The 55153-nt window shown below is 64.2% G+C and carries 63 protein-coding genes (2 of these 63 cut by a window edge); 35 read left to right on the plus strand and 28 right to left on the minus strand.

Going from position 1 to position 55153, the window contains the following annotated elements:
- From DKB74_RS02830 to DKB74_RS02840, 3 genes are all read left to right on the plus strand, one after another.
- Window positions 1-221, plus strand: partial view of a 2-oxoacid:ferredoxin oxidoreductase subunit beta gene (locus tag DKB74_RS02830; protein ID WP_109806564.1) — the 3' end only. Its footprint begins 826 nt before the window's first position; only the last 221 of its 1047 coding nucleotides appear in the window; its start codon lies beyond the left edge, outside the window; it ends in the stop codon at window positions 219-221.
- An 81-nt stretch (window positions 222-302) separates the two neighbouring features.
- Window positions 303-692, plus strand: coding sequence for a GxxExxY protein (locus DKB74_RS02835; protein ID WP_109806565.1), 390 nt, complete (start codon window positions 303-305; stop codon window positions 690-692).
- A 62-nt stretch (window positions 693-754) separates the two neighbouring features.
- Entirely contained in the window at window positions 755-2134 is a 1380-nt protein-coding gene (locus tag DKB74_RS02840; protein ID WP_109806566.1) for a cryptochrome/photolyase family protein, read from the plus strand.
- 149 nt (window positions 2135-2283) lie between these two features.
- Here the strand turns inward: DKB74_RS02840 and DKB74_RS02845 are convergent, their stop codons facing one another.
- Window positions 2284-2994 carry an SDR family NAD(P)-dependent oxidoreductase gene (locus DKB74_RS02845; RefSeq protein WP_109806567.1) on the minus strand — a complete coding sequence of 237 codons (711 nt, stop codon included), beginning with the start codon at window positions 2992-2994 and terminating at the stop codon, window positions 2284-2286.
- A gap of 22 nt (window positions 2995-3016) precedes the next feature.
- Entirely contained in the window at window positions 3017-4489 is a 1473-nt protein-coding gene (gene purF, locus DKB74_RS02850; protein WP_109806568.1) for an amidophosphoribosyltransferase, read from the minus strand.
- A gap of 122 nt (window positions 4490-4611) precedes the next feature.
- On the opposite strand from purF, the gene DKB74_RS02855 reads away from it, so the two are divergent.
- From DKB74_RS02855 to DKB74_RS02885, 7 genes are all read left to right on the plus strand, one after another.
- Window positions 4612-4863, plus strand: coding sequence for a DUF7218 family protein (locus tag DKB74_RS02855; protein WP_109806569.1), 252 nt, complete (start codon window positions 4612-4614; stop codon window positions 4861-4863).
- 229 nt (window positions 4864-5092) lie between these two features.
- Complete coding sequence (gene hisI / locus DKB74_RS02860) at window positions 5093-5455, plus strand: phosphoribosyl-AMP cyclohydrolase (protein ID WP_109806570.1); 363 nt, start codon at window positions 5093-5095, stop codon at window positions 5453-5455.
- The gene (locus DKB74_RS02865; RefSeq protein WP_109806571.1) at window positions 5452-5970 is read left to right on the plus strand and encodes a hypothetical protein; all 519 of its coding nucleotides are present in this window, start codon (window positions 5452-5454) and stop codon (window positions 5968-5970) included. Before hisI ends, DKB74_RS02865 begins: the two co-directional genes overlap by 4 nt.
- A 32-nt stretch (window positions 5971-6002) precedes the next feature.
- Window positions 6003-6440, plus strand: coding sequence for a MerR family transcriptional regulator (locus DKB74_RS02870; RefSeq protein ID WP_109806572.1), 438 nt, complete (start codon window positions 6003-6005; stop codon window positions 6438-6440).
- A 9-nt stretch (window positions 6441-6449) separates the two neighbouring features.
- Complete coding sequence (locus DKB74_RS02875) at window positions 6450-8252, plus strand: acyl-CoA dehydrogenase C-terminal domain-containing protein (RefSeq protein ID WP_109806573.1); 1803 nt, start codon at window positions 6450-6452, stop codon at window positions 8250-8252.
- A gap of 65 nt (window positions 8253-8317) precedes the next feature.
- Window positions 8318-8791, plus strand: coding sequence for a PH domain-containing protein (locus tag DKB74_RS02880; RefSeq protein WP_161956778.1), 474 nt, complete (start codon window positions 8318-8320; stop codon window positions 8789-8791).
- Window positions 8785-10227, plus strand: coding sequence for a PH domain-containing protein (locus DKB74_RS02885; protein WP_109806575.1), 1443 nt, complete (start codon window positions 8785-8787; stop codon window positions 10225-10227). Before DKB74_RS02880 ends, DKB74_RS02885 begins: the two co-directional genes overlap by 7 nt.
- Here DKB74_RS02885 and DKB74_RS02890 read toward each other — a convergent pair whose 3' ends face one another.
- The 5 genes from DKB74_RS02890 to DKB74_RS02910 form a co-directional block, all read right to left on the minus strand.
- Complete coding sequence (locus DKB74_RS02890) at window positions 10228-11547, minus strand: cell wall hydrolase (protein ID WP_239987346.1); 1320 nt, start codon at window positions 11545-11547, stop codon at window positions 10228-10230.
- A gap of 165 nt (window positions 11548-11712) precedes the next feature.
- A complete protein-coding gene (locus DKB74_RS02895; RefSeq protein WP_109806576.1) occupies window positions 11713-12042 on the minus strand; it encodes a hypothetical protein in 330 nt (109 codons plus the stop codon).
- Window positions 12043-12121: 79 nt separating this feature from the next.
- Window positions 12122-13042, minus strand: a complete 921-nt coding sequence (gene cysK / locus DKB74_RS02900; RefSeq protein ID WP_109806577.1) for a cysteine synthase A — start codon at window positions 13040-13042, stop codon at window positions 12122-12124.
- A gap of 66 nt (window positions 13043-13108) precedes the next feature.
- Window positions 13109-13501, minus strand: a complete 393-nt coding sequence (locus tag DKB74_RS02905) for a hypothetical protein (RefSeq protein ID WP_109806578.1) — start codon at window positions 13499-13501, stop codon at window positions 13109-13111.
- Window positions 13502-13583: 82 nt separating this feature from the next.
- Complete coding sequence (locus DKB74_RS02910; protein WP_109806579.1) at window positions 13584-14909, minus strand: MFS transporter; 1326 nt, start codon at window positions 14907-14909, stop codon at window positions 13584-13586.
- 135 nt (window positions 14910-15044) lie between these two features.
- On the opposite strand from DKB74_RS02910, the gene DKB74_RS02915 reads away from it, so the two are divergent.
- Entirely contained in the window at window positions 15045-16766 is a 1722-nt protein-coding gene (locus DKB74_RS02915) for a DUF885 domain-containing protein (protein ID WP_109806580.1), read from the plus strand.
- Complete coding sequence (locus DKB74_RS02920; RefSeq protein ID WP_109806581.1) at window positions 16766-17209, plus strand: GNAT family N-acetyltransferase; 444 nt, start codon at window positions 16766-16768, stop codon at window positions 17207-17209. The genes DKB74_RS02915 and DKB74_RS02920 overlap by 1 nt, the downstream gene beginning before the upstream one ends.
- Window positions 17210-17262: 53 nt before the next feature.
- Here the strand turns inward: DKB74_RS02920 and DKB74_RS02925 are convergent, their stop codons facing one another.
- Window positions 17263-18063: a hypothetical protein gene (locus DKB74_RS02925; RefSeq protein ID WP_109806582.1), complete on the minus strand. Its 801-nt coding sequence runs from the start codon at window positions 18061-18063 to the stop codon at window positions 17263-17265.
- Between the two features lie 169 nt (window positions 18064-18232).
- Here DKB74_RS02925 and DKB74_RS18755 point away from each other — a divergent pair, with 169 nt between their 5' ends.
- The 3 genes from DKB74_RS18755 (at window position 18233) to DKB74_RS02935 (ending at window position 20458) form a co-directional block, all read left to right on the plus strand.
- Window positions 18233-19300: a hypothetical protein gene (locus tag DKB74_RS18755; RefSeq protein WP_161956779.1), complete on the plus strand. Its 1068-nt coding sequence runs from the start codon at window positions 18233-18235 to the stop codon at window positions 19298-19300.
- Between the two features lie 16 nt (window positions 19301-19316).
- Window positions 19317-19919: a fasciclin domain-containing protein gene (locus tag DKB74_RS02930; RefSeq protein WP_161956780.1), complete on the plus strand. Its 603-nt coding sequence runs from the start codon at window positions 19317-19319 to the stop codon at window positions 19917-19919.
- 161 nt (window positions 19920-20080) lie between these two features.
- Window positions 20081-20458, plus strand: coding sequence for a hypothetical protein (locus DKB74_RS02935; protein ID WP_109806584.1), 378 nt, complete (start codon window positions 20081-20083; stop codon window positions 20456-20458).
- A 4-nt stretch (window positions 20459-20462) separates the two neighbouring features.
- Here the strand turns inward: DKB74_RS02935 and DKB74_RS02940 are convergent, their stop codons facing one another.
- Both DKB74_RS02940 and DKB74_RS02945 read right to left on the minus strand, forming a co-directional pair.
- Window positions 20463-21245 carry a MipA/OmpV family protein gene (locus DKB74_RS02940; protein WP_161956781.1) on the minus strand — a complete coding sequence of 261 codons (783 nt, stop codon included), beginning with the start codon at window positions 21243-21245 and terminating at the stop codon, window positions 20463-20465.
- A gap of 137 nt (window positions 21246-21382) precedes the next feature.
- The gene (locus DKB74_RS02945; protein WP_109806586.1) at window positions 21383-23692 is read right to left on the minus strand and encodes an ATP-dependent helicase; all 2310 of its coding nucleotides are present in this window, start codon (window positions 23690-23692) and stop codon (window positions 21383-21385) included.
- A gap of 172 nt (window positions 23693-23864) precedes the next feature.
- Between DKB74_RS02945 and DKB74_RS02950 the strand changes: the two genes are divergently transcribed.
- The 4 genes from DKB74_RS02950 to DKB74_RS02965 all read left to right on the plus strand — a co-directional run bounded on the left by DKB74_RS02950 (window position 23865) and on the right by DKB74_RS02965 (window position 27300).
- On the plus strand, window positions 23865-25442 hold the full coding sequence (locus DKB74_RS02950; protein ID WP_109806587.1) for a putative bifunctional diguanylate cyclase/phosphodiesterase: 1578 nt from the start codon (window positions 23865-23867) through the stop codon (window positions 25440-25442).
- On the plus strand, window positions 25439-26149 hold the full coding sequence (locus tag DKB74_RS02955) for a hypothetical protein (RefSeq protein ID WP_145960888.1): 711 nt from the start codon (window positions 25439-25441) through the stop codon (window positions 26147-26149). Before DKB74_RS02950 ends, DKB74_RS02955 begins: the two co-directional genes overlap by 4 nt.
- Before the next feature lie 65 nt (window positions 26150-26214).
- Window positions 26215-26394: a hypothetical protein gene (locus tag DKB74_RS02960; protein ID WP_109806589.1), complete on the plus strand. Its 180-nt coding sequence runs from the start codon at window positions 26215-26217 to the stop codon at window positions 26392-26394.
- A gap of 111 nt (window positions 26395-26505) precedes the next feature.
- Entirely contained in the window at window positions 26506-27300 is a 795-nt protein-coding gene (locus DKB74_RS02965) for a glutaminyl-peptide cyclotransferase (RefSeq protein ID WP_109806590.1), read from the plus strand.
- A gap of 6 nt (window positions 27301-27306) precedes the next feature.
- Here DKB74_RS02965 and truA read toward each other — a convergent pair whose 3' ends face one another.
- Genes truA through DKB74_RS02980 form a run of 3 tightly spaced genes read right to left on the minus strand, consistent with a single transcriptional unit; the run spans window position 27307 to window position 29849 of the window.
- Window positions 27307-28047 carry a tRNA pseudouridine(38-40) synthase TruA gene (truA, locus tag DKB74_RS02970; protein WP_109806591.1) on the minus strand — a complete coding sequence of 247 codons (741 nt, stop codon included), beginning with the start codon at window positions 28045-28047 and terminating at the stop codon, window positions 27307-27309.
- Window positions 28044-28946 carry a methionyl-tRNA formyltransferase gene (gene fmt / locus DKB74_RS02975; protein WP_109806592.1) on the minus strand — a complete coding sequence of 301 codons (903 nt, stop codon included), beginning with the start codon at window positions 28944-28946 and terminating at the stop codon, window positions 28044-28046. Before fmt ends, truA begins: the two co-directional genes overlap by 4 nt.
- Window positions 28947-28991: 45 nt before the next feature.
- On the minus strand, window positions 28992-29849 hold the full coding sequence (locus DKB74_RS02980) for a DUF2071 domain-containing protein (protein ID WP_161956782.1): 858 nt from the start codon (window positions 29847-29849) through the stop codon (window positions 28992-28994).
- Window positions 29850-29938: 89 nt separating this feature from the next.
- Between DKB74_RS02980 and recR the strand changes: the two genes are divergently transcribed.
- The gene (recR, locus tag DKB74_RS02985; protein WP_109807086.1) at window positions 29939-30535 is read left to right on the plus strand and encodes a recombination mediator RecR; all 597 of its coding nucleotides are present in this window, start codon (window positions 29939-29941) and stop codon (window positions 30533-30535) included.
- Window positions 30532-30726 (plus strand): hypothetical protein, encoded by a 195-nt coding sequence (locus DKB74_RS02990; protein ID WP_109806594.1) that lies wholly within the window; start codon window positions 30532-30534, stop codon window positions 30724-30726. Before recR ends, DKB74_RS02990 begins: the two co-directional genes overlap by 4 nt.
- A gap of 4 nt (window positions 30727-30730) precedes the next feature.
- Here DKB74_RS02990 and DKB74_RS02995 read toward each other — a convergent pair whose 3' ends face one another.
- Complete coding sequence (locus DKB74_RS02995; protein WP_109806595.1) at window positions 30731-31105, minus strand: hypothetical protein; 375 nt, start codon at window positions 31103-31105, stop codon at window positions 30731-30733.
- Between the two features lie 84 nt (window positions 31106-31189).
- Between DKB74_RS02995 and def the strand changes: the two genes are divergently transcribed.
- On the plus strand, window positions 31190-31717 hold the full coding sequence (def, locus tag DKB74_RS03000) for a peptide deformylase (protein WP_109806596.1): 528 nt from the start codon (window positions 31190-31192) through the stop codon (window positions 31715-31717).
- Between the two features lie 3 nt (window positions 31718-31720).
- On the opposite strand, the gene DKB74_RS03005 is transcribed toward def, so the two are convergent.
- The gene (locus DKB74_RS03005) at window positions 31721-32344 is read right to left on the minus strand and encodes an SAM-dependent methyltransferase (RefSeq protein ID WP_109806597.1); all 624 of its coding nucleotides are present in this window, start codon (window positions 32342-32344) and stop codon (window positions 31721-31723) included.
- A gap of 128 nt (window positions 32345-32472) precedes the next feature.
- Between DKB74_RS03005 and DKB74_RS03010 the strand changes: the two genes are divergently transcribed.
- The 4 genes from DKB74_RS03010 (at window position 32473) to DKB74_RS03025 (ending at window position 35727) form a co-directional block, all read left to right on the plus strand.
- Window positions 32473-32685: a ParD-like family protein gene (locus DKB74_RS03010; protein ID WP_109806598.1), complete on the plus strand. Its 213-nt coding sequence runs from the start codon at window positions 32473-32475 to the stop codon at window positions 32683-32685.
- Between the two features lies 1 nt (window position 32686).
- Window positions 32687-33445: a type I methionyl aminopeptidase gene (map, locus tag DKB74_RS03015; RefSeq protein ID WP_109806599.1), complete on the plus strand. Its 759-nt coding sequence runs from the start codon at window positions 32687-32689 to the stop codon at window positions 33443-33445.
- 138 nt (window positions 33446-33583) lie between these two features.
- The gene (locus DKB74_RS03020; protein ID WP_109806600.1) at window positions 33584-34993 is read left to right on the plus strand and encodes a DNA recombination protein RmuC; all 1410 of its coding nucleotides are present in this window, start codon (window positions 33584-33586) and stop codon (window positions 34991-34993) included.
- A gap of 26 nt (window positions 34994-35019) precedes the next feature.
- Window positions 35020-35727: a tetratricopeptide repeat protein gene (locus DKB74_RS03025; protein ID WP_109806601.1), complete on the plus strand. Its 708-nt coding sequence runs from the start codon at window positions 35020-35022 to the stop codon at window positions 35725-35727.
- 3 nt (window positions 35728-35730) lie between these two features.
- Here DKB74_RS03025 and DKB74_RS03030 read toward each other — a convergent pair whose 3' ends face one another.
- The 8 genes from DKB74_RS03030 to DKB74_RS03065 form a co-directional block, all read right to left on the minus strand.
- Window positions 35731-36495, minus strand: a complete 765-nt coding sequence (locus tag DKB74_RS03030) for an META domain-containing protein (RefSeq protein WP_161956783.1) — start codon at window positions 36493-36495, stop codon at window positions 35731-35733.
- Window positions 36496-36558: 63 nt separating this feature from the next.
- Window positions 36559-37359, minus strand: a complete 801-nt coding sequence (locus DKB74_RS03035; RefSeq protein WP_109806603.1) for a TrmH family RNA methyltransferase — start codon at window positions 37357-37359, stop codon at window positions 36559-36561.
- A gap of 58 nt (window positions 37360-37417) precedes the next feature.
- On the minus strand, window positions 37418-37690 hold the full coding sequence (locus DKB74_RS03040) for an HPr family phosphocarrier protein (RefSeq protein ID WP_109806604.1): 273 nt from the start codon (window positions 37688-37690) through the stop codon (window positions 37418-37420).
- On the minus strand, window positions 37687-38094 hold the full coding sequence (locus DKB74_RS03045; protein ID WP_109806605.1) for a PTS sugar transporter subunit IIA: 408 nt from the start codon (window positions 38092-38094) through the stop codon (window positions 37687-37689). Before DKB74_RS03045 ends, DKB74_RS03040 begins: the two co-directional genes overlap by 4 nt.
- Window positions 38095-38101: 7 nt before the next feature.
- A complete protein-coding gene (gene rapZ / locus DKB74_RS03050; RefSeq protein ID WP_420822393.1) occupies window positions 38102-39034 on the minus strand; it encodes an RNase adapter RapZ in 933 nt (310 codons plus the stop codon).
- Window positions 39031-39462 (minus strand): HPr kinase/phosphorylase, encoded by a 432-nt coding sequence (locus DKB74_RS03055; RefSeq protein ID WP_109806606.1) that lies wholly within the window; start codon window positions 39460-39462, stop codon window positions 39031-39033. Before DKB74_RS03055 ends, rapZ begins: the two co-directional genes overlap by 4 nt.
- Window positions 39459-41054, minus strand: coding sequence for a sensor histidine kinase (locus tag DKB74_RS03060; RefSeq protein ID WP_109806607.1), 1596 nt, complete (start codon window positions 41052-41054; stop codon window positions 39459-39461). Before DKB74_RS03060 ends, DKB74_RS03055 begins: the two co-directional genes overlap by 4 nt.
- Window positions 41023-41730 carry a response regulator transcription factor gene (locus DKB74_RS03065; RefSeq protein ID WP_109806608.1) on the minus strand — a complete coding sequence of 236 codons (708 nt, stop codon included), beginning with the start codon at window positions 41728-41730 and terminating at the stop codon, window positions 41023-41025. Before DKB74_RS03065 ends, DKB74_RS03060 begins: the two co-directional genes overlap by 32 nt.
- A 184-nt stretch (window positions 41731-41914) precedes the next feature.
- On the opposite strand from DKB74_RS03065, the gene DKB74_RS03070 reads away from it, so the two are divergent.
- The 3 genes from DKB74_RS03070 to DKB74_RS03080 all read left to right on the plus strand — a co-directional run bounded on the left by DKB74_RS03070 (window position 41915) and on the right by DKB74_RS03080 (window position 44462).
- The gene (locus tag DKB74_RS03070; RefSeq protein WP_109806609.1) at window positions 41915-43525 is read left to right on the plus strand and encodes a phosphoenolpyruvate carboxykinase; all 1611 of its coding nucleotides are present in this window, start codon (window positions 41915-41917) and stop codon (window positions 43523-43525) included.
- A gap of 132 nt (window positions 43526-43657) precedes the next feature.
- Window positions 43658-43966, plus strand: coding sequence for a hypothetical protein (locus tag DKB74_RS03075; protein WP_109806610.1), 309 nt, complete (start codon window positions 43658-43660; stop codon window positions 43964-43966).
- Between the two features lie 43 nt (window positions 43967-44009).
- A complete protein-coding gene (locus DKB74_RS03080) occupies window positions 44010-44462 on the plus strand; it encodes a hypothetical protein (RefSeq protein WP_109806611.1) in 453 nt (150 codons plus the stop codon).
- Window positions 44463-44764: 302 nt separating this feature from the next.
- Here DKB74_RS03080 and DKB74_RS03085 read toward each other — a convergent pair whose 3' ends face one another.
- The 4 genes from DKB74_RS03085 to DKB74_RS03100 are packed head-to-tail and all read right to left on the minus strand — an operon-like array spanning window position 44765 to window position 48512.
- Window positions 44765-45196: a hypothetical protein gene (locus DKB74_RS03085; RefSeq protein ID WP_109806612.1), complete on the minus strand. Its 432-nt coding sequence runs from the start codon at window positions 45194-45196 to the stop codon at window positions 44765-44767.
- Between the two features lie 8 nt (window positions 45197-45204).
- Complete coding sequence (locus DKB74_RS03090) at window positions 45205-47019, minus strand: DUF885 domain-containing protein (RefSeq protein WP_109806613.1); 1815 nt, start codon at window positions 47017-47019, stop codon at window positions 45205-45207.
- A gap of 42 nt (window positions 47020-47061) precedes the next feature.
- A complete protein-coding gene (locus DKB74_RS03095) occupies window positions 47062-47529 on the minus strand; it encodes an NfeD family protein (RefSeq protein ID WP_109806614.1) in 468 nt (155 codons plus the stop codon).
- Between the two features lie 2 nt (window positions 47530-47531).
- The gene (locus DKB74_RS03100; RefSeq protein ID WP_109806615.1) at window positions 47532-48512 is read right to left on the minus strand and encodes an SPFH domain-containing protein; all 981 of its coding nucleotides are present in this window, start codon (window positions 48510-48512) and stop codon (window positions 47532-47534) included.
- Window positions 48513-48563: 51 nt separating this feature from the next.
- On the opposite strand from DKB74_RS03100, the gene DKB74_RS03105 reads away from it, so the two are divergent.
- The 5 genes from DKB74_RS03105 to DKB74_RS03125 all read left to right on the plus strand — a co-directional run bounded on the left by DKB74_RS03105 (window position 48564) and on the right by DKB74_RS03125 (window position 53541).
- Window positions 48564-49388 (plus strand): HpcH/HpaI aldolase/citrate lyase family protein, encoded by an 825-nt coding sequence (locus tag DKB74_RS03105; RefSeq protein ID WP_109806616.1) that lies wholly within the window; start codon window positions 48564-48566, stop codon window positions 49386-49388.
- 5 nt (window positions 49389-49393) lie between these two features.
- The gene (locus DKB74_RS03110; RefSeq protein WP_109806617.1) at window positions 49394-49777 is read left to right on the plus strand and encodes a ribosomal maturation YjgA family protein; all 384 of its coding nucleotides are present in this window, start codon (window positions 49394-49396) and stop codon (window positions 49775-49777) included.
- Between the two features lie 49 nt (window positions 49778-49826).
- Window positions 49827-51284, plus strand: a complete 1458-nt coding sequence (guaB, locus tag DKB74_RS03115; protein WP_109806618.1) for an IMP dehydrogenase — start codon at window positions 49827-49829, stop codon at window positions 51282-51284.
- Between the two features lie 171 nt (window positions 51285-51455).
- On the plus strand, window positions 51456-52517 hold the full coding sequence (locus tag DKB74_RS03120; RefSeq protein ID WP_109806619.1) for a DUF47 family protein: 1062 nt from the start codon (window positions 51456-51458) through the stop codon (window positions 52515-52517).
- 10 nt (window positions 52518-52527) lie between these two features.
- Window positions 52528-53541, plus strand: a complete 1014-nt coding sequence (locus tag DKB74_RS03125) for an inorganic phosphate transporter (protein WP_109807088.1) — start codon at window positions 52528-52530, stop codon at window positions 53539-53541.
- Window positions 53542-53547: 6 nt separating this feature from the next.
- On the opposite strand, the gene DKB74_RS03130 is transcribed toward DKB74_RS03125, so the two are convergent.
- Window positions 53548-54471 carry a PEP-CTERM sorting domain-containing protein gene (locus DKB74_RS03130; RefSeq protein WP_239987348.1) on the minus strand — a complete coding sequence of 308 codons (924 nt, stop codon included), beginning with the start codon at window positions 54469-54471 and terminating at the stop codon, window positions 53548-53550.
- 223 nt (window positions 54472-54694) lie between these two features.
- Between DKB74_RS03130 and DKB74_RS03135 the strand changes: the two genes are divergently transcribed.
- Window positions 54695-55153, plus strand: the 5' portion of a protein-coding gene (locus DKB74_RS03135) for a glycoside hydrolase family 1 protein (RefSeq protein ID WP_239987349.1). The gene runs 891 nt beyond the window's last position; the window shows 459 of its 1350 coding nt (coding positions 1-459); the start codon lies at window positions 54695-54697; the stop codon falls past the right edge of the window.

Genomic DNA, 55153 nt, shown 5'->3' on the forward strand with positions numbered 1-55153 from the left:
ACGATCAGACCAACCGCATGATCGCGCATCTGCTGGTCGAAATGCCGTTCGGCGATTTCCCGATGGCGCTCGGCGTCCTCTACGACGATCCCGCTCCGACGTTCGAAAGCGCCGTGGTCGATCAGAATCGTGCGGCAAGCGAAGGCAAGGTCGCGGACCTGCAGAAACTGGTCGCCAAGGGCCAGACCTGGATGGTGGAGAAACAGCCGCGGGAGGCGTGAGTTGGTCTCCCGCCGCCACGAGTAAGGATTTCTCACGCAAAGGCGCAAAGGCGCCAAGAGGAAGGTAGAAAGAAAGGGCGAGTGAGCGAACGGCTAGAGGCACTGGCGCGTGAAGCGGTGGATTGCGGATTCAAGCTGCATGAAGCGCTCGGGCCGGGGCTTCTGGAGTCGGTCTACGAAGCCTGTCTGGCCGATAGCCTCGCGAAGCGAGGCATTTTCGTCGAGCGGCAGAAGCCGATTCCCATTCGCTATAATGGTGTCGTGCTGCAGGAAGGCTTTCGAGCGGATTTGCTGCTCGAAGAGCAGCTTTTGATCGAGTTGAAATCGACGGAAGCGAGCTCGCCGATCCACGGCAAGCAGGTGCTTACCTATCTCAGGCTCATGAACCTTCCCCTTGGACTGCTGATGAATTTCGGATTTGAAACTTTCCGGCAGGGCATTCGTAGGATCGCGAACAACTACCAAGATTGAAGAACCTTCTTCTTCTTCTCTTCGTGCCTTTGCGCCTTTGCGTGAGAAAAAATCCCTGACCGATGCCTGCACTCAATATTCTCTGGTTCCGCCGCGATTTGCGGCTTTCCGATCAGGCGGCGTTGATTGCGGCGGCGTCCGAAGGGCCGGTGATCCCGGTCTATATCCTCGACGATGAAACGCCGCGGCATCGCAAAATGGGCGCCGCTTCGCGCTGGTGGCTGCACCACAGCCTGAAAAGCCTCGACGCGAGCCTGCGCGAAAAGGGATCGCGACTGATCCTGCGGCGCGGCAAATCGGAAGAGGCGCTGGCGCAGCTTGCCGAACAGACCGGGGCAGGGCGCGTCCACTGTATCCGGCACTACGAGCCCTGGTGGCGCAATGCCGAGCGCGCGGTGGCGGCAAAGCTCGACCTGGTCTGTCACCACGGCAATTATCTCGCGCCGCCCGGATCGGTGACGACCGGCAGCGGCAGCCCGTACAAGATCTACACCCCCTTCTGGCGCGCGCTCTCCGAACGCATGCCGCCGCCCGAACCCGCCAATCGTCCGAGCGACATTCCCGTGCCCGAAGGCTGGCCGGAATCGGACGATCTCGATGACTGGAAGCTGCTTCCGACGAAACCGAACTGGGCGCAGGGCTTCGAAGCCGAATGGGAGCCGGGCGAGGCGGGGGCGCGCAAGCGCGTCGACGCTTTCATCGACGAAGCGACGCGGTACGAAAGCCAGCGCAACCTGCCCGCCCGCGAAGGGACCTCGCGCCTGTCGCCGCATCTGCATTTCGGCGAAGTCTCGCCCGCCTATGTCTGGCACCGCACGTCCGGTGTCGGCGGATCGGTCGGCACCTTTCTGGGGGAGATCGGCTGGCGCGATTATGCGCAGAACGTGATCCTGCAATATCCCGAATATGCGTCCAAAAATGCGCGCGACCGGTTCGACGCGATGGCATGGCGCGATTTCCGTTCCTCCACCGTCCGGGATGAGTTCGACGCCTGGACAATGGGTCGCACCGGCTATCCGATCGTCGATGCCGGGATGCGGCAATTATGGGCGACCGGGTGGATGCACAATCGCGTCCGGATGATCGCCGCGAGCTTCCTGATCAAGCATCTGCTGATCGACTGGCGCGAAGGCGAAAAATGGTTCTGGGATACTTTGGTCGACGCCGATTATGCGAGCAATGCGACCAACTGGCAGTGGGTTGCCGGCACCGGCGTCGATTCGAACATGTTCGTCCGCATCATGGCGCCGCTGACGCAATCGGAGAAGTTCGATGCGGGGGCGTATATCCGTCAATGGGTGCCCGAACTGGCGGAACTCGACGATCCCTATATTCACGATCCCGAGGAAGCAGGTTGTCGTCCCGATGGCTATCCGAAAAAGCTGATCGGCCATCGCGAAGCCCGCGAACGCGCCCTGGCAGCGGTGAAAGCGATCAAGTGATTGGCCCGTCGCTCCTGCGCAGGCAGGAGCCTATCGCTGTAGCTTGCGGACGAGAGGCGGACACATAAGCGGCCGTATATGTGTCGGTTTTTGGCGCGAAACGCGCCAGACATAGGCCCCTGCCTGCGCAGGGGCTACGGTTGGCCGGGTCAGCCCACCCGTTCGAAATGCCCCGTTTCGAAACCGGCAACCGCCAGCCGCGCGATCGCGTCGGCCACCACTTCCGGACCTTTCAGCGTCGCCGGATCTTCGCCCGGAAACGCGCGCGCGCGCATTTTCGTCCGGGTTGCGCCGGGATCGACGATCGCGACGCGGATCGGCGTCAGGTTGCGCACTTCCTCGCCATAGCTGAGCAGCAGATTGTCGAACGCCGCCTTGGACGCGCCATACATGCCCCAATAGGCACGCGGATTGCGCCCGACGCTCGACGTCACGCCGATCACCTTGCCCGCCTGCGCCTTGCGCAGCAGCGGGTCGAACGCCTGCAGCATCGCCGCCTGCGCGCTGACATTGAGCGTCAGCACCGCCGCCAGTTCCTTGAAATCCATCGCCGTCACCGGGCTGAGCGTGCCCAGCGACGCGGCGTTGAGCACCAGCGTGTCGATCGCCGTCCAGCGTTCGGCGATCGCAGCGGCCAGCCGCGCGACGCTTTCATTCTCGGCCAGGTCCATCGGCGCGATCGTGGCGCTGCCGCCGCTTGCGTGAATCGCCTCTTCGACTTCTTCCAGACCGCCGGGCGTCCGTGCGGTCAGGATCACATGCGCGCCCGCGGTGCCCAGCGCCTGCGCCGTTGCGGCGCCGATGCCGCGGCTGGCGCCGGTGACGAGCGCCACCTGGTTCGAAAGAGGCTTGTCGGTCATCATTGCTCCGGAAGGATCGGCCTTATTCGGCCGCTTCGGTTTCCTCGATCAGCGCGAACTGATCCACATTTTCGCGGTCGCGCTGGTCGGTCAGCGGGGTCGGATATTCGCCCGAGAAACAGGCGTCGCAATGGCTCGGCTGTTCGCCGCGCCCGGCTTCGCCCAGCGCCTTGTACAGCCCGTCCATCGAAATGAAGGCGAGGCTGTCCGCCTTGATATGATCCGTCATCTGCTCGAGCGACTTGTTCGCGGCGAGCAGCTTGGCCTTTTCCGGCGTATCGACGCCATAGAAGCACGGATTCTTGGTCGGCGGGCTGGCGATGCGCATATGCACTTCGGTCGCGCCGGCATCGCGCATCATCTGCACGATCTTGTGGCTGGTGGTACCGCGCACGATCGAATCATCGATCAGGACGATGCGCTTGCCCGCCACCACGTCGCGATTGGCATTGTGCTTCAACCGCACGCCCTCATGCCGGATCTCATCGGTCGGCTGAATGAAGGTCCGGCCCATATAGTGCGAACGGATGATGCCCAGTTCGAACGGAATGCCCGATTCCTGCGCATATCCGATCGCCGCCGGCGTGCCCGAATCGGGCACCGGGATGACGATGTCGGCGTCGATCGGCGTTTCCTTCGCCAGCTGCGCGCCGATCGCCTTGCGCACGGCATAGACCGAACGACCGGCCGAAACCGCTTTCGAATCCGGGCGTGAGAAATAGACATATTCGAAGATGCACGGGCGCGGCGCGCGCGGCGGGAAGGGGCGGTGCGATTCGATCTCGGTGCCCTTCACCACGATCAGCTCGCCCGGCTCGATCTCGCGCACGAATTCGGCGCCGACGACGTCGAGGCCGACCGTTTCCGACGCCACGATCACCGTGTCGCCGCGCTTGCCCAGCACCAGCGGGCGGATGCCCAGCGGATCGCGGCACGCGATCATGCCCTCGCGCGTCAGACAGATCAGCGAATAGGCGCCCTCGACACGCTTCAGCGCATCGATGAACTTATACAGCAGCTGGTCGTAATTCGACCGCGCGGTCAGGTGGATGATCGTTTCGGTGTCGCTGGTCGACTGAAAGATCGAACCGGTCCGCACCAGTTCCTGCCGCAGCCGCATCGCGTTTGAGATGTTGCCGTTATGCGCGATGGCGAATCCGCCTTCGCTCAGCTCGGCGAACAGCGGCTGTACATTGCGCAACGCGGTCTCGCCGGTCGTTGCGTAACGCACATGCCCGCATGCAGCCTTGCCCGGCAGCGCGCGGATCGCGTCTTCATTCTGCTGGCTGAACGTTTCGCCGACGAGACCCATCGCGCGGTGCGTGTGGAACAATGTGCCGTCGAAACTGGTGATACCGGCGGCTTCCTGCCCCCGGTGCTGCAACGCGTGAAGCCCCAGCGCGACGAGCGCGGCTGCGCCCTCAACGCCGGATGCGCCAAAGATGCCGCACTCTTCGCGCAGCTTGTCATCATCAAACGGATTGGTGGTCAGCATCGGTCCCTCAACCGGTCTACGCGGGCCATATAGGAGCTCCCATCCGCTTTGTCGCCCTTTTGTCACAGAAAGGTGAACCGACGGAGTTTTCATCGGTTTTCTCAGGGGAAAGGAGACCGAATATGGCACAGGACCACGGCAAGCAGGTCAAGGATGACGACATCTATGAAGCGCTGCGCGACCAGGGAGCCTCGAAGGAAAAGGCCGCGCGAATCGCCAATGCCCAGGCGAAAGGCGATGTCGATCACCATGGCGGTACCCGGCTGGAGGACCGCACCAGGGACGAACTGTACGACGAAGCGAAGGAAATCGGCATCGAGGGCCGGTCGGAGATGGACAAGGACGCGTTGATCGAGGCGATTCGGAATCATTGAGAGGTGGCCGCGCTTTCAATCTCCGTCGCCCCTGCGCAGGCAGGGGCCCATGTCTGTTCCGTTTTTCCCGCTGTCTGACACATCAGCCGCGACCCATGTGTCAGCCGGCCAAACGCAACCGGCAGCGATAGGCCCCTGCCTGCGCAGGGGCGACGGTTCGCCGACCGGCCTGCGGAAATCGCATGATTCGCATTCAACCTGACGCGGGAATTGCGCTAAGCCCGCTCGCATGGACAATGATCGCGAAACGGGCACGACGCTCGATCCCAAATATGATTCTTCCGGGCTGGTGACGGCGGTGGTGACCGACGCGGCGACCGGCGGGCTGTTGATGGTCGCGCATATGAATGCCGACGCGCTTGCGCAGACGCGAAAGACCGGGCGGGCGACATTCTGGTCGCGCAGCCGCGGGCGGCTTTGGGTCAAGGGCGAGAGTTCGGGCAATTTCCTGAACGTGCGCGAGATCCGCGTGGACTGCGATCAGGACGCGCTATGGGTGATCGCCGATCCGGCGGGCCCCGCCTGTCACACCGGCGCGGCAAGCTGCTTTTACCGCCGCATTGCGGACGATGGCACGCTGGCGCGGTTGTGAGGGCATTTGTCGCAGCGATCGCGCTGATGCTCGCCGCCTGTTCCGGCGGTGACGAGCCGGCAGTCGACAATGGCCAGAACCTGCTCCCGCCGCTCGATCTCGAATCGGCGGCGCTCGCGCGCGGCATGATCCGCGATCCCGAAAATACCGAGATTGCCGGGCTGTATGCGCGCGATACCGACCGGCTGTGCATCGTCCGCGACGGCGGCGGGTACAAGGTCGGCGCCTTTGTCGATTATGGCGACGGCATCACCTGTTCCGGATCGGGCACGGTCAGCCGCGTCGGCGAAGTCATGCATCTGGAACTTGGCGGCAAGGGCGATTGCGGTTTCGACGCACAATATGACGGCGAGCGGATACGCTTTCCGGGGCAAGTGCCCGAAGGATGCGAATCGCTATGTTCGGGCCGTGCATCCTTTGCCGGGTTCGAGCCGAGCCTGCTGAGCGAATCCGAAGTCGAAGCGGCTTCCGTGCGCGATCCGAAGGGGCGGCTGCTCTGCGCCACGAGTGATTGACGTTGACGTAAAGGTAAAGTAATAGGGGCGGCATGAACAAGGCCGTTTCCCGCTTTGAAGCGCTGTCACCGGTCGCGCCGCGCACCGATCGCGACCAGTTTTCGATCTCGGACCTGTGCGCCGAATTCGACGTCACGCCGCGCGCGCTGCGCTTTTACGAAGATGAAGGGCTGATCGCGCCGGAGCGGCGTGGCACCCAGCGCATCTATGCCCATCGCGATCGCGCTCGGCTCGCCTGGATCCTGCGCGCCAAGCGCGTTGGCTTCAGCCTCGCCGAAATTCGCGAAATGATCGATCTTTATGATCTGGGCGACGGTCGTCGCGTGCAACGCCGTGTGACGCTCGATCGTTGTCGCGAACGGATCGAACTGCTCGATCGTCAGAAGCAGGATATCGAAGCTGCGATGGCCGAATTGCAGGAATTTGTCGCGGTTCTCGAAGCCGTGACCGACGAAGAAACTCACGACTGAGGAAGAATAATGCCCCGCTATACCGCTCCCGTCCGCGATACCCGTTTCATCCTGGAAAAGGTGATCGGCCTTGATGGCTATGCCAATCTGCCGGCCTTTGCCGCGGCATCGCCCGAAATCGTCAACGCCGTGCTGGAAGAAGGCGGCAAGTTCGTCGCCGAACAGCTTTTCCCGCTCAACCAGAGCGGCGACCAGCAGGGCTGCAAGCGCAACGACGATGCCAGCGTGACGACGCCCGACGGGTTCAAGGAAGCCTATAAAGCCTTTGTCGAAGGCGGCTGGATGACGCTGGGCGCGCCGGAGGAATTTGGCGGCCAGAACATGCCGCACATCGTGTCGACTGCGTTTGAGGAATATCTGATCAGCGCCAACATGGCGTTCGCCATGTATCCGGGCCTGACCAAGGGCGCGGTCGCCGCGCTGCTCGCGCATGGTTCGCAGGAGCAGAAGGAGAAATATCTCCCCAAGATGATCTCCGGCGAATGGACCGGCACGATGAACCTGACCGAGCCGCAATGCGGCACCGATCTGGGCCTGATCAAGACCAAGGCCGAGCCGCAGGCGGACGGCAGCTATGCCATCACCGGCACCAAGATCTTCATTTCGGCCGGCGAACATGATCTGGCCGACAACATCATTCACCTCGTGCTGGCCAAGACGCCGGGCGCGCCCGACAGTTCGAAGGGCATTTCGCTGTTCGTCGTGCCCAAATTCCTCGTCAATGACGACGGGTCGATCGGTGAGCGCAACGGCGTGTCGTGCGGCTCGATCGAGCACAAGATGGGCATTCACGCCAATTCGACCTGCGTCCTCAACTATGACGGCGCCAAGGGCTGGCTGGTCGGCGAGGAAATGAAGGGCCTGGCCGCGATGTTCGTGATGATGAACGCGGCGCGCCTGGGCGTTGGCCTGCAGGGGCTGGGCATTGCCGAAGTCGCCTATCAGAACGGCGTGCAATACGCCAATGACCGCCGTCAGGGGCGCGCGCTGACCGGTCCCAAGGATCCCGAGGAAAAGGCCGATACGCTGTTCGTCCATCCGGACGTGCGCCGCATGCTGATGGAAGCCAAGGCGCAGATCGAAGGGCTGCGGGCTTTGTGCATGTGGGGCGCGCTGCAGGTCGATCTGTCGCATGATGCGGGCGATGAAGAGGCGCGCGAGCTTGCCGACGATCTGGTCGGGCTGCTGACGCCGGTGATCAAGGGCTATGGCACCGATATCGGCTATAAGGTCGCGACCGATTGCCAACAGGTCTATGGCGGCCATGGCTACATCGCCGAATGGGGCATGGAGCAATATGTCCGCGATGCCCGCATCGCCATGATCTATGAAGGTACCAATGGCGTGCAGGCGATGGACCTGGTCGGCCGCAAGCTCGCCCGCAAGGGTGGCCGCGCCGTACAGGCCTTCTTCAAGCTGGTGAGCGGCGAGATCGCCGAGGCCAAGCAGGACGAAAAGCTGGCCGATTTCGCCGCCAAGCTCGAAAAGGCGATGGGCGACATGCAGGCCGCAACGATGTGGATGGCGCAGAACGGGTTCAAGAACCCGAACGACGTCGGCGCCGCCGCCTATCCCTATATGGAACTGACCGGCGTCGTCGCGATCGGGCTGATGTGGCTGCGCATGGCAACCGCCGCGCAGGCCGGGCTGGCCGGCGGCGACAGCGACACGAAGTTCCTTGAGACCAAGCTGGTCACTGCCCGCTATTATGCCGATCGCATCCTGCCGCGCACCGCGTCGCTGCGTTCGCAGATCGAAGCGGGCAGCGACACCATCATGGCGCTCGAACCCGAAGCGTTCGAAGCGGCCTGAGGCAAAACCCGTGACGGGCGCTGTTTCGCTTGAGAAACGGCGCCCGTTGCGCGCATAACCGGCGCGTGGCGCTCGAAACCATATCGTTGGAACTTGTCAGCCGGGGCTATCTGCACGTTTTGCGGCTGCAGGCGGTGGTGCATACCTTATTCTACACGGCGATTGCCGCGGTCGGCGACTTCGCGGCCTGGTATATATGGGATTGGCCGCATGGCGTGATTGCCGGGCCGGTTCTGCTGATCGGTCTCTGGTCGATCCTGATCGCCGCCGATCGCAAATGGCATCGTATCGGCTTTGCCTATACCGGTCGCGAATTGCATGTCGGCCAGGGCTGGCTGGAACGTATCCACAGCATCGTGCCGATCGCACGCATCCAGCATATCGACATCAGCCGCTCGCTGTTCGAGCGCTGGTTCGGCGTGGCGACGCTGGTGGTCCATACGGCGGGCAGTGCCATGACGCTGCCCGGATTGCCGCATGATGAAGCCGAAGCGATACGCGACGATATTCGACCGCGTCTGACCGCCGAACCATGGTAGCGGAAGATGCCGGGCGCGCGCCGCGCCGGCTGCACCCGATAACGCCCTTTTTCGCGATCCTGACGGGTGCGCGGTCGAGCATCCCGACTGCACTGGCGATCCTATTCGGCCTGTGGCGCGCGGATGCGAGCGGGCCGGCGATCCTCGCGATTCTGGGGGCAGGGGCGGCGGCGATGCTGTTTCTGTGCTGGCTCGGCTGGTGGCGCACCACCTATCGCCTGACCGGCGACGAACTGGTGATCGACAGCGGGGTGCTCAGCCGCCACCGGCGCGTCATCCCGCTCGAACGGGTTCAGGATATCGGGATCGAGCAGAACCCCATTCAGCGGCTCGCCGGGCTGGCGCGGGTGCGGATGGAAACCGGCGGCGGCGGGCGGGACGAAGCGCTGCTCGACATGGTCTCGCTCGATGAGGCGCGCCGGTTGCGCGTCGTCGTGCGCGGCGAGGCCAGGGCGGTGGCAGTCGACACAGCAGGTGAGGCGGCGGAGTCGGACGAACGGCTGCTCTATCGCCTTGGCGTCGGCGCGTTGCTCCTGTCCGGCATTTTAAGCTTCTCGCTATTCTGGGTCGCTGCGGGATTCGGTCTGTTGCAGTTTGTCGATGACGTCACCGGCTATGACCTTGGCGATGTGTTCGACTGGTTTCAGCTGCACCGCGCCGATTTCACTACCGGGCGGCTGTTGCTGCTGCCGCTGGTCCTGATCCTGCTCGGGCTGGTTTCGGGCATGATCAGCACCTTGCTGCGCGATTTCGATTTCCGTTTGACGCTCGATCGCGGGCGGCTGCGCCGCGTCGCGGGCTTTCTGTCGCGCGGCGAGAGCATCCTTGCGATTCCCCGCATCCAGCTGGCGGTCGTTCGGCGTGCCTGGTTGCGCGGCTGGCTGGGCTATGCGGGCCTTTCGGTACAGACGCTGGGCGGCAGCGACGATCCCGGCGGCCGCCACAGGATCGCGCCGTTCGTGCGGGACGCCAAACTTGCCGAGCTGATGGCAGTCAGCGGCTTGCCGGAATTCGACCCGATCGGATTACGCCCCGTTGCGCTCGCGCATGTGCCGCGCGTGTTCCTCAAGCGCGGGCTGTTGCCCTCGCTGGCGTTGCTGGCGCTGGTCCTCTGGCTGTCGGCTGCCTGGCCCGTGCTTTTGTTGATCCCGGCGATCCTCGGCGTCGCGCTGCTCCAGCGGCGCTATCACGGCTATGCGCTCTATGGGCATAGCCTTCAGGTGCGGCGCGGCGTCCTGACGCGGCGGCAATGGGTGTTGCCTTATGACCGGATTCAGATGGTGGCGCTGCACCAGTCGCTGACGCAGCGGCTGTTCGGGGTCGCGACGATATTGATCTCGACCGCCGGCGAAACCGGCCGCGAGCGGCCCGATATTCTCGACCTCAATGTTGCCGAGGCGCGCGGCGTGGCGAGCAGCCTGATCGCACGCATCTGATCATTGCGCGCGGGTGGTGTTGCCCGGCGCAGCCATCGGCGTGCTGCTCTCGGTCGGCTGCGGGGCGGGTGCGCGGCGCACGCCGGCAAGTCCGGACGGCCCTTCATCGACATATACCGGCGAAGGCAGTGGCGTCGGGGTCGGCAGCGAGGTTTGCGGTCGCAACGTCGCCAGCGGTTGCGGGCGCATGCATTGCAACGGGCTTGGGCGGTTGAATCGGTCGCAATTCCACAGCGCCTTGCTGAATCCCTGCTGACCGATCCGCAGATAGCTGAACGCCATCGTCGCGACCTGACCCGATGACAGCGGCAGGCTGGCGGGTGTGGCGCTCGCCGACATCCATCCCATGAACTTGCATCGGTCGCGATTGCCGCAGGCGCGGATCGCAAGCGCGGGAAATTCTTCCGGATCCATGCCCGGATCGAGCGTGACGAGAAAACTGTCGGGATCGCCGGCCATCGGTTTGGGCAGCGCGTTTTCGGGGATCGCATCGGCTTGCGCGCGTGCGGCCTCGATCACATCGCCATGTTCGCCCGAAAGCCGCGCGAGCAGCGGTTCGACAGGCTCGGCTCCGGCATAGGCGCGCGTGAACGCCGGCGGCGTACCCCACCATCCGGTCCAGCGGAAGAAAAGGTGCGAATGCACCTCGGTGATCTTTTCGAGGCTCGAGCTCCAATAGGGGACGACCCAGTCGGTATGGTAATGAGTCGCGTGTCCGACCGGACGATAGACTTCGCCGTTCAGCGCCTGTTTTGCGACGTCGCGCGCACGCGTCCACGCCGCTTCGCCGGGCTGACGCGCCATCGATCCGTCGCAGGTAAAGGTGAACTGGCACCCCGTACGCCGCTCGGAACCCTGAAACACGACGCCGCAGACCGATTTGGGGAAGGCCGGGTGGCGTACGCGGTTGATCACCACCTGCGCGACGGCGCGCTGTCCTTCGGCATCGTCGCCCGCTTCATAATATACGGCGGCGGCAAGACAATCGATTGCCCGTTCGCGATCCTCCGGCGTTCCGGTAATGCGGAACGCGCGCGCAGCCGGGTTGGGCAGCGAGGAAAAGGGCACGGCGGCGTTGATCGCGCGCGCGTCGTCGGGATCGACTTCGGCGAAATCGACCGGCTCGACCGGCGGCAATTCTTCCTTGGGAACGATACGCTGCGGTTTGACGGCCTCTGCCGCTTCGGGCGGCACGATCACGATACGCGGCACGGTCGCGACGACGATCGAGGGCAGGGCGATGGCGATACAGCCCACTATGCCCAGCAGGATGCGCAGCGGCACCGGAACGCCATGAACCGATTGCCGGATGCTGTGCACGTCAGCGCCCTCCCGTCGCGTTGGGTCGCGACAGAATATGCAAATGCAAGGAAAGTAGCCGGACGCGCGCCATCATAGCGCCAGCAAGTAATGCGCCAGGCCGCAAGTACAAGTCGCCACGCGCCAGATGGACGCGAAGCTGCGCCGCTCAGATCGGAATCGCGATCAGGCTTCCGGCCAGAAGCCGGTTGCCTCGCACAGATCCCAATTATCCGCAGCCTTCAGCCGACAGGCAGCGCCGTTGCCGTTCGAACAGGTCCGAACCTGACGCTGATAGCGTTTGTAACAGCTTTCGGGTGGCCCCTGAACGGGAGCGGACACCGGCGCCGCAGCCGAAACAGGCGTTGTTTCCGCGCGAAGCGGTTGCGCTGCCTCTGCCGCATCCGGCTTTGCCAGTTGCGGACGATAGCCCGCATCGCCGTCGCCGCCGAAAGCCAGCGGCCACCCCAAAAACACCGCCAGCATGATGCTGACGCAAATCATCGCATTGCGCACGAGTTCCCCCCGGAAGTCTCAAGCGTTTATCCCCGACTCGCGCAGCGTAACCTGAATCCCACGTTAACGTCGAGTCGGTTCAAGCCTCCGGAAGGAAGTCAGGAACCGACAAATAGCGTTCACCTGTATCATAATTGAACCCCAGCACCCGCGAACCGGCGGGAAGCTCTTTCAGCTTCTGTGCGATCGCCGCCAGAGTCGCGCCCGAAGAAATGCCGACCAGCATCCCTTCCTCGCTCGCGGCGCGGCGGGCCATTTCCTTGGCGTCCTCGGCATCGACCTGGATCGCGCCGTCGATCGCGGCGGTGTGGAGATTGGCGGGAACGAACCCGGCGCCGATCCCCTGAATCGGATGCGGGGCGGGCTGTCCGCCCGAAATCACCGGCGATGCCTTGGGCTCGACCGCGAATACCTGCAGCTTCGGCCAGCTTTTCTTGAGCGTTTCGGCGACGCCGGTAATGTGGCCGCCGGTGCCGACCCCGGTGATCACCGCATCGGGCGGGCTGTCGGCGAAATCCGTCAGGATTTCCTGCGCGGTCGTGCGGACATGCGCGTCGATATTGGCGGGATTTTCGAACTGTTGCGGCATCCATGCGCCGGGCGTTTCGCCGACAATCTCGATCGCGCGTTCGATCGCGCCCTTCATGCCCTTTTCGCGCGGCGTCAGGTCGAAGCTGGCGCCATAGGCCAGCATCAGCCGGCGCCGCTCGATCGACATGCTTTCGGGCATGACCAGGATCAGTTTATATCCCTTGACCGCCGCGACCATCGCCAGTCCCACCCCGGTATTGCCGCTGGTCGGTTCGACGATCGTCCCGCCGGGCTTTAGGTCGCCCGACGCTTCGGCCGCCTCGATCATCGCCAGGGCGATACGGTCCTTGATCGACCCGCCGGGATTGGAGCGTTCGGATTTGATCCACACTTCGGCGTCGGGAAACAGACGCTGCATCCGGATGTGCGGGGTGTTGCCGATCGTTTCGAGGATCGTCTGGGCCTTCATCGCTTCCTCCGTGATTTCAGGAACGCGACTTGGGGCGAGCGGTGCGAATGCGCAAGGTGCGATCGTTCAGCGCGGGGTGCCCAGCCACCGATAGGCCATCGATCCCGATCCGCCCGCGACGATGAAGGCGAGATAGACGAGCGGCCCGAGAAAGATCAGAAACGCGCCGCACAGCCCGTGCCACAGCGCGCCTTCGGCAAAGGCGGAAAAAAGCGAGGGTCGCGCGGCGGCGTCACGCTCGACGTCGCGCGCCGCCAGCAAAAGAAACACCAGCAGCAGATAGGACAGGGCAAGAAACAGCCCCGGTCCGCGCGCTGTGCCGGTGACCGCCATGGTCAGCCACAGGAACATCGCCATCGCCACGGCAGCCGCGAGCAGGCGCGTGCCGCGTTTCCCGGCGGCGCCGCGTGGCCGGTTGTCCGGATGGGTCGGTGTGTCGCTGGCGCGCGGCTCGCGCATCTCAATTCCCCCGCCGCTGATCGGGGCAAGTTTGCGAACAGAACCCAAAGGTTCGGTAAATGCCGGCCAGTCGTCTGAAATATCAGCCCGATTTCGGGTCCGCCGACGGAATATCGTGCGAATCAGGCACGTCGAAGGTGCGCGCGCGGGGCAGCTCGGGAAAGAGTCGCGCCCAGAGCATCGTCACCAGAATCGCGCCGATGCCGCCGCCGACCACCGCCGCGACCGGGCCGATCAGCGCGGCGAGAAACCCCGATTCGGCTTCGCCCAGCTCGTTCGACCCGGATACGAACAGCGTCGCCACGGCACCGACGCGGCCGCGCATGTCGTCGGGCGTATAAAGCTGGATCAGCGACTGGCGGACATAGACCGACACCATGTCGGCCGCGCCGAGCGCGAACAATGCCACCAGCGACACCAGCACGGCGGGCGACAGGTCGCTGCCCGTTGCCGAGGGACCGATCATCCATGTCAGTCCCGGCCCCGCCAGCCCGAACACGACCGTCGCCAGGCCGAATGCGGCGACCGACCACAGCATCTTGCGTCCGACTTCGGTACGCAGCGGGCGCCAGGAAAATGCCGTCGCGGTTATCACCGCGCCCAGCGCAGGCGCCGCGCGGAGATGGCCAAGGCCGTCGGCGCCGATATGCAGGATGTCACGGGCATAAACCGGCAGCATCGCCGTCGCGCCGCCCAGCAGCACCGCGAACAGATCGAGCGAGATCGCGCCCAGCACCAGTCGGTTGCGGCGCACATAATGCAGCCCGTCTATCATCTGCAGCCACGGGTTGCGGTCCTTGCGCGTGGCGGTGCGCGCGACGGGCGAAATCAGGAACAGCAGCAGCAGCGAAATCAGGAACAGCCCGCCCGAAACGGCATAGGCGAGCCAGTCGGCGGCGGCATAGAGATAGCCGCCCATCGCCGGGCCGATCACCACCCCGACCTGCCACGACATCGAACTGAGCGCGATCGCCGTCGGCAACAGCGCGAGCGGCACCAGATTGGGCGCCAATGCCTGCAGTGCGGGTCCGGCAAATGCCCGCGCGACGCCCAGCAGCGCGGCGATCGCGAACAGCGCGGGCAACGAAATCGTGCCCGTCCAGGTCAGCCAGGCGAGCGTCAGCGCGCACCCGGCCTCCAGCGCCACCGACGCGCGGGCGATCCAGCGCCGGTCGATGCGATCGGCCACCCATCCGGCGAGCAACGAAAGGGCAAGCAGCGGCAGGAACTGCGCCAGCCCGATCAGGCCCAGCTGAAACGAGGCTTCCTTGATGCTCATCGTCTCGCGGGCAAGGTCATAGACCTGCCACCCGATAACGATGACCATCGCCATCTGCGCAAGGGTGGCGCAAAGCCGCGCGATCCAATAGACGCGGAAGTTGTGGACGGCGAGCGGATGCGACGGCATTCTGTGCGCCTTAGTCCTGGTCTGGCATCTGCGGCAACGAACGAATTTCGCAACGCCGCAAAACCCGTCCGGGCTGGCAAGTCGCGCCGCGAGTCACCATTATCGCGGTGCGATCGAGACGGGAGAGGAATTGGGATGCGGATAGGCTTGCCGCTTATTCTGGGGATATTGGCATTGGCGGCATGTTCGCCGGCGGCCGATAACCCGATTACCGGCAATCAGACCTCGCTTCAGGCGGGCAACTGGTCCCAGTTTCGCGACGATACGATCGAACGCTGGTTCGAACTCGATCCCGCCTTTGCCGTCTATCAGGGCCGCCACGAATATGACGGGCAGTTGCCCGACTGGAGCGCCGAGGGCCTGAAACGGCGCGGCGAGTTCCTCAAGACCACGATTCGTCAGGCGCGCGGCTTTACCGGACTCGGTATTCAGGACCGGTTCGAACGCGATTATCTGGTCAAGGTCGCCGAAGGCGCGCTGTTCTGGCTCGAGGATGCCGATCAGCCGCACAAGAACCCGGCCTGGTATGTCGGCAGCCTCGATCCCAACGTCTATATCGCGCGCGAATATGCCGATGGCGCGACGCGGATGCGGGCGATGGTCGCGTATCTGAACGCTATTCCGGCGGCGACCGCTGCGATCCAGGCGAACCTCAAGGGGCCGTTGCCGTTGAGCTTCGTCGATTACGGCACTGCCGCTTTCGGCGGTTTTGCCGATTATTATACCGGCGATGGCAAGGCGGCCTTTGCCGAGGTTCAGGACGCCGAGCTGCAGCACCAATATGACGCCGCCGCTGCCAAGGCATCCAAGGCGATGCGTGACCTGCGCGACTGGATGAACGGCCAGCGCGACACCGCGACCCAGGATTTTGCACTCGGCCCCGAACGGTTTCTGCGCATGCTGAAGCAGACCGAGGGCGTCGACATCACGATCGACGCGCTGGTTCAGGTCGGTCAGGCCGATCTGAAGCGCAATCAGGATGCGCTTGCCGCCGAATGCGCCAAATTCGCGCAGGGCGAGACGATCGCCGCCTGCATCGACAAGATGTCGGCCGAAAAGCCGAAAGATGGCCCGGTCGAAGCGGCAAAGGCGCAGATTCCCGATCTCCGCCAGTTCGTGATCGAAAAGGACCTGGTGTCGATCCCCGGTACCGAAGAAGCCGAAGTGCGGGAATCGCCGCCCTATAACCGGCAGAATTCGGCCTATATCGACATCCCCGGTCCGTTCGATAAGGGACTGCCGTCGATCTATTACATCTCGCCGCCCGACCCGAGCTGGCCGGCGGAAGTGCAGCGCGCCTATATCCCGTCCGAACCCGATCTGCTGTTCACCACCGTGCACGAAGTGATGCCGGGCCATTTCCTTCAGTTTCTTCACGCCAACCGATCGCAGTCGATCATGGGCCGGATCTTCGTCGGCTATGCCTTTGCCGAGGGCTGGGCGCATTATACCGAGGAAATGATGTGGGAGGCGGGGCTGCGCGAAGGCGACAGCGCGACGCATATCGGCCAGCTTTCCAACGCGCTGCTGCGCGATTGCCGTTTTCTGGCGGCGATCGGCCTGCACACCCAGGGGATGACCCAGGCACAGGCACAGCAGATGTTCCAGCAGCAATGCTATATCGACGAAGGCAATGCGCGTCAGCAGGCGGCGCGCGGCACTTATGATCCCGCCTATCTCAACTACACGATGGGCAAGCTGATGATCCGCAAGCTGCGTGAGGACTGGACCGCGCGCAACGGCGGTCGCCGGGCATGGAAGGCGTTTCACGACCAGTTCCTCAGCTATGGCGGCCCGCCGATCCCGCTGGTGCGTCAGGCGATGATGGGCGAACCCTCGGCTCGCGCGGTCTTCTGATGTCCCGAACCGGCGGTTTCCGGCTGCATGTGCCGGAAACGCCCGACACGGTGCATCGCGAGGCGATCCTCGAACCGCTGCGCGCCTATAATCAGGCGCAGGCGGGGGACGGGCGCCATCGGCCGGTCGCGATCCTGCTGCGCGATGACGACGGCATCGAACGCGGCGGTTTGTGGGGCAGCATCGGCTATGACTGGATGTTCGTCGATTTGCTCGTCGTGCCTGAGGATGCGCGCGGGCAGGGGCTGGGCGCGGCGCTGATGGCAGAGGCGGAGCGTATCGCCCGCGCCGACGGATGCGTCGGGATCCGGCTCGACACCTTCGAATTTCAGGCGCGCGGCTTTTACGAAAAGCTGGGATTCACGCTGTTCGGTACGATCGAGGATCACCCGGTCGGCAGTCGCCGCTATTTCCTCAGCAAGCGGATCGACGGCGAGGCATGAGCGCACGCCGCTGACGCAAATGGCGGGCGACGCTCAGGCCGTCCGCTTGCGGATCATTTACCGGCGAGCGCCGCGATCAGCTGTTCGCGCGACATGGCCGAACGGCCGGGAATGTCGCGCTTCTTGGCTTCTTCATACAGTTCGGCGCGCGAACGGCTGTCGCTCGCGGCGGCGGCGGCAGTCGCCGGCGCGGCCGCTGCGGCCTTGGGCTTGGCAGGCGCCTTGGCCTTTGCCGGCGCCTTGGCTGCCACGGGTTTTGCGGATGCGGGTTTCTTTGCCGGCGCGGGTTTGGCAGCCGCAGCTTTGGTGGCGGCGGGCTTGGCAGGCGCCTTTGCAGTTGCCGTCTTTGCCGGTGCCTTTGCAGCGGCGGGCTTGGCTGGCGCGCTTTTCGGCTTTGCCGCTTTGGGCGCGGCTTCGGCCTTGGGCTTTTCGGCTGCCTTGGGCGCGGTTGCCGCCTTGGTCTTTGTCGCGGGCTTGGCTGCCGGTTTCGGGGCGGTTGCCGTCTTCGGCTTCGCTGCCGGCTTGGGTGCCGATGCGGCCTTCGCGGCCGGAGCCGCCTTGGTCGCCTCAGCCTTGGCGGGCGCCTTGGGCGTGGTGGGTGCCTTGGGCTTGGCGGCGGCTTTCGGCTTGGCCGTGGTTTTCGGCTTTGCAGGCGTTTTTTTCGCGGCGGGTGCCGGCGCCGGTTTGGCAGCCGCTGTCGGTGCAGGCGCGGGAACCGGAGCCGGTGCGGGCGCTGGAGCCGCTGTCGGCGCGGGAGCAGGAGCAGGGGCCGGTGCGGGCGGCGGCGGCGGTGCTGCGGCTTCGGTTTTCTTGCCGGTGAAAAGCGCCTTCAGCCGAGAAAATATGCTGGCCATTCGGAAATCCCCCTGCCTCACATGCCGGTTGCCACGAAACCTGCCCAAAAACCGGCAATAATCGCTTTGCTTACGGCGGGAAGACCCGGCTTGTCGAGCCCGCTTTGCGCAGGACATGGGAACCCTGGCGCGCGCATTCCGTTCCTTCTCCACTTTTTTGGAGAGTGATATGCGTAGCGCCCTTGCCGCATCGACTGCGGCACTTCTGGTCCTTGCCGCGCCGGCATTTGCACAGTCGCACGGCAATGGCGGTCCCGGCCATGACAAGGCGAAAGCCGGCGAGCGTCGCGGCAATGCCGGTCCGGCCCATGCCCGGCGCGCCCCCGACAACGCCCGTCCCCAAGGCGATCGTGGCCCGCACGCCGATCGCGCGACGCCGCAACGCCATCCGCCCGCGCCCGGCCAGCTTGAACAGCGCGGCGGCCCGCAGCGCGCGGAGCTGCATGCGCCACAGCGCGCGATGCCCGATCGGCCGCAGCCCGATCGCCGCGACATCGCGCACGACCGCCCGGTCGGTGCAGCGGAGCGCGACATCCGTCCGGTCGCGCCCGAACGCCGTCGCATCGATGTGTGGCGCGACAATCCGCGACGGGGTCCCGATCGCGTCGTGCGTATCGAGCAGCCTTCGCGGCTGCAGCGGCTGCCGGTTCGCACCGTACACCTGATCGATGGTTGCCCGCCGGGTCTGGCAAAGCGCGGCAATCGCTGTCTGCCGCCGGGGCAGGCACGCAAGATCGCCGGGCAGCGGCAATGGTATGACAGCTGGTGGCAGCATCCGGTTCGCGGCGACAATGACCGCTATCGCTATGCCGATGGCTATCTCTATCGGATCCGCCCCGCCAGCGACACGCTGGTTTCGTGGCTGCCGCTGCTCGGCGGCGCGCTGTCGGTCGGCAATCCATGGCCGGCGGGCTATGCCGCCCAGGCGGTGCCCGATTATTATGTCGATTATTACGGGTATAGCGACGCGTCGGCCTATCGCTACGCCAATGGGGTACTCTATGGCGTCGATCCGCAGACCCAGGCGATACAGTCGGTCGCCGCGCTGATGACCGGCGACGAATGGTCGATCGGCTCGCCGATGCCCGCCGGCTATGGCGTCTATAACGTGCCCTATGCATATCGCAGCCGCTATCAGGATACGCCGCAGAGCTGGTACCGCTATTCGGACGGCTATGTGTATCAGGTCGACCCCACCACGCGGCTGGTGCAGGCGGCGATCCAGCTATTGTCCTGATCGGGTGAGGTTTGCGATGAACGACAAGGAAGGAAAGCCGATGCGTGGGATGATCGCGCCGGTCATGGCGATCGGACTGATGCTGTCGGCATGTACCGATGGCGGCGATGCCAAGCGTTCCGACGCGCTCACGCCCAGCGACCGCACGGTGGCGGTGGCGCTCGATCAAATCGACACGCTCGATCGGACCGGCGCGCTGGTCAAAAGCTCGGGGCTTGAGGATGTGCTCGACGGAATCGGGCCCTATACGGTCTTCGCTCCCAACGACGCCGCCTATGCCGCAATCGGCCAGGATGCCGCCGCGCTCGACAGCAAGAGCGAAGGCGCCGGCGCGCTCGCCGCCGCGCTGTTGCGTGCGCATATCGTGCCGGGGCTGCTGACCGATCAGGACATCGCCAATGCGATCAAGGCGAATGGCGGCAGCGTCGAAATGACGACGATGGACGACAATATCCTCACCTTCCGCAAGGAAGGCGATGCGATCATCGTGTCCGCACCCGACGGCGCAACCGCGCATCTGCTTCCCGGCACCGAAGTCGCAAAGAACGGCGCCGTCCATCCGATCGACGCGCTGCTGCGCAGCACCGGCGAGGGCGCTGGCGAAACTGCGCGCGATTGACGAAAACCGGCGGCTGCACTCGCGTTCATCGTCAATTCAGGCGATCCGTTTCACATCCGTAACCGGTTGTCGGGGGCGCGTGGCGTTTTCGACTGGCCTTGCCGCTCGGGGCGATGCTTGCCCCCGCGTGCGGCGCGAACCGGAAACGGAGGAGCCGAACCATGGATTCACGCGCTTATCTCGCAGCAGCAGCCACTGCCGGAGCGATGTTGCTGGTTGCGCCGCCGGCTGAAGCCCAGACGCTGAGCGACGGCGACTATGCGCAATGCGAAGTGTATCGAAACGGCGAATATCGCGGGCTGAGCCAATCATGCCTGGAACGCAAGCGCGCGCAGATCCGTCGGTATCAGCGCGACAGCAATCGCTCGCCGGTCGTTTCGAACGTCTATCGCTGTCCCTATTGGGCGAATGGCGGCTATGGATATCTCGCGACGTGGCGGAGCGATGACGTCACCAGCTATTCGGGAACGTTCGACAGCACGCTCAATGGCCGCCCGTGCATTGCCAACCCGGTCTATATCACGCGCGGGGTGCGCTGAACGGTCAGTCGCGCGCAGCGCCGAACGTGTAATATATCCCGATTCCGCCGGAAAACTGATTGTCGCTGCCCAATTGAGTGACGATCGGCGAATTTCTGCCGTCGCCCAGCAACCGGTCATATTTCACATAGCTGAAAAGGCCCCAGCGTCGATCGAGCTTGCGCATATAGCTGGCCATCGCGCCGGCCGAATGGATGCCGCCATCGGCGTCGTACAGCGGCAGGCCCGATGTTGCCGCATCCGTCGGAGTCACGTCGAAATAGGCGCTTTCATAGCGATCATTGACGATCGCCACGCGCGGGCCGACGGAAAATACCCAATTGTCGCCATCGCGCACGACATAATCCGCGGCGAGCGAACCGATCAGCCCCTCATGGCCGTTGACGCCATAGCGGACTTCGCCGCGCAGGCGGAAATTGTCGGCGATCCAGAGATTGGCATAACCGCCCAGTTCGACCGTGAAATCGACCTTGGTCAGTTCGACACCGGCTTCGCGCCGCCCGCGCGCGCCCTGAAAATTGATCGTCGGGCCGATTTCGAACGGGCCGCTCTTCAACACCGCGATCGACGGACTTTCGTCGGGGGCTTCATATTCGAAGAAATCGTCGCCCTTTGCCCGCGACAGTTCGAACATCGGGCTGAAGCTGACCTTGTCCGATCCGGGAAAGCTGGGCGTGACCTGCGGCCCGATACCGACGCGCGTGCGCGTGTCGGATTCCTGTGCCGATGCAGCGATCGGCGTGATCGTGGCGGAGGCAAGGATGGCGGTGGCGATGGTGCGGCGCATGATTTCTCCCTTTCGCCGCATAACTTGTTCGCCGGGTGAAACGTTCCCCCTGTCCATGCGCGGTGCAGCGCAAAATTTCACAAAAGGAACAGCGCGTGGCGACGCACGATCCATGCCGTAGTGTACCGTGCGAACCGTCACGCCACGCTCACGAAACTGTCCATCACGCGCTTTCGCCCTGCCTGTTCGAAATCGATTTCCAGCTTGTTGCCTTCGATTTCGGCGATGATGCCGTATCCGAATTTCTGGTGAAAGACGCGCTGGCCCTTTGACAGGTCGTCGCGCGGTTTGGCGCCGAAGCTGACGGCGCTGGCCTTGCTTTCGAGCACGCGCGCGGGTTCGCGGCTGAAGCTGCGGCTGGTGAAGCCGCCGCCCAGGTTCTTCAGATCGACGCCCGCCGCGCGTTTCCATCCCGGGCCGCGTCCCGTGCCGCGCGCGACATCGGCGAAGGGGTCGCTGCGTTCGCTCCAGTTTGCGCGCCACAGGCTTTCGCCGCCGCTCATCGTCGTTTCGGCTTCATGATGTTCGGCCGGTAATTCGCCGACAAAGCGGCTGGGGATGCTGCTGGTCCACTGGCCATAGATGCGCCGGTTTGCCGCGTGCAGGATCACTGCCATCCGCCGCGCGCGGGTGATCGCGACATAGGCGAGGCGGCGTTCCTCCTCCAGGCTCGCCTGACCGCCTTCGTCGAGCGCGCGCTGGCTGGGGAAGATGCCTTCCTCCCACCCGGCAAGGAACACCGTGTCGAACTCCAGCCCCTTGGCGGCGTGGATCGTCATGATCGTCACCTTGGCCTCTTCGGCATTGGCGTCATTGTCCATCACCAGGCTGACATGTTCGAGGAACGCGCCGAGCGTTTCATATTCCTCCATCGCCCGGACGAGTTCGTTGAGGTTTTCAAGGCGTCCGGCGGCTTCGGCCGAACGATCGGCCTGCCACATCGCGGTATAGCCGCTTTCGTCGAGGATCTGGCGGGCCAGCTCGGGGTGGGGCAGTTCGTCGCCCATGCTGCGCCAGCGCGCGAAATCGCCGACCAGATTGCCGAGCGATCGCCGCGCCTGCGCGGTAAGCTCGTCGGTGTCGAGAATGCGCGCGGCCGCTGTGGTGAGCGGGATGCCTTCGCGCCGTGCCAGCTGGTGCACCTTCGCCACTGCCTTGTCGCCAAGGCCACGCTTGGGCGTATTGACGATGCGTTCGAATGCAAGGTCGTCGGCAGGCTGCGCGACGACGCGCAGATAGGCGAGTGCGTCGCGGATTTCGGCGCGCTCATAGAAGCGAAAACCGCCGACAATGCGATAGGGCAGGCCGATCGCGATGAACCGGTCTTCCAGCTCGCGGGTCTGATGCTGGGCGCGGACGAGGATCGCGAAGTCGTCGAGCGACTTGCCGTCGCGCTGGCCGCGTTCGATTTCCTCGCCGATCCGCCGCGCTTCCTCGGGTCCGTCCCACACGCCGATCACGCGCACCTTTTCGCCCGCGTCGAGTTCGGTCCACAACGTCTTGCCCAGCCGCCCGCTATTTTGCGCGATCACGCCCGATGCGGCGCCCAATATGTGCGGGGTGGAACGGTAATTCTGTTCGAGGCGGATCACCTTGGCGCCGGGAAAATCCTTTTCGAACTTGAGGATATTTTCCACCTGCGCGCCGCGCCAGCTATAGATCGACTGGTCGTCATCGCCGACGCAACAGATATTCCTGCGCTCCTGCGCGAGCAGGCGGAGCCACAGATACTGGACGCTGTTGGTGTCCTGATATTCGTCGACCATGATGTAGCGGAAACGCTGCTGATACTGTTCCAGAACATCGCGATGCGTGCGCAATATCGTCAGCATGTGGAGCAGCAGATCGCCGAAATCGCAGGCGTTGAGCGCCTTCAGCCGATCCTGATAGAGCTTGTACATATGTTGCCCGCGGCCATTGGCGTAACTTTCGTTATCGCCGGCATCGAGCATTTCGGGGGTGAGCCCCTTATTCTTCCAATTGTCGATCAGCCCGCCCAGCTGGCGCGCGGGCCAGCGTTTCTCGTCCAGCTCCTCGGCCTGAATCAGCTGTTTGAGCAGGCGCAGCTGATCGTCGGTATCGAGGATGGTGAAATTGCTCTGCAGTCCGACCAGTTCGGCATGGCGGCGCAGCATCTTCGCTCCGATCGCGTGGAACGTGCCGAGCCAGGGCATGCCTTCGACCGCATCGCCGACGATCTGTCCGACGCGCTCGCGCATTTCGCGCGCCGCCTTGTTGGTGAAGGTGACCGACAAAATCTCGCTGGGATAGGCCTTGCGCGTCCAGAGCAGGTGCGCCAGCCGCCGGGTCAGCGCGGCGGTCTTGCCCGTCCCGGCACCCGCCAGCACCAGCACCGGCCCTTCGGTCGTCAGCACCGCTTCGCGCTGCGGCGGGTTCAGACCCTGCAAATAGGGCGGTTCGGCAGAGGGGGACGCAACATCGGACATCGGCGAACAAGTAGAGAACGCCGCATGCGCCCGCAACCCGCTTCGGGCCTTTGGCGGCGGTATCTTTCTATAATAGGGCACGGCCCCAGCGGCTTGTGGTGCTTAACCTTCGGTTACGACCTGGTGATTATGATGCCGGTTTGCCGGGGGCGGCGCGCGCAGGAGAGCGTCCGTGAATCGTTTTGTCGGCAGGTTCAAGTTCATACGTCTGAATGAAGCGATCGTCACGGTCGCGGTCGGCATTCCTGCGTTCCTGGTACTTTCGATCACCGATGCGTTCGACAAATTCTCTGTCCTGGTGCACCGGCACGAATCCTGGGAACTCGACGAGATCTTCATTTTCCTGATGCTGCTCAGCCTCAGCGGGCTGGTCTTCGCGGTCCGTCGGACGATCGATGCGCGACGCGAAATCGCCCGGCGCGAAGCCGCCGAAGCGCGCGCGATGGAACTGGCACGCCATGATCCGCTCACCGGTCTGGCGAACCGCCGCGTCCTCAACGAAGAACTCGACGTCATGCTTAAGGCAGTCGCGCATCGCGGCCGCGAATGTGCGGTGTTCGTCGTCGATCTCGACAATTTCAAACCGGTCAACGACCTGCACGGCCATGAGGCGGGCGACGCGGTCCTGGTTTGCGTGGCCGAAAGGCTGCGCGAAGTGGTCGGCGAACAGGCATTGATCGCGCGGCTGGGGGGCGACGAATTCGTCTCCGTCACGCAGTGCGAGCTCGATGGCGACGCGCCTACGCGGATCGCATCGGCGCTGCAACGCAGGCTCAGCGAACCCATGAAAACGAATGGCGTCACCGTGGAGGTCGGCGCGACGATCGGGATCGCGCTTTGCCCCGCCGACGGTACCGATGCCGACACGCTGCTGCGCTGCGCCGATGTCGCCATGTATGAGGCCAAGCGCCAGAAGCGCGGCACGTTCCGCTTCTTTCACGCCGAAATGGACGCGCGGTTGCGCGACCGCGCCGATCTGGAGGCGCATCTGCGCGATGCCATCGCCGATGGTCAGATTCTGCCCTATTTTCAGCCGGTCATGTCGCTGTGCCGTTCGCGGGTCATCGGGTTCGAGGCACTGGCGCGCTGGGAGCATCCGACCCGCGGTGTGATCCCCCCCGACACCTTCATCCCGGTTGCGGAAGACATGGGGCTGATCTGGCCGTTGACGGAAAATATCCTGCGCGCGTCGTGCATCGCCGCTCGCGACTGGCCGGGCGACGTCACGCTGTCGGTCAATATCGCCCCGGTCCAGCTCAAGGATCACTGGCTGGCGGCCCGCATTCTGGCGGTCCTGACCGAATATAGTTTTCCGCCCAGCCGGCTGATCGTCGAAGTCACCGAAAACGCCATCATCGACGATATCGACGAAGCCGCCGAAGTGTTCGCATCGCTTCAAAATGCCGGCATCCGCATCGCGCTCGACGATTTCGGCAGGGGCTATTCCAGCCTGTCGCATCTGCGCCAGCTGCGCTTCAATCACCTCAAGATCGACAGCAGCTTTGTCCGCTCGATGGATTCGTCGGAGAGCCAGAAGATCGTCAGTGCCGTTTCGGGGCTGGGCAAGGCGCTGGGCATGCCGGTGACTGCCGAAGGCGTCGAGACGTCGGACGTCGCCGATGCGCTGCGCGCGCTGGGATGCGAACAGGCGCAGGGATATCTGTTCGGGGCGGCTGCGCCCGCCGATGAGGTCCGCCGCCTGTTTTCCGGCACGCCCCCCAGATTGAAACCGGTCCGCAAGGTCGGATGAGGAACACCCTGTCCGCTATGGGTGCCGCGCTGGCGATGCTGGCGGGACCGGCTGCGGCGCAGAGCGTCGAACAGCTCGACCAGCTCGAGCCCGGCGCGGGCGAAGTGCAGGTCGAATATTTCGGCGCCTGGGGCGGTGAGGGCGAACAGGCATTCGAACTGCTTGCGGGCGTGACCGATCACCTTGCCGTCGGCGGCGAGGCCGAGTTCGAAGGGCCGCGCGACGGCTTGATGCTCGAACAATGGGGCGTCGCCGCGCTGTGGCGTTTCGCCGATCCGCAGGAAGCCCGTGTCGCGACCGGCCTGATGGCCGAACTGGGCTTGGATCGTTCGGGTGCACTCTCCGACATCACCGGACGCTTCATCGCCGAAAGCATCGGCGAACGCTGGTGGTGGCAGGCCAATCTGATCGTTCGCCATGCGCGCGAGGCGGGCGAGCGGGGTACGGGCCTCGCCTATGGCGCATCGGTGCAGCGCGCGCTGGCGGAGCAATGGTGGTTGGGGGTCGAGGCATCGGGCCAGTTCGCCCGGCTGTCCGGCGCGCCCGAACTGGCGCCGCGCGGCGCGCACTGGTTCGGTCCGTCGCTGACCGCCGACATCGAATTGACCGAAAGCAGCGAACTGGAAATCGGCGCGGCATGGATGTTTCGCGTCGTCGGCGACGGACAACCGTCGGGCCCGCGCATCTTTCTTCAGGCGACCTTCTGACGCCAGCCTTGCGTCCGGCGCGGCGAACCGCCAACTGAGGCTGCAAAGCCAAAGGGAAGAGCGACGTGAATCTGCGTGCACGCAAATGGCGACTTGCCATCATCATCGCACTGGCGGTCCTCGCCGGCTATGTCGCCTGGCGCACCCAGACGCCGAAGGAACAGCCCTGTGTGCCGGGGCGCGAGGAAGTGAAGGACGCGTCGGGGAAGGTGGTCGAAATCCAAACCCGCACCTGTTTCGACTGATCGCCCGCCGCGCGAGATGGTTCGCCGGTGCGACAGTGCCTGCCGCGCGGTGCGTTGACGCCGTCGCATCCTGCCGCGATCAAGGGGCGGACCGAGCGGAAGGGAAATCCAATGCGCGCATCTTCATGGCGGCGGTGGGGTACAGGCGCCGCGCTGTTGCTGCTGGCGGCGTGCACGCGCGGCGATCCGGTGCCGGTTCATTCGGTCGCTGCCGTTACCACCTATCCCCATGGCAGCGACGCGTTCACGCAGGGGCTGCTGTGGCACCAGGGCTATCTGTACGAAGGCACCGGGCGCTACGGCCAGTCGCAGCTTCGCAAGCTGGAGCTTGAAACCGGCACGCCGCTCGCCACGGCCGCATTGCCCGGCGACGGTTTCGGCGAGGGGATTGCGTTGTGGCGCGATCGGCTGTTTCAGCTCGAATGGCGTGGCGGCAAGGGGCAGATCTGGTCGCTCGACGGATTCGCGCCGATCGGTACGTTCGATTATGGCGGTGAGGGCTGGGGGCTGACGACCGGCGCCGACCGGCTGTGGCTCAGCGACGGCAGCGCGACGCTGCGCATCTATGATCCCGACACGCTGGAACAGACCGGAACGCTCAAGGTCACGGCCGGCGGCTGTCCGGTTCCCCGGCTCAACGAACTCGAATGGATCGACGGCCGCATCTGGGCGAATATCTGGCGGACGGATCGGGTCGCGGTGATCGATCCGGACAGCGGGATCGTCACGCAGTTTCTGGACCTGTCGGACCTTCCGCACGGGCGGGCATCGGGCGAATCGGTCGCCAACGGCATCGCCTATGATCGGGAAACCGGGCGCATCTGGATGACCGGCAAGCTCTGGCGCCGGCTGTACGAAGTTCGCGTCGATCCCGAACCCGACGGGGAATATCGCCAGAGCTGCTGAGCAGTCTCAGCGATATTTCGCGCCGGTGAAATACAGGCCGTCGGGCGGCGCGTTGAAGCCCAATGCCTGACGCTCGCACGCCGCCAGCGCGTCGGCGACATGCTGCGGCGTCCATTTGCCTTCGCCGACCAGCTTGAGACAGCCGACCATCGACCGCACCTGATGGTGGAGGAACGATCGCGCCTCGGCGATCACATATATGCGTTCGCCCTCCCGCCGCACCTCCAGCCGGTCGAGCGTGCGCAGCGGGCTGTCGGCCTGGCAATGCGCCGAACGAAAGGTCGTGAAATCATGCCTCCCGATCAGCCGGTTGGCGCCTTCCTGCATCGCTGCTGCATCGAGCGGCTGGATGACGCGCCAGGCGAGGCCATGTTCGAAAGTGAGCGGCGCGCGGCGATTGACGATGCGATATTCGTACGATCGCCCGACACAGGAAAAGCGCGCGTGCCAGTCGTCTGGGACGATTTCGCAATCGAGCACGGCGACCGGATTGGGACGAATCCGCGCGTTGATCGCCTCCATCAGGCGGAAGGGCGTGATCGCCTTCTCCACTTCGCAATGCGCGCGCATCGCTTGCGCATGCACGCCGGCATCGGTGCGCCCGGCGGCGTGGAACAACACCTGCTCGCCGGTCACCGCATAGGCCGCATCCTCCAGCGCCTGTTGCACGCTGGGACCATGATCCTGCCGCTGCCAGCCCATGAAGGGCCGGCCGTCAAATTCGATGGTCAGCGCGAACCGAGTCACAGCTCTGTGCCCCCTGGAATGGCAAAGCCGCGCAGCAGATCGGCGGGAGCCATCGCGCCCTTGCCCGCGCGCTGGACCAGCGTCGGGCGGATCGCGCCACTGCCGCACGCGATGGTCAGCTGGTCGTCGATCACCATGCCGGGCGCGCCGCTGCCGCTCGTCACTTCGGCGGCGTGGATGCGAAAACGCTCGCCGCCATGTTCGAAAAACGCGCCGGGGACGGGATTGAAGGCGCGGATCTGGCGTTCGACCTGCTCGGCGCTCTGGCTGAAATCGATCCGCGCTTCGGCCTTGTCGATCTTGGCGGCATAGGTGACGCCGTCCTCCGGCTGGGGAATCGGCGGAAAGGCATCGGGATCGGCCAGCACCGTCACCATCAACCGCGCGCCCATCGCGGCTATTTCGTCGGTCAGTTCGCCCGCCGTCTTGCGGTCGATCACCGTGCGTCCTTCGAGCCGCACCGGCCCGGTGTCGAGTCCGGCTTCCATCTGCATGATGCCGACGCCGGTTTCGGCATCCCCGGCCAGGATCGCGCGTTGCACCGGCGCGGCACCCCGCCAGCGCGGCAACAGCGATCCATGAACGTTGAGACACCCCAGGCGCGGCGCATCGAGCACCGCGCGCGGCAGGATCAGGCCATAGGCGGCGACCACTGCGACATCGGCATGCAGCGCCGCGAACGCTGCCTGTTCGTCCGCGCCTTTCAGGCTGACCGGCGTGCGGACTTCGATTCCCAGTTGTTCGGCGCGCGCATGGACGGGCGAGGGGCGCAGGCTCTTGCCGCGCCCCGCGCGCCGGGGCGGCTGGCTATATGCCGCAACGATATCGTGCCCGGCTTCGACCAGCGCATTGAGCGTCGGCACTGCGAAATCGGGCGTTCCCATGAAGATGATCCGCATGGCGCCGCTCCCTAAGCCAGCTTGGCCGAACGGGAAAGCATTGCGTCAGCCGCGCGGCAACAGCCGGTCGGAAAGCGCGCGGAAATGCACCGATGGCACTGCAAAGCAGAAGGGCGCTTGCGTCGCGCCCCAGCGTTCGAGCAATGCGCCCGGCACATATTCGATCGCGCGCTGCGGCAGGATGCTGGCCGGCTCGATCGGCAGGTCGATGGTCGAAATCGCCACGCGGGGTTCGTCGCACACGCGGGCGATTGCGGCGTCCTGAAGCGTCAGCCACGAAACGGCCTGTTCCCAGCTGTCAAAGAAGCGCGCGAATTCGGCCGGCAATTCGGGCGGGGCGTCGCGCGTATCGAGCGCCATCGCCGCGCCGTCGCGATTGTCGATCCGGGTCGCCATGCCGTCGCGCGTGCGGCGATGTTCGAAGGGACGGGCATGTTGCGACGCCATCACATCGGTCGCCAGCCGGGTGCCGAGCGCATAGAGCGCGCTGTCGAACAAATTGCGCAGGAACAGGACGACATGATCCTGCTCGTCGCCTTCGCGTTCGGGCGGAACGTGGAGATAGAGCCGCCAGTTGCTCTGCCATGGCGACGGAAAGAGCCGGCGCAGCGGCCCGAGAAATTCCGGTCCGAAATTGCCGTGGCGATAGGTAAGGACCGTCAGGATCGTCATTCCGTCGCGCTGGTGCAGCGTCGCGCCGGGCGGAACCATGCCTATGACCAGCCGAACCGGCACCACCCAGCTGGCATAGCCGATGTCGCGCACATCGCTTGCCATCACCGGCAATCCGGTAAAGCGCGTCACCATGCGCCGCATCCGCCGCAACCAACGGGCATTGCCGAGCAGATTTGCCGGCGTTCCCAGTGGAACCGGCCAGTGCGCGCGAAATTCGACGTCCCCCATGGACTCGCATCTTGGTCGCCGCGCCGCAGCTGTAAAGCGCAATCGCGCCGCTACTTCCCGTGGCGGGCCTGCGACGCTATCTCCTCGCCATGGCATCTCCCGAAATCGAGGCGTTGACGCAGGCGCTGTCCCGGCTTCCCGGGCTAGGACCGCGCTCGGCGCGGCGCGCGGTGCTGCATTTGCTCAAGAAGCGCGAAAGCGCGCTCGAACCGCTGCTGGGCGCGCTCGCTGCGGTCAATGACAAGCTGTCGACCTGTTCGATCTGCGGCAATGTCGATACGACCGATCCGTGCAGCATCTGCGCCGATCCGCGGCGCGAGGGCAGGGCGCTCTGCGTGGTCGAGGAAGTCGCCGACCTGTGGGCGCTCGATCGTTCGCGGCTGTTTCCCGGCAAATTTCATGTGCTCGGCGGGCGGCTCTCGGCGCTCGACGGCGTCCGGCCCGAGGATCTGGCGATCGACGGCCTGATCCGTCGCATCGCCGATGGCGGGATCGACGAAGTCGTGCTGGCGATGAACGCGACGTTGGAGGGGCAGACCACGGCGCATTATATCGCCGAGCGGATCGAGCAATATCCGGTGCGCGTCACCCAACTCGCCCACGGCCTGCCGGTCGGCGGCGAACTCGATTATCTCGACGAAGGCACGCTGGCTCAGGCATTGCGGGCAAGGAGGCCGGTGTCGTGAAACAGAAAACCGCGCGCGTCGTGCAATGGCTGCCGCTGGCGATTCCGATCGTTGCGATCTTCGTCCTGATGTTCAATCCGGGGCTCTGGCCGATCCTGCCCTTCTGGTTGCAGGCGGCGATTTTTCTGAGTGCCGTCGGCGCCGTCACGCTTGCCTTCCTCACCGCACTCATCTGGTTCCTGCGGCAATAGCGCGTCAGCGCGGAGGCGATGCTTCGTGCAGCCACGCCCGCGCTTCATCGATATCGAGAAAGACGCGCAACCGATCGGTCATCATCGAACGCTCGACCTGCAATTTGTTCAGCCGGGAGCCGACGACGATCGCCACCGGGCCGCGGTGGCGCAGGATCGCGACTTCCATGATGCGGGAAAAGCCCGCGGTCACCTCAACCGATTGGACGGAAAAGCCCCGGGAATCGCTCAATATGGGATAATCGTCCCATTGCCGCTCGATCCGTTGGGTCAGCGCCGACAGCTCCGCAGCGAACCGGTCGAGCGTCTCCGCGTCCCAGAAGCCCTTCAGCCGCATGGAAAGAAGGCGCGTGGCCGGGTCGAACGCGATATCGTACATAGTTCATTATATCGATGAAGTGCCGTCTGGTTCCGGTTTAGGTTGCGAATTGATTTCGCTGCGGACAGCACCTAAATTTCCGCCATGGCCATTCTACCGATCCTCGAAGTACCCGATCCGCGTCTCAAGACCATCTCGACGCCCGTCGAAACGGTGGACGATGACGTCCGTAAGCTGATTTCGGATATGTTCGAAACGATGTACGCCGCGCCCGGCATCGGCCTTGCCGCGATTCAGGTCGGCGTGCCCAGGCGCATCGTCGTGATGGACCTTCAGGAAGAAGAAGATGAAGACGGCAAGCCGATCCGCGAGCCGCGCGTCTTCATCAATCCCGAAATCCTCGACCCGGCCGAGGACATGTCGGTCTATAACGAAGGCTGCCTGTCGGTTCCCGACCAATATGCCGAGATCGAGCGCCCGGCGCGCTGCCGCGTCAAATGGCTGGACGAAAACGGCGCCGCGCATGACGAACTGTTCGAGGGGCTGCTCGCCACCTGCATCCAGCATGAGATGGATCATCTCGAAGGGATCGTCTTCATCGACTATCTGTCGCGACTGAAGCGTCAGATGATCGTCAAGAAGCTGCAAAAGGCGCGCAAGGCCGCCGCCTGACCTTTATTGCGGGCGGTGCGCCACCAGGTCGATTACCGCCGACATGCCCTTGTGCCGCGCGCCTTCGCTGAGTTCGGCGTCATAGGATTCGATCGTTTCGATCGCCATGCCGCCAAAGGCGTCGCGCAGCATCGCCTCGGTATAGAGATGCGAAAGCACCGGCGGCCCGCCCGTGCCATAGTCGAGCTGTTCGGGCCGGTATCCTTCGATCAGCAACAGTCCGCCGGGGCGCAGCGCGCGCTCCATCGCCGCGAAAATGCGGGCGCGCTGTTCGGGGTCGAACACCTGGAAAAATATGCCGACCACGGCATCGAATTCACCTTCCGGCCAGTCCCAGTCGAGCAGGTCGACCTGGCGAAAATCGATGCGTACGCCATGGACCTGTGCCAGCACGCGCGCCTTGTCGATCGCTGCGGGCGAAATTTCGGTAGCGACGACATCGCATCCCAGTTCGGCCAGCCACACGCTGTTGCGGCCTTCGCCGTCGGCGATTGCCAGCACGCGCATGCCGGGGCGGAATCGCGCTTCGTTTGCGCGCAGGAACCGGTTCGGCGCTTCTCCGAACAGATATTCGTCGCTGTCATATCGCGCGTTCCAATAGGCCGCGCTCGCCATCGAATCAGCCATATCGCCCTCATTATGCTATTCGCTCGCATTAGCGATAATAATCGAAATTGCCTAGTCGTCTCGATTGGTCTGGCAAAATCATTCGTGACGATATACGAATCGTATATGGATCATATATCGAGTTTGGCATGGGCATCGTAAAAATCGAAGATTTGCTGCATGAGGAAGTGCGCCGCGCGAGCACGGTCATGTGCCGGTCGATCAATGCGCAGGCCGAATTCTGGATGAAGATCGGGATGCTGGCCGAAGCCAATCCGACCTTGTCGTTCAACCAGATCATCAGGATGCAGCTCGAAGCGGCGGACGTGGCTGCCGCCGAACCGATACAGGCCGTCGCCTGACATGGTGAAAACGCCCGACGAAATCGCGTTGATGCGTATTTCCGGCAAGCTGCTCGCGCGCGTTTTCGAAATGCTCGATGCGAGCGATCTGGCGGGCATGTCGACGATGCAGGTCAATGATCTGGTCGAGGATTTCATCACGCGGGAGCTCGAATCGCGCCCGGCGAGCAAGGGGCAATATGGCTTTGCCTATGTGCTCAATTGCTCGATCAATGACGAAGTATGCCATGGCGTGCCCGACCCCGATCGGATCATTGCCGATGGCGATATCATCAACCTCGACATCACGCTGGAAAAGAACGGCTTTATCGCGGATTCGAGCAAGACCTATATCGTCGGCGATGCGCCGCCCGCCGCGCGACGGCTGGTCCGCGTCGCGCAGGAAGCGATGTGGAAGGGGATCGGCGCGGTCCGCCCCGGCGCACATCTGGGCGATATCGGCTTTGCGATCGAGCGCCATGCCAAGAAACATGGCTATAGCGTGGTGCGCGAATATTGCGGCCATGGCATCGGGCGCGAGATGCACGAAGACCCGCAGGTGATGAATTTCGGCAAGCCGGGCAAGGGGATGATGCTGCGCGAAGGCATGGTCTTCACCATCGAACCGATGGTCAATCAGGGCAGCCGCATGGTTGAAACCCAGGACGATGGCTGGACCGTGGTGACGCGCGACGGCAGGCTTTCGGCCCAATTCGAACATACTGTGGCAGTGACTGCCGATGGCGTCGAAGTGCTGACGCTGCGTTCCGACGGACGCTAGCGGCACTTCCCCGAATTTGGGCTGTCCTACCGCTCACGTTCCAGCTATGTTCCAGCCTCGTGGGCATCGCCCCACGCGGGTGCGCGTGCGCATATGCGCGTATTGGTGCGAACCGGTGCGAACTAGTGGGAGAAATCCGTGGGTTTTGAGCTTGTGATCGTCGGCGGCGTTGCGCTGCTCCTCGGGTTGGGGCTCGGCTGGTTTCTCGGCGGTCGCGGCGCAAGCGACCTGCGCGCCGATCGCGACCGCTACGAACGCGATTTCAAGGCTGCGATCATCGATCTGGCTGCGGCGGAGGAGCGCGCCAAGGAAGTGGCGCCGCTGCGCGAGGAAGCTGCCATGTTGCGCGACGAACGCGATGTCGCACGCACCGAACTGGCGACGCTGAAAGCACAGGCCGGGGCATTCGAGGAGCGGCTGGCCGAATTCAAGGGCGCGCGCGAAGTGATGGCGGGCCAGTTCCGCGAACTCGCCGGACAGATGCTCGGCGAGGCGCAGAAGAGCTTCCTCGAACGCGCCGAGGAGCGGTTCCACCAGAGCGGCGAAAAGAACGAGGCGAAGCTCAAATCGCTGCTCCAGCCAGTCGAAGCGACGCTCAAACGCTATGAGGACGGGCTCAATCGCGTCGAAAAGGAGCGCAACGACAGCTATGGCCAGTTGCGCGAAGCGGTCGCGGCGGTGCACGCGAGCATGGCCGAAACGCGCGGCGAAACCGCCAAATTGGTCAACGCGCTGCGCGCCGCGCCGAAAACGCGCGGGCGCTGGGGCGAACAGCAGTTTCGCAACCTGATCGAACTCGCCGGGCTCGACGGCCATGTCGATTTCCAGCCCGAAGTTTCGGTTTCGACCGAGGATGGCCATCTGCGCCCCGACTTCATCATCCGCCTGCCGGGCGACCAGCAGCTGATCGTCGACGTCAAATGCGCGCTCGAAGGCTATTTGCAGGCGGCCGAGGCGACCAGCGCCGAAGCACGCGAGGCGGCGATGCTCGCCCATGCCCGCGCCGTGCGCAATCACGCCGATCAACTGGGGCGCAAGGCCTATTGGAGCCAGTTCGAAAAGGCGCCCGATTTCGTCATCATGTATATTCCGGGCGACAATTTCCTGTCCGCCGCGCTCGAAGCGGACATGGAGCTGTGGGAACGCGCCGCGCGCAACCGCGTGATCATCGCCGGACCCTCGGCCTTCCTGCCGCTCGCGCGCACCGTCGCGGCGATGTGGCGCCAGCAGAAGCTGACCGAGGATGCGCAGGAAGTCGGACGGCTCGGCAAGGAAATGTATGAGCGGCTCGCGACCGCGCAAAAGCATCTCAGCCGGGTCGGCGGCGGGCTCAATTCGGCGGTCGACAATTACAACAAGTTCGTCGCAAGCTTCGAAGGGCGCGTGCTGGTGTCGGCACGCCGGTTCGAAGCGCTCAATGTCGACACCGGCGCGGCGAAGCTGGAAAGCGTCGATCCGGTCGATGTCGTCGCGCGTGCGCCGCAAGTCGAGTTGCTGACGGCGAACGAAGCGACCGAAGTTGCGCTGGAGGAAAGCGACAGCGACTGAGCAGGCGTTGTTTGGGGGAGGGACCGATGAAGAGAGTGATCGTTGCGTTGGCGCTGTTGCTTGCGGCCATGCCGCTCGCGATTTCGACGGCGGCCGCCCAGTCGGACCCGCACGAGCAGATGCAGCGTATTTTGCAGGAGGCGCTTGGCCAGCTTCGCGCAGGCCAGCCGGCAAAGGCGGTTGAACTGGTCGATCCAGTCCTCGCGCGCTTCGATGCCGACTATGGCGACGAAAAGCGGCATCTCTATTGCGGCGAAACGCAGCAACTCGCGATCATCTACGCCGCCATGAATGCGCAAGACGATGACCATCGCGACACGCTGGTGCTCGATTCGGGATGGTGTTCGGCGCTCTGGGTCAAGGGGTTTGCGCTGATCGATCTGGGGCGACCGCAGGAAGCACTTTCCTATTTTCAGCGCGCGGTCGATCTTTCACCATACTACCCGCAATATCTGATCGAGCTCGGCTATAGCTATAAAGAGCTCAAACAATGGGACCAATCGGCCGCCGCCTATCGTCGGGCAGCCGCTGTCGCGCCGATGGGGTTCGAAGGCGACCAGCTCAACGCCTGGTATCGCCGCGCATGGTATGGCGAGGCGTTCGCCTATATCGAGCAAGGCCGCTGGGCCGAAGCCGAGGCATTGCTGCGCAAATGCCTTGAGGTCGCGCCGGGCGATCAGAAAGTGCTCAGCGAACTGCAATATATCGCCGACAATCGCGACGACGGGAAATAACGCTCAGCGCATCGGTCGCGGGGCAGGGGCGATCGGGCGCAGCACGATCGTCCGGCCATCGGGCGCGGTGAGGATCAGTTGCTCCGCCGCGTTCATACGGTGCGTCAGCGGCTGTCCCAGCAGTGTCGAAAGCGTGTTTTCGCGGCCCATCAACGGGCCGGGGCACGCCATTCGCGTGCTGACCAGCGCGCCGGTCACCAGCCTGTCCTCGGCAAAGCGGAAGCTGCCGGCCATGCGATTGCAACCCGCACTTGCCGCAATCCGTCCTTCGCGAAATTCCATGGTGGCGCGTTCATCGTCGATCGGTTGGCCGGCCAGGGCAATGATCTGCCATTTGCCGTCGAGGATCGCGGTGGCGTCAGCGGCGGTTTCCGCGTCGATCGGCGCTCCGCCGCACCCTTCATACCGAACCCGTTCGGCAATGACTCGCACCGTGTCGGGATAGGGACGGTCGCTCATCCCGTCGCTACATGTGCGGCCGCTATACACCATCACCATCAGCCCCGGCGTGCGGAACACCTCGCCGCCCGGCGCGATCAGCGGCGCGGGCCGGTCGCGCACGACCGGTGCGTGATCGGGGCGCTCGAACCGGATCGTCTTGTGATCCATCGTCAGCGACCAGAAGGGTTCGGTGCCCAGCGCGTGATAGGACGCTGCCGTATCGGCCGGCACCGTGTCGGGCGTCTGCGCCGTGCCGGAGGGAGTCGTGGCGCATCCTGCGGCGATCAGGGCAACGAAGGATACAGCAATCAGGGACGGGCGTGGCAACATGATATTCCTCTCTTGCGCCGTGCTGGCGCCTGCCGGCTGAATGCCCGATGACCGGGAGGATCAGCCGCGTTGCGCGTCGAGCACCTGATACGCCATCACGGCAGTCGCGACTGCGGCGTTCAGGCTGTCGGCCTTGCCCAGCATCGGGATCTTCACCAGCACATCGCATGCCGCGGCCATATGTTCCGGCATCCCCTGTGCCTCATTGCCCGTGAGGAGGAAGGTCGGCGCGGGATAGGCGGGGGCGCGATAATCCTGATCGGTGTCGAGGCTCAGGCCGACCAGCTGCCCCGGCCCGGCGCGCAGCCATGCGTGGAAATCCTCCCACCGCGCCCGCGCCACCGGCACGGTGAACAGCGCCCCCATGCTCGCGCGCACCGCCTCCACCGAAAACGGATCGACGCAATCGTCGATCAGGATCAGGCCGCCCGCGCCGATTGCATCGCCGGTGCGCAGGATCGTGCCCAGATTGCCCGGATCGCGCAGCCGTTCGGCGACCAGCCAGATGCCCGCGCCGGTCCGGTCGAGATCGGACAGCTCCACCGTGAATTCGGGATAGACGCCGACGACCGCCCCGGGATTGTCCTTGCCCGACAGTTTGGAAAGGATGTCGGCATTGGTCTCGATCGCTTCGCCGCCGGCGGCTTCGGTTTCGGCGATCAGCGCCTGCGCCAGCGGATGCTGCGCGCTGTCCCTCGCGAAGAAGAGATAGGCGGGCAGGCGGCCGGCCTCGCGCGCTTCGGTCAGGATGCGCAGCCCTTCGGCCAGGAACAGCCCTTCCTCGCGCCGATGCCGTTTGTCGCGCAGATTGCGCATGCGTTTGACGAGCGGATTGGAAAAGGCGGTTATTTCGCGGGCCATGCCCGCTCCTTGGCGAAAGCGGCGATATTGGGCAAGTCGCGGCGCGACGCCGTGTCGATCAGTCCTCGCCGAAGCGATCCTCGACCAGCTGCGCCAGCGCGGCCACCGCATCCTCGGCTCCGTCACCCTGCGCGCGGATGACGATCGAATCGCCCATCGCCGCGCCCAGCATCATCAGCCCCATGATCGAAGTGGCGGTGACGCAGGACCCGTCCTTTTCGACGGTCAGTTGCACCGATTGCGTCGCTGCGAGAGTCACGAACTTGGCACTGGCGCGGGCATGAAGTCCCCGGCGATTCTCGATCCGGACGGTTCGCGACGCTTCGCTCATGCAGCTGCCTCGCCAAGCACTTCGGAAGCGACGGTGATATATTTCTTGCCCGCTTCGCGCGCTGCGGCAACGGCTTCGCTGACATTCATCGCCTTGCGCGCGCCGCCCAAGCGGATCAGCATCGGCAGGTTGACCCCCGCAATCACTTCGATCCGGCCGGTTTCCATCAGCGAAATCGCCAGATTGGAAGGCGTGCCGCCGAACAGATCGGTAAGCAGAATCACGCCCTTGCCGGTATCGACGGCCTTGATTGCCTTGTCGATATCGGTGCGGCGTTCCTCCATATCGTCTTCCGGCCCGATGCAGATGGTTTCGATCTGCTCCTGCGGACCGATCACATGCTCCATGGCAGTAACGAATTCTGCTGCGAGGCGGCCGTGCGTAACAAGTACGAGCCCGATCATCCTGTCATCATCCAATTGCCGGCGCCGCTGGCTGCTGTTCGAGCGAGTCCTGCGGCGCGGTCTGCAGATCCCGATGCGTCACCGTGGGCGAAAAACCTTCCTCACGCAACCGGCGCGCCATCCGTTCGGCGACATGAACCGAACGGTGTCTGCCTCCGGTACAGCCAAAGCCGATGGTGACATAGGCCTTGCCTTCCGCCTGATAGCGCGGAAGCAGCAACAGCAGCAGCGATTCGATCTGCGTCATCGCCGCAGCATAGGCCACGTCTTCTTCAATATAGGCGGAAACATCGGCATCCTGGCCGGTTCCCGGGCGCAATTCCTCCACCCAGTGCGGATTGCGCAGGAAACGCATGTCGAACACCAGATCGGCGTTGCGCGGAACGCCCCGCGAAAAGCCGAACGACATGACCGAAATCGTTGTCTGTCCGGTGCCGTCGATCGAAAATGTCTGCCGGATCTGTTGCGCCAGTTCGTTCGCCGTCAGGTTGGTCGTGTCGACCAGCCGGTTGGCCCAGCGCCGCAGCGGCATCAGCAGATCGCGCTCGCGCCCGATTCCGTCATGGGCGGGCCGGTCCTGAGCCAGCGGATGGCGGCGCCGCGTTTCGGAATAGCGGCGCTCCAGCTCGCTGCCCGCGCAATCGAGGAACAACATGCCGATGTCATGGCCATGTTCCTCGCGCAGCCGCTTGATCCGGCGGACGATGCTCTCGCCGTCGAAACCGCGGGTGCGCGCGCCGATGCCGATCGCCATCGGGCGATCATCGTCGCTTTCGGTACCTTCGGGCAGCGGCGTGTCGAGCAACCGATTGAGCAGCAGCAGCGGCAGATTGTCGACCACTTCCCAGCCCAGATCCTCCAGCGTGCGCAGCACGGTCGATTTGCCCGCGCCGGACATGCCGGTGACCAGCAGGATGTTCTTGGGGCGCCGCTTGATCACGCTGCGATTGCCCTCGCCAGCGCATATTCGACCTTGAGCGGCGCGGAAGCCTCCAGCGCGGCGAGCGTCAGCGACGGAATGGCCACGCCTGCGATTTGCCGCGTTCCGAATCCGTCGGGCAGCCGCGGCGGCTCGGCGGCGATCGCGATATGAAGTCCCACGCTCACATGTGTTTCATAGGATATTTCGACGATTCCGACACCGCGAACTTCGATCTTTCCGGCGATCGTATCGGGCGGCGAGGCGAACAATCGGCCTTCGCGGCGAACACAGGTCGTATAGTCGTCGGAAACCAGAGCTGCCCCGCGATCGATCAGCCGCAGCGCCAGATCGGACTTGCCCGCGCCCGACGGTCCTTCGATCAGCACGGCATGGCCGCCGATCGCGACACAGGATGCGTGCAGCGTTTCGGTCGACAATTCGGTCACGCGAAATTCCCCTCCGCCCGTCCCGCGCCCGCGATCGGCAATCGCACCACGAACCGCGCGCCGCCCAGGCGATCCTCACGCGATTCGACATGGATGCTGCCCTGATGCCCTTCGACGATGGTGCGCGCGATGGCAAGGCCGAGCCCCGAATGCTGGCCAAAGGCTTCCTCGCGCGGGCGCACCGAATGGAATCGGCGAAAGATCGATTCGCGCGCTTCCTCGGGCACGCCGGGCCCTTCGTCCTCGACGCGGACGATCGCCATGCCGGCTTCGGTGCCGATCGAAATCGTGATCAGCCCGCCGGCGGGGGAAAAGGAAATGGCGTTTTCGATCAGATTGTCGAACACGCGCTCCAGCCGCACGCCTTCGCCCAGGATTGTAACCGGACCGCCGGTCTGGCGGTCGACCATGATGCGTACATCGTTGGGCATGCCGCGCTGGGTGCGCTGATCGACCAGCGCCTGGATGACGGCGTCGAGCTCCAGCGGTTCGAACGTCGCACGGCTGAGCTGCGCATCGAGCCGCGACGCATCGGAAATATCGGTGATCAGCCGGTCGAGTCGCTGCACATCGTCGCGGATGATCGCGATCAGCTGCGCCTGAAGATCGGGGTCCTTGACGTTGCCAAGCCCCTCGACCGCCGAACGCAGCGATGCCAGCGGGTTCTTGAGCTCATGCGCCAGATCGGCGGCAAAGGCTTCGGTCGCGTCGATCCGCGCGCGCAGCGCCTGAGTCATGTCGGATATCGCGCGGGCGAGCGATCCGATCTCGTCGCGGCGGCTGGGCAGGCGCGGGACGACGACTTCGCGCGCACGCCCCAGCCGCACCCGCACTGCCGCGCGTGCCAGCCGGCGCAGCGGCCGGACGATGGTGCGGGCCAGAAACAGCGACAACAGGATCGAAACCAGCGTGACGATGCCCAGCACGACGCCCAGCCGATAGCGTTCGGCGCGGACCGTGGTGGTGATGTCGCGCGCATTGACGGTCGTCATCACCACGCCCAGCCCGGTGATCGGCGCGGCGGCAGTGATCACCGGCGTGCGATCGGGCGCGCGCCATACGGTGGCGGGCGTGCCATGCGTCGCCAGCGCGGTGCGGACATCGGGCCATTCCAGCCCTTCCTCCGGCCCCTGTTCGCGATATTGCGGGGCGCGTTCGGCGCCCGCGACGCGGTCGATCACGGCGTCGAGGAACCGGGCAATCGTCTGGCCCATCGGATCCTTGTCGGGATCGCGCAGCACGACGTTGCGCAGCCCCAGTTCGCGGCTGTCGGAAATCAGCTTGCCGGTTTCGTCGTACAGGCGGATGCGCGATCCGGTATCGCGCGCGAGGCTGAGCACCAGCAGGTCACGGCGCTCGCTGGTCGCCGATGCCAGCGATTGCGCGAGCAACCGCACTTCGCGTCCCGCCTGCGCCACACGGCTGTCGACGATTCGGCTGCGGAAACTGTCGAGATAGGAAAAACCGCCCGCCAGCAGCGCCAGCGCGAAGATGTTGAGCGCCAGGATTCGCGTCGTCAGGCTGACCCGGCTCGACCAGCGAAGCGCAAGCTCCGGGTCTTCATTCATCCGAGAATCGATATCCCGCGCCATAAAGCGTTTCGATCGCGTCGAATTCATTGTCGACCTGGCGGAATTTGCGACGGACGCGCTTGATATGGCTGTCGATGGTGCGGTCGTCGACGTAGATATCGTCCTGATAGGCCGCGTCCATCAACTGGTTGCGCGTCTTGACGATGCCCGGCCGCTGGGCGAGCGTTTCCAGGATCAGGAATTCGGTGACGGTCAGCGTGACGTTCTTGCCGCCCCAGGTGACGCGGTGCCGCGCCGGGTCCATCGTCAGCCGCCCGCGTTCCAGCACCGGTGCGGTTTCGCCGCCGCTTTCCTCGCCGCTCGGTTGCAGCACCTCTGTACGGCGCAGGATCGCGCGGATGCGCGCGATCAGCAGCCGCTGGCTGAACGGTTTGGCGATATAATCGTCCGCGCCCATCGCCAGCCCCAGCGCCTCGTCCAGCTCATCGTCCTTCGAAGTGAGGAAGATGACCGGGATCGCGCTCTTTTCACGCAGGCGGCGGAGCAGTTCGAGCCCGTCGAGCTTGGGCATCTTGATGTCGAGCACCGCCAGATCGGGCGGATTGTCGATCAATGCCTTCAGCGCGCTTTCGCCGTCCGAATATACGCGAGTCAGAAACCCTTCGGTCTGAAGGGCGATCGAAACCGAAGTCAGAATGTTCCGATCGTCGTCAACAAGCGCGATGGTTGCAGTCATGCTTTTCCGGATAGCTCCTTTGGGCCGGTCTCTCGGTTAGACGAAAGTTTCGACACGCTCAATCGCATGTAACCGGTTACCTGTTTGACGGGCAGTATCCGGCTGTCTTAGGCGAGATGGGAAACACCGCGCGCCGCTACGGGTTCCGGCATTGCGCGGCGGAGTACGCACAAGGGAGGGCTGATTGACGACGCGCACACCGGTCAGGGATCTCGGCGCCCAGGGTATCGAAACCCGGGCAGAGCTTTTCTGGAATCTTGAGACCGCTCCGCTGGTCGAAAAGGCCGTTTCGCGAGGCGAGGGCATGCTGGCCAAGGATGGGCCGCTGGTCGTGACCACCGGCAAGCATACCGGCCGTTCGGCGAGCGACAAGTTCATCGTCCGCGATGCCGAGACCGAGGACAGCGTCTGGTGGGGCAAGGTCAACAAGGCCATGGCGCCCGACGCCTTTGCCGCGCTCAAGGCCGATTTCCTTGCCGCGCTTAAGGACAAGGACGCGCTGTTCGTTCAGGATCTCTATGGCGGTTCGCAGCCGGAACATCGCGTGCGCGTGCGCATCATCAACGAACTTGCCTGGCACAATCTGTTCATCCGCACGATGCTGGTGCGGCCCGATGCGGGGGATCTGGCCGGGTTCGACCCGGAATATACGATCATCGATCTGCCCAGCTTCAAGGCGGACCCGGCACGCCATGGCTGCCGCAGCGAGACCGTGATCGCGGTCAATTTCAGCGAAAAGATGATCCTGATCGGCGGCACCGCCTATGCCGGCGAAATGAAGAAGAGCGTGTTCGGCCTGCTCAACTATCTGTTGCCGGTCGATGGCATCATGCCGATGCATTGTTCGGCCAATATCGGGTCGAAGGGCGATACGGCGATCTTCTTTGGCCTGTCGGGCACGGGCAAGACGACGCTGTCGGCCGATGCCAGCCGCACGCTGATCGGCGACGACGAACATGGCTGGTCGGACACGGCGGTCTTCAATTTCGAAGGCGGCTGCTATGCCAAGATGATCAAGCTGTCGGCGGAGGCCGAGCCGGAAATCTATGCGACGACCAAACGGTTCGGCACGGTGCTCGAAAATGTCGTGATGGACGCGGAAACGCGGACGCTCGACCTCGACGACAACAGCCTCGCCGAAAACAGCCGCGGTGCCTATCCGATCGATTTCATCCCCAATTGTTCGGAAAAGAACATGGGGCCGGTGCCGCATAATGTGATCATGCTGACCGCCGATGCGTTCGGCGTGCTGCCGCCGATCGCGAAGCTGACACCCGATCAGGCAATGTATCACTTCCTGTCGGGCTATACGGCGAAGGTGGCGGGCACCGAAATCGGCGTGACCGAGCCCGAAGCCACTTTCTCGACCTGTTTCGGGGCGCCGTTCATGCCGCGTCACCCGTCGGTCTATGGCAATCTGCTCAAGGAACGGATCGCCAAGGGCGGCGTCAATTGCTGGCTGGTCAACACCGGCTGGAGCGGCGGCAAATATGGCGAAGGCAAGCGCATGCCGATCAAGGCGACGCGTGCTTTGCTCAACGCCGCGCTCGACGGCAGCCTGAACGACGCCGAATTCCGCACCGACCCCAATTTCGGGTTCGCGGTGCCGGTGAGCGTGCCGGGCGTCGACGCCAATATCCTCGATCCGCGCGAAACCTGGGCGGACAAGGCGGCCTATGACGCGACGGCGGCGAAGCTGGTCGATCTGTTCAACGAAAATTTCGCCGAATTCGCCGAACATGTCGATGAATCGGTCCGCGCGGCGGCACCGGGATCGCAGGTTCCGGCCGAATAAGCGCGACACCGACGCGCCGGCAAGACCGGCTTATCGGGGCCCGCCGGTGCATTTTCGCACCGGCGGGCCTCGCCGTTTCCGGGTCTTGGTGCTAAGCATTGCGCTCCCGTTTCGATCGTAAAGGAAGCTTCGATGAGCATGCTGGACGCTATCCTCGGCCAAGTCGCTGGAAATGTTGATGTCGCCAATCTCGCGGCAAAGGTCGGGCTCTCGCCCGAGCATGTCGAAATGGCGATTCAGGCGCTGGCCAAATTCCATCCGATGGAAGGCGACACTGCCGAAGGCGCCGCCGCCGAAACCGGCCTGCCGCTCGACAAGATTCAGGAAATCATCACCCATATCGGGGGCGAAGGCGCGCTGAACCGCTTTGCCGAGATGCTCGGCGGCGGTGGCGCGGGCGCGCTGGGCGGCCTCGCTTCGGGGCTGTTCGGCAAGAAATAACGCCGGAGAAGGAAAACGGGCGGGCGCGAGCCCGGTTGTAGCCATGACCGAGTTCGCACCGCGCCTGTTCGACAGCGACGAGGCCGTTCGCCATCTGGGCGAAGGGCTGGTCGCCTGTACGCTGCGCCGCGAGGAATGGACGCACGAGGCGCATCTCGCCGCAACGCTCTATCTGCTGACGCAGCGGCCCGACATCGATGTCGACGCCCGGATCGGCGCGATCATCAGCCGCTTCAACGAAAGCGTCGGCGGCGTGAACGATGATCATAATGGCTATCACGACACGATCACCCATTGTTTCGTCGCGGGCGTCCGCCAGTTCCTGCGCGAATGGCAGGGCGGGGCGGGCCTCGCCGAACGCGTCAACGCGCTGCTGCTCAGCCCGATGGGCCATCGCGACTGGCCGCTGCGCTTCTATTCGCACGAGCGGTTGTTTTCGGTCGCGGCACGGCGCGGATTCGTCGCGCCCGATCGGGAAGCGTTTCCGACGGCATAACAACGCCGTCGCCGGGCCTATGTCTGCATCGTCGCGCAAGCGCTCTGACACATAGGGCAAACTTCTAGATCGGCCGGAGCTTCAGGACGGCATAGCGATAGGCCCCTGCCTGCGCAGGGGCGACGGGCCGTGGGTCGTTTTCGTCCGAGTAAGCGTGCCAATCTTCCCCTGCCTGCAAGGGAAGAGGCCGGGGGTGGGTATCGCGCGTCAGCCCGCTCCGTCCGGGGCCAAAAGCAACGCTGGGAGAACCCCGCCTTTGCTCCGCCCGATTGCGGGCGAATCTGGTGAGATCAGTCAGGCTTTCAGCATTGACCCGGACCGTAGCGTCCGCGCTGAAAACCGAACCGATCCTCCAGCTCTTTCGGCGTGGCCTTTTCCATCACCTTCGCCTTGTCGAGAGCTAGTTCGCCATTCCCTGCCTTCATCGTGCCCGCAGCGATAATGCGCACTGCGAAATAGGTGCATTCCGGTCGCTCTGAATAGACATCCATGGCCTGGTCCATCAACGCATGCGACGCAGCGTTTTCGACAATAAGCGCGCCATAGCGACCACCAATGGTCTGTGGATGCAGAAACAATGCGTTCAGCGACGGGTTGTCAGGCACGATGCGTACTATGAGCACTACCATGTTGGCGGATTCAATCGTTACATCGTGATCGAGCGGGGGAGGGTCATCTCTGTCGCTGCTGCAGGCCGATAGCGTCAGCAGTGCCACGATCGGCAAAAGATGCACCCGGTTTCTCACCCCGCGATATACCGCTCCACCACGCGGCCCAGCACCGTCATCGGCACATTGCCGCTGGTGACCACCGCGTCGTTATAATCCTTGAAGCTGTAGCGATCGCCCATCTCCGCCTTTGCCTTGTCGCGCAGGCGATTGATCTCGCTGTGCCCGACCTTGTAGCCGCACGCCTGACCCGGCCAGCTGCAATAGCGTTCGACTTCGCTGGTAACTTCGTCGATCCCCGATCCGTTGGTTTCGTGGAACCACTGGATCGCATGTTCGCGCGTCCAGCGCTTGGCATGGAGCCCCGTGTCGACCACCAGACGGCACGCGCGAAACGCGATCGACTGGAGATAGCCGAGCCGCCCCACTTCGAAATCGTCATAGGCGCCCAGTTCGTCGCCCAGCTGCTCGGCATAGAGCGCCCAGCCTTCGGAAAAGGCATTGAAGGCGAGCAGCGATCGGATCAGCGGCAGGCGATGGCTATATTCGCCTTCCCACACATGGCCGGGAATGGCCTCGTGATAGCAAAGATCGGGCAGCGAATAGCGAGTGAACATCCCGGGATTGCGCAGATTGAGCCACATCCGGCCCGGCACGCTGCCGTCGATGCTGCCGGCACCACCATAGGCCATGGGAGCGCCCGGCTCGGCCTCCAGCGGCATCCGTTTCACTTCGAAATTGCCGGGGACGAGCGTGTTGAACGCCTGCGGCATCTTGTCGCGCATCGCCATGATCTTGCCGCGGGCAAAGGCAAGGATCGCATCGCGCCCTTCGTCGCCCGCCGGGAAGAGATATTCGGGATCTTTCGCCAGCGCGACCATCCGCTCGCCGACGCTGCCGCTGGTATAGCCGATCTTGCTCAGGATCGCGTCCATCCTACCGTGCAGCTCCGCCACCTGATCGAGGCCCATCTGGTGCACTTCGTCGGGCGTCATGTCGGTGGTGGTGCCCGCGCGCAGCGCCCAGGCATAATATTCCTCGCCATCGGGGAATTTCCACACGCCCGCATCGCTGGTCGCGACCGCGCGGTGGCGTTTCAGTTCCGCGATCTGGCGTTCAAGCGCGGGCGCGATCGCTTCGCGCGCGATTTTCGCGGCGGCACCGGCATAATCGGCATGATAGCCCTCGGTCCGCGCCGCCAGCGATTTGACGATGCCCCATTCGCCCGGCGCGCCCGCCGTCGCGATGTCCATCGACGCCAGCGTCTTGTCGATCAGGAAATCGGGCGCGATCACGCCCTTGTCATAGGCGATCTTCAGCCGCTCGGTTTCGCCGTCGAGCGCGTCGGCATAGTCGCGCATCCGCGACAGATAGGCATCGGCATCGGACCAGCGTTCGATCTTGTGATCGCTGTCGAGCATCTGCGGAATATCGAGATAGGCGCCGACATTCTGCACCACGACATAGGGCGCGTTGCGCCAGCTGCCGACGGCGACATCGCCATAGGGGAATTCGAGGCCGTCGAGCGCCAGACGATAGGAGGTCATCGCGACATCTACATTGATCCGCATCACCGGTGACAGCGTGTCAAGATCGAGCTGCGCCAGCATCGCCACATCCTCGCGCAGCGTCGTCGCGACATGGTCGCGCCCCACCACGCTGCGATCGGCCAGCTCGAATTTCTTGTTGGCGCGGGTGTCGGTGTCGATGCCCAGATAGGTCGCGCTTTCGGGAAACAGGTCGAGATAGCGTTCGGCGACGACATCGATCAGCGTCTGGGCATGTTCATCCGCCGACTGGGCCGCGGCAAAGGCACGCGCGGGCAGCGTTCCGGCGACAATGCTGGCGCCGGCCCCGGCGAGCAGCGAACGACGGGTGGTGCGGAACATTGCGTATCTCCTGAATATACTCCCGGAGGCGGGCTCCGGGTCTTAGGACTGGGGTTCTGAACCGATCATGGGCGGGATTTCAACCAGCAGCGCCCCATCGCGCGCACCGATGATCCGCACCATCGTGCCGGCGGGGGCGTCGTCGCCGAACGCGGACCATTCGCCATCTCCCACCTTGACCCGGCCCTGGCCGCCGGTGATCGGAGAGACCACAGTGACCGTCTGCCCGATCAGTCGCGCCACGCGATCGTTGAGCATCGGATCGCTCGTTTCGACCGGATAGTCACGGTACCAGCGTTTGCCGATCAGCACCGTCACCGCCGACCACGCGGCAAAGCCGATCAATTGGCCTCCCGCCGGCAAATCCGGAAAGAACAGCGTGATTGCCCCGGTGACAGCCGCCGCAATCGCCAGAAAGATCAGGAATACGCCGGGGACGAGCAACTCCGTGACGGCCAGAACGACCGCCCCGATCAGCCACCACAGGCCCGCCTCGTTGAGCCAGTCCATCGTTACTCCGGGGTGAAGGGTGAGCGGCGACGTGCCGGCGGGGAGGCGGGCGGCGGTGCCGACGGCTGATCCTTGCCCAGCGCTTCCTTGGCGAGTTCGCCGATACCGCCCAGCGTACCGATCAACTGCGTCGCTTCAACCGGGAACAGGATCGTCTTTGCATTGGGCGATGTCGCGAATTTGCTGACCGCCTCGACATATTTTTGCGCAACGAAATAGTTGATCGCCTGCGCGTTTCCGCTTTCGATCGCTTCGCTGACCAGCTGCGTCGCCTTGGCTTCGGCTTCAGCCGCGCGTTCGCGTGCCTCCGCCTCGCGATAGGCCGCTTCGCGCTTGCCCTCGGCTTCCAGGATCGCCGACTGTTTCAGCCCCTCGGCGCGCAGGATCTGCGATGCGCGATCACCTTCGGCATCCAGGATGTTGGCCCGCTTTTCGCGCTCGGCCTTCATCTGGCGGCCCATCGCATTGACGATGTCCTGCGGCGGGCGGATATCCTTGATTTCGACGCGGGTGATCTTGACGCCCCAGGGAGTCGTCGCGTGATCGACCACCGACAGCAGCCGGGCGTTGATCTCGTCGCGTTTCGACAGGGTTTCGTCGAGGTCCATCGACCCCATCACCGTACGCAGGTTCGTGGTCGTCAGGTTGAGCAGCGCGACATAGAGGTCGCTGACTTCATAGGCCGCCTTGGCCGCATCGAGCACCTGAAAGAACACGACGCCATCGGTCTGGATCATCGCATTGTCCTTGGTGATGATTTCCTGACCCGGAATATCGATCACCTGCTCCATCATGTTCACGCGGCGCCCGACGCGATAGAGGAATGCGGGGTAGAAGTTGAAACCGGGCGTCGCCGTGCCGGTATAGCGACCGAAATATTCGATCGTGTACTGATAGCCCTGCCGCACGATCTTCACGCTGACAAACAGGTAGAGCACCACCAGCACCGCAACGAAGACCAGCAAGGTCGATAACGCGTCCATCCCCCGACTCCCTCTCGATTTACGATCCTCTTGCTAGCATAGGGATTGGCGATGGCTACCAAAACACGACTCGCTCCGCGCACCGCGCTGTTCCTGCCGGCTTCCAATCCCCGCGCGATCGCGAAGGCGCGGACGCTCGCCGTCGATCTGGTGATCCTCGACCTTGAGGATGCAGTGAAGGAAGGCGACAAGCGCGACGCGCGCCATGCCGCGCGGGAGGCCGCCGGTACTTTCGGCGAAACCCCGGTCGCGATCCGGGTCAACGGGCCGGAAAGTCCGCATCACAAGTCGGACCTCAAAATGGTTCGCCGCTCGGCCGCCAGCTATGTCGTGCTGCCCAAGGTCGAACAGCCCAGTGACGTCGTCAACGCGGCGATGCGCGCCAAAAAGCCGCAGCTCGCGATGATCGAAAGCGCGGCGGGCGTGATGAATGTGGGCCAGATCGCCTGCGCCACTGGCTATCGCGTCGATCTCGCCGGGCTGATCGTCGGGCCGAACGATCTGGCGCATTCGCTGAAACTGCCGCCGGGCGACACGCGCCCGGCGCTTGGCCTGTCGTTGCAGCTTGTCGTGCTGGCGGCGCGCTCGCGCGCGCTCTGGGCGCTCGACGGCGTCTTTAACCGGCTCGACGATCCCGACGGGCTGGCGGCGCAGTGTCGCGAAGGCAGGGCGCTGGGGTTCGACGGCAAGACGCTGATCCATCCCAATCAGATCGATATCGCGCGCGAAGCCTATTCGCCGACGCCCGAGGAACTGGAAGAGGCCGAAGCACTGGTCGCGGCGGCCAGCGGCGGCGCCGAGCGGTTCCGCGACCGGATGATCGAGGACATGCACGTCGCACAGGCGCGTGAGATGCTGGCGCGGGCGGGTCGATAACCGCAATGCGCGTCCGCTGGGGCTATGCGCTGGCCGCGCTGGCGGTGTTTCTGATCGAAGTCGCCATCGCGCTCTATGTCCATGACGGATTCGTGCGACCGCTGCTCGGCGATACGCTGGCCGTGATCCTCGTCTATTGCGGCCTTAGGACGATGCTGCCGATCGGCGTGCGCACCGCTGCGCTTTCCGCGCTCGCCATTGCCTTCGCGATCGAGTTTTCGCAGTTGATCGGCCTCGCCGACATGCTGGGGCTCACCCACGGATCGCCCTGGCGGCTCGTGATCGGATCGCATTTCGACTGGCGCGACCTGATCGCCTATGCCGTGGGCGTGGCGGTGATCGCGCTGATCGAACGTCTGATTTCACCACCCCCTAGCGCGAAACCGTAGCTGCGGTTACATGGACCGCCAATTCCCGACTCAGGACATTTGGCGCTCCATGGAAATCCCCTACGGTCTCACTTTCGACGACGTCCTTCTCTACCCGGGCGAATCCGAGGTGCTGCCCAGCATGGCGGATCCCCGGACCTTCGTGACGAAGAATCTGGCGCTCAACATTCCGATCCTGTCGTCGGCGATGGATACCGTGACCGAGGCGGACATGGCGATCGTCATGGCGCAGCTGGGCGGGATCGGCGTTCTCCACCGCAATCTCTCGGTCGAGGAACAATGCGACGCGGTGCGTCAGGTGAAGCGCTTCGAAAGCGGGATGGTGGTCAACCCGATCACCATGTCGCCCGACGGGACGCTCGCCGAAGCGCAGGCGCTGATGGACAAGCACCGGATCAGCGGCATTCCGATCACCGAAGCGGGCGGCAAGCTGGTCGGCATCCTGACCAATCGCGACGTGCGCTTTGCCGAAAACCCGCAACAGCCGGTTTCCGAACTGATGACGCACGAAAATCTCGCCACGGTTTCGGCCGGCGTCAATCAGGAGGAGGCGCGCCGCCTGCTGCATCAGCGCCGCATCGAAAAGCTGCTGGTGGTCGATGCCGATTATCGCTGCATCGGCCTGATCACCGTGAAGGACATCGAAAAGGCCGTGCTCTATCCCAGCGCGACCAAGGACGGCGCGGGCCGCCTGTGCGTCGCCGCCGCGACCACGGTGGGCGACAAGGGGTTTGAGCGGACCGCCGCGCTGGTCGATGCCGAAGTCGATCTGATCGTCATCGATACCGCGCACGGCCATAACAAGGACGTGGCGCGCGCGGTCGAGCGGGTGAAGAAGCTCTCCAACAATGTTCAGGTCGTTGCCGGCAATGTCGCCACCGGCGAAGCGGCCAAGGCACTGATCGGCGCGGGTGCGGACGGCGTGAAGGTCGGCATCGGTCCGGGATCGATCTGCACCACGCGCGTCGTCGCCGGTGTCGGCGTGCCGCAGCTTACTGCCGTCATGGACGCAGCGGGCGAAGCGGCGAAACAGGGTATTCCGGTGATCGCCGATGGCGGGCTGCGCACTTCGGGCGACATCGCCAAGGCACTGGCGGCGGGCGCATCGACCGTGATGGTCGGTTCGCTGCTGGCGGGTACCGAGGAAGCGCCCGGGGAAACCTTTTTATATCAAGGCCGTGCCTATAAAAGCTATCGCGGCATGGGAAGCGTCGGCGCGATGGCGCGCGGCTCTGCCGACCGCTATTTCCAGCAGGATATCAAGGACCAGCTCAAGCTCGTCCCCGAAGGCATCGAAGGCCAGGTCCCCTATAAGGGCCCGGCGCGCGATGTGATCCACCAGCTGGTCGGCGGCGTAAAGGCGGCGATGGGCTATGTCGGCGCGCCGACGCTGCCCCAGCTCCGCGAAAAGGCACGTTTCGTCCGCATCACCAATGCGGGCCTGCGCGAAAGCCATGTCCATGACGTCACCATCACGCGTGAGGCACCCAACTACCCGACGCGATGATGTGCCTGATGCGCAACGGGCTGTAACAAATCTGTAACACCCCTTTGCGGATTGGCGGCGGAGCGCGTACAGGGCGCGGCACGCTTTATTCCAATCCGGACTCGCATCATTCGCCAGGTTGCCGCTCTTCCCTACAAGACTGAAGGCCTTGCCTCGAACGCCAGCGTTCGGGTGATGCTGATCACGTCGCGTGGCACCGGGCGCTGGGTGATGCCCAAGGGCAATATCGGCCCGCGCATGCCCGCGCATGTCGCCGCCGCGAAGGAAGCGGAGGAGGAAGCGGGCATCCTCGGCGCGGTCTGTCCGGTGCCGCTCGGCAGCTATCGCTATCGCAAGCTGCGCGGCAGCGGCGCCTCGCTGATGATCGACGTCGACGTGTTTCCGCTGGCGATGACGCGTGAGCTCGACCGCTGGAAGGAACAGGACGAGCGCGAGCGCCGCTGGTTCACGCTCGAGGAAGCCGCCGATGCCGTCGACGAAGAGGATCTGGGTCGGCTGATTCAGTCCTTTGCCACATCCGATTTCAAATCCGCCGCGAGCCGAACGCGCCTGTTCGAAGCCGTGCCGGGCCATTCCAAGGTGCATCACATGTTTGCCTGGTTCCAACGCCTGCTGCCGAAAACCGGCAATTTCTTCGAGCAGTTCGAAGCACATGCCGCCACGGTGCTGGCCGGCGCGGAAGCGACTGCGCGGCTGATGTCGGGCGGCGAGGATTCGGCCGAGCATATCCGCGAGATCATCGAGCGTGAGAATGACGCCGATGAAATCACGCGCGAAGTGTTGCAGGAAGTGCGCCGCACCTTCCTGACGCCGTTCGATCGCGCATCGATCACCAGTCTGATCGGCGCGCTGGACGACACGGTCGATGAAATGCAGGCAGCGGCACAGGCGATCAGCCTGTATGAATTCACGGCCTTCACGCCGGAAATGCGCGACATGGCGGCGATCGCGGTCGATGCCGCGCGGCTGACATCCGAAGCGATGCCGCTGCTGCGCGATGTCGCCAAAAATGCCAAGCGGCTGCACGAACTCACCGAACGGCTGATCCGGATCGAGGGCCATGCCGACGCGATCCATACCGAGGGGCTCCGCCGTGCGCTCGCCGAACATGGTGGAACCGATACGCTGCGTTTCGTGATCGAGCGCGAAATCTACAAGCATCTCGAACGGATCGTCGATGCGTTCGAGGATGTCGCCGATCAGATCGACGGCATCGTCATCGACCACGCCTGATCGCGCACTCGTGTACGAACTCGCCTTTCCGCTGCTCGTCGCGCTGATCCTGGTCGCGCTGGCATTCGATTATCTCAACGGGCTGCACGACGCCGCCAACGCCATTGCGACGGTGGTGGCGACGCGGCTGCTTTCGCCGGTGCAGGCGGTGATCTTCGCGGCATTTTTCAACTTCGCCGCCTATTTCGTCACCATTGCCTTTCCTGCGCTGCATGCAGTTGCGGAAACGATCGGCAAGGGGCTGATCGACAAGGATCTGGTGACGCCCGCCGTCGTGTTCGGCGCGCTGATCGGGGCGATGTTCTGGAACGTCGTCACCTGGCTCAAGGGGATTCCTTCCTCGTCCAGCCATGCGCTGATCGGCGGGCTGATCGGGGCGGGGATGGCGCATGCCGGCCTGACCGGCATTCAATGGGGCGGGCTTTCCAAGACGCTGATCGCCATCGTCCTGTCGCCGCTGCTGGGGATGATCCTGGCGATGCTGGTGATGCTGGTCAGCAGCTGGGGGCTGCGCCGGGCAACCGCGCGCGGCGCCGAGCGCGGGTTGAAGCTGCTGCACCTGATTTCCTCGGGCGCCTATTCGCTCGCCCATGGCCTCAACGACGCGCAAAAGACGATGGGGATCATCACCGTGCTGCTCTATTCGACCGGCTATCTGTCGGGCGAATTCGAAGTGCCGCACTGGGTCGCGATTGCCTGTTACGCCGCGATTGCGCTCGGCACGATGACCGGCGGCTGGCGGATCATCGAAACCATGGGCACGCGCATCACCAAATTGTCGCAGCATCAGGGGTTCAGCGCATCGCTTGCCGGATCGATCGTGCTGTTCACGGCATCGGCGCTCGGCATTCCGGTATCGACCACCCACACCATCACCGGCGCAGTGATCGGCGCGGGCACCGCACGCCGTGCCTCGGCCGTTCGCTGGGGTGTCGCACAGAATGTGGTGGTGGCGTGGATCATCACCATCCCCGCTTCGGCGGCGGTGGGTGCGCTCTTCTATCTGCTGACGCGGCTGTTCTGATCGCAGCTATTCGGCGGCGAGAGCCGAACAGCTTTCGCCATGCGTCGCCGCCCAGGCGACTCGTTGCAGCCGAGTCGCAGCTATGGGTGACAAGCCATTGTCCATGGCCGCTTTTTCATGCCCGCCGAATCGCCGGGGGTCTTCACCCGTCACGCCGATAAACACCGTCAGCGCTTCGAGATAATAGCCCGCGAAGCTCGCATGATAATGGTCCCAAGCCCATAGGCCGACCGTATCGGGATCGATCCCGTCATAGGGATTGGCATCGGCAAACCCGGCAGCGATCGCGCAGCTAAAGGCCTGACCCACCGGATTGACTCGCGCAATCTGGGGATAGGCATTGGCGGCGAGGTCATATCCGTGGCGCAGGTCGAGCGCCATCTGCCATACCGGCTTGCCATACCATTTGCCGCCGGGGCGATAGGTCTGGTCCGGCCGCGTCCAGGTGGCGGTCAGGCTGATATCGACACCGGGATTCTTCGCCGTGAACAACGCGACCCAGCGGCCCGCATAATCGACCAGCTTTGCCGGATTGCCCGGATCGGCGGCATCCAGCGTGCTATATTCCTGCATCACCACATGGTCCCATGGGCGATCGAGCAGCGCGCGTTTATTTTCCCAATGCCATTCCAGGCTGCGCCCCGGCGCGGTTTCCAGGCTGACCGCGTAATCCAGCCCGGCATGTTCGGTGAAGATCTTGAACAGCGCGGGCACTCCGCCAATCCCTTCGCCGTTCAGATCGGTGACGCCGCCGGCGCCATAATGATTGGCCGAAGACAGCGCACCAAAGGTGAAGCTGTTGCCGATGAACAGGATGGTCTGCGGAGCAGGCTGCGCCGGAGCGGCGTGCGGGCGCTGTTGGGCAAACGCGGTGGTGGGAAGCGAAATCAGGGCAAGCGAGGCAAGGGCGGCTACGCGGAATTTCGGCACAGGTTTCTCACGTTCTGGTCAGCGGTCGAACAGGCGTTTGATCTAAGCGCTGGGGTCCGCTGCGGCAACGGCTGCCCATCGAAAAGCTGTGGCGCATCAATATTGATTCACAAGAAAGTTAGTATTGACGCTCGCAATGACGCGCGCGCAATATTCCCGGCATTATCGACGCGCCAAAAGCCGGAACGCACCTATCGGCTGAGCATCAAGGGGAGAGTATCGCATGACGGCCATCGGCAAGGACGGTTTCGATCTGACGCGCCGGACGATGTTGGCCGGCGCCGCTCTGGGCCTGGCCGGCGCCACGACGTCGCCGGCTCACGCCTATTCCGCCGCGCAATCGCGACGCACCCGCCCCTTGCCGTCCGATTTCCTGTGGGGTTCGGCGATTTCCGCGCATCAGAGCGAAGGCAATAATACCAACAGCGACGCGTGGATCGCCGAAAACGTCACCCCGACTGTGTTCAAGGAACGTTCGGGCGACGCGTGCGACAGCTATCATCGTTATGCCGAGGATATCGCTCTGGCGGCGGGGCTGGGGTTCAACTGCTATCGGCTCGGCATCGAATGGGCGCGGATCGAACCGAGCGAGGGGCATTTCTCCAATGCTGAGCTCGATCATTATGCGCGCGTGCTCGAATGCTGCCGCAGCCATGGGCTGCGCCCCATCGTCACTTTCAAC

The organism is Stakelama portus (genome assembly GCF_003171655.1).
In the GTDB taxonomy this organism is placed as follows: domain Bacteria; phylum Pseudomonadota; class Alphaproteobacteria; order Sphingomonadales; family Sphingomonadaceae; genus Sphingomonas; species Sphingomonas portus.

Excerpts from the sequence above, each read along its gene's own strand:
- DKB74_RS02840 (WP_109806566.1), top strand. The coding sequence starts at position 755 with ATGCCTGCACTCAATATTCTCTGGTTCCGCCGCGATTTGCGGCTTTCC.
- DKB74_RS02845 (WP_109806567.1), bottom strand. The coding sequence starts at position 2,994 with ATGACCGACAAGCCTCTTTCGAACCAGGTGGCGCTCGTCACCGGCGCC.
- purF (WP_109806568.1), bottom strand. The coding sequence starts at position 4,489 with ATGCTGACCACCAATCCGTTTGATGATGACAAGCTGCGCGAAGAGTGC.
- DKB74_RS02855 (WP_109806569.1), top strand. The coding sequence starts at position 4,612 with ATGGCACAGGACCACGGCAAGCAGGTCAAGGATGACGACATCTATGAA.
- hisI (WP_109806570.1), top strand. The coding sequence starts at position 5,093 with ATGGACAATGATCGCGAAACGGGCACGACGCTCGATCCCAAATATGAT.
- DKB74_RS02870 (WP_109806572.1), top strand. The coding sequence starts at position 6,003 with ATGAACAAGGCCGTTTCCCGCTTTGAAGCGCTGTCACCGGTCGCGCCG.
- DKB74_RS02875 (WP_109806573.1), top strand. The coding sequence starts at position 6,450 with ATGCCCCGCTATACCGCTCCCGTCCGCGATACCCGTTTCATCCTGGAA.
- DKB74_RS02885 (WP_109806575.1), top strand. The coding sequence starts at position 8,785 with ATGGTAGCGGAAGATGCCGGGCGCGCGCCGCGCCGGCTGCACCCGATA.
- cysK (WP_109806577.1), bottom strand. The coding sequence starts at position 13,042 with ATGAAGGCCCAGACGATCCTCGAAACGATCGGCAACACCCCGCACATC.
- DKB74_RS02905 (WP_109806578.1), bottom strand. The coding sequence starts at position 13,501 with ATGCGCGAGCCGCGCGCCAGCGACACACCGACCCATCCGGACAACCGG.
- DKB74_RS02910 (WP_109806579.1), bottom strand. The coding sequence starts at position 14,909 with ATGCCGTCGCATCCGCTCGCCGTCCACAACTTCCGCGTCTATTGGATC.
- DKB74_RS02915 (WP_109806580.1), top strand. The coding sequence starts at position 15,045 with ATGCGGATAGGCTTGCCGCTTATTCTGGGGATATTGGCATTGGCGGCA.
- DKB74_RS02920 (WP_109806581.1), top strand. The coding sequence starts at position 16,766 with ATGTCCCGAACCGGCGGTTTCCGGCTGCATGTGCCGGAAACGCCCGAC.
- DKB74_RS02925 (WP_109806582.1), bottom strand. The coding sequence starts at position 18,063 with ATGGCCAGCATATTTTCTCGGCTGAAGGCGCTTTTCACCGGCAAGAAA.
- DKB74_RS18755 (WP_161956779.1), top strand. The coding sequence starts at position 18,233 with ATGCGTAGCGCCCTTGCCGCATCGACTGCGGCACTTCTGGTCCTTGCC.
- DKB74_RS02930 (WP_161956780.1), top strand. The coding sequence starts at position 19,317 with ATGAACGACAAGGAAGGAAAGCCGATGCGTGGGATGATCGCGCCGGTC.
- DKB74_RS02935 (WP_109806584.1), top strand. The coding sequence starts at position 20,081 with ATGGATTCACGCGCTTATCTCGCAGCAGCAGCCACTGCCGGAGCGATG.
- DKB74_RS02940 (WP_161956781.1), bottom strand. The coding sequence starts at position 21,245 with ATGCGCCGCACCATCGCCACCGCCATCCTTGCCTCCGCCACGATCACG.
- DKB74_RS02945 (WP_109806586.1), bottom strand. The coding sequence starts at position 23,692 with ATGTCCGATGTTGCGTCCCCCTCTGCCGAACCGCCCTATTTGCAGGGT.
- DKB74_RS02955 (WP_145960888.1), top strand. The coding sequence starts at position 25,439 with ATGAGGAACACCCTGTCCGCTATGGGTGCCGCGCTGGCGATGCTGGCG.
- DKB74_RS02965 (WP_109806590.1), top strand. The coding sequence starts at position 26,506 with ATGCGCGCATCTTCATGGCGGCGGTGGGGTACAGGCGCCGCGCTGTTG.
- fmt (WP_109806592.1), bottom strand. The coding sequence starts at position 28,946 with ATGCGGATCATCTTCATGGGAACGCCCGATTTCGCAGTGCCGACGCTC.
- DKB74_RS02980 (WP_161956782.1), bottom strand. The coding sequence starts at position 29,849 with ATGGGGGACGTCGAATTTCGCGCGCACTGGCCGGTTCCACTGGGAACG.
- recR (WP_109807086.1), top strand. The coding sequence starts at position 29,939 with ATGGCATCTCCCGAAATCGAGGCGTTGACGCAGGCGCTGTCCCGGCTT.
- DKB74_RS02995 (WP_109806595.1), bottom strand. The coding sequence starts at position 31,105 with ATGTACGATATCGCGTTCGACCCGGCCACGCGCCTTCTTTCCATGCGG.
- def (WP_109806596.1), top strand. The coding sequence starts at position 31,190 with ATGGCCATTCTACCGATCCTCGAAGTACCCGATCCGCGTCTCAAGACC.
- DKB74_RS03005 (WP_109806597.1), bottom strand. The coding sequence starts at position 32,344 with ATGGCTGATTCGATGGCGAGCGCGGCCTATTGGAACGCGCGATATGAC.
- DKB74_RS03010 (WP_109806598.1), top strand. The coding sequence starts at position 32,473 with ATGGGCATCGTAAAAATCGAAGATTTGCTGCATGAGGAAGTGCGCCGC.
- map (WP_109806599.1), top strand. The coding sequence starts at position 32,687 with ATGGTGAAAACGCCCGACGAAATCGCGTTGATGCGTATTTCCGGCAAG.
- DKB74_RS03025 (WP_109806601.1), top strand. The coding sequence starts at position 35,020 with ATGAAGAGAGTGATCGTTGCGTTGGCGCTGTTGCTTGCGGCCATGCCG.
- DKB74_RS03035 (WP_109806603.1), bottom strand. The coding sequence starts at position 37,359 with ATGGCCCGCGAAATAACCGCCTTTTCCAATCCGCTCGTCAAACGCATG.
- DKB74_RS03040 (WP_109806604.1), bottom strand. The coding sequence starts at position 37,690 with ATGAGCGAAGCGTCGCGAACCGTCCGGATCGAGAATCGCCGGGGACTT.
- DKB74_RS03045 (WP_109806605.1), bottom strand. The coding sequence starts at position 38,094 with ATGATCGGGCTCGTACTTGTTACGCACGGCCGCCTCGCAGCAGAATTC.
- DKB74_RS03060 (WP_109806607.1), bottom strand. The coding sequence starts at position 41,054 with ATGGCGCGGGATATCGATTCTCGGATGAATGAAGACCCGGAGCTTGCG.
- DKB74_RS03065 (WP_109806608.1), bottom strand. The coding sequence starts at position 41,730 with ATGACTGCAACCATCGCGCTTGTTGACGACGATCGGAACATTCTGACT.
- DKB74_RS03075 (WP_109806610.1), top strand. The coding sequence starts at position 43,658 with ATGAGCATGCTGGACGCTATCCTCGGCCAAGTCGCTGGAAATGTTGAT.
- DKB74_RS03080 (WP_109806611.1), top strand. The coding sequence starts at position 44,010 with ATGACCGAGTTCGCACCGCGCCTGTTCGACAGCGACGAGGCCGTTCGC.
- DKB74_RS03090 (WP_109806613.1), bottom strand. The coding sequence starts at position 47,019 with ATGTTCCGCACCACCCGTCGTTCGCTGCTCGCCGGGGCCGGCGCCAGC.
- DKB74_RS03095 (WP_109806614.1), bottom strand. The coding sequence starts at position 47,529 with ATGGACTGGCTCAACGAGGCGGGCCTGTGGTGGCTGATCGGGGCGGTC.
- DKB74_RS03100 (WP_109806615.1), bottom strand. The coding sequence starts at position 48,512 with ATGGACGCGTTATCGACCTTGCTGGTCTTCGTTGCGGTGCTGGTGGTG.
- DKB74_RS03105 (WP_109806616.1), top strand. The coding sequence starts at position 48,564 with ATGGCTACCAAAACACGACTCGCTCCGCGCACCGCGCTGTTCCTGCCG.
- DKB74_RS03110 (WP_109806617.1), top strand. The coding sequence starts at position 49,394 with ATGCGCGTCCGCTGGGGCTATGCGCTGGCCGCGCTGGCGGTGTTTCTG.
- guaB (WP_109806618.1), top strand. The coding sequence starts at position 49,827 with ATGGAAATCCCCTACGGTCTCACTTTCGACGACGTCCTTCTCTACCCG.